Genomic DNA, 55,533 nt, shown 5'->3' with positions numbered 1-55,533 from the left:
CGCTGGCGGTCACCCCCACCCCCGACCCGGGGGTACGCCTGAGCGCGCGCCGCCCCTGGGACGAGTCGACCCGGCCGACCGCCCCGCCGCCACCGGCCGGACAGGTCTACCCGCCCCGGGGACAGGCCGCCGGGCAGCACCTGGTGGACGTGCACGACCATCTGCGCCAGGAGCTGGCCCAGGTGCGCGACCTGCTGGAACAGGTCAAGCGAGGCACCGTCTCGCCGGGCCGGGCGCGGGCCGCGCTGAACGAGATGACCATGCGGCAGAACAACTGGACGCTCGGGGCGTACTGCGCGGCGTACTGCACCATGGTCACCCAGCACCACGGGCTGGAGGACGCCTCGGTCTTCCCGCACCTACGCCGCTCCGAGGCAGGGCTGGCAGCGGTGCTGGACCGCCTCGAGGAGGAGCACGTGGTGATCCACGGCGTGGTGGAAAGCGTCGACCGGGCGCTCGTGGAGCTGGTCCGGCGGCCCGGCGACCTCACCGAACTCCAGGAGGCGGTGGACCTGCTCACCGACACGCTGCTGTCGCACCTGTCGTACGAGGAGCACCAGATCGTCGAGCCGCTGGCCCGGCACGGGTTCTTCCCCGGCCAGCTGTGAGGTAGCTGACTTTTGCTTTCCTAAGTCAGGGGCGTACCGTCGACGCCATGACGGACCTCCTTGCGCAGCGTGACTCCTGGTCCACCGCCAACTGCTCCATCGCCCGGGCGCTGGAAGTGGTCGGCAACCGCACCACGCTGCTCCTGCTGCGCGAGGCGTCGTTCGGCACCCGCCGCTTCGACGACTTCGCCCGGCGGGTCGGCGTCAGCGAGCCCGTCGCCGCCACCCGGCTCAAGCAGCTCGTCGCCGACGGGCTACTCGACCGGCGCCCCTACCGCGAGCCCGGGCAACGCACCCGCGACGAGTACGTGCTCACCGCCAAGGGAAGCGACCTGATCCCGGTGCTCGTCGCGCTGCGCCAGTGGGGCGACACGTACGCCGCCGACGAGGCCGGCCCGGCCGTCCGGGTGGCCCACGACGAGTGCGGCGCCGCCGTGCACGCCCGGCTGCGCTGCGACGCCGGGCACGACGTACCGCCGAGTGAGCTGGCCGTGCTGCCCGGTCCGGGCCTGCTGTCCGCCTGACCTCCCTTCCTCACCACCTCTCGGAGCGAGACATGAAGATCGCTGGAAGCACCGCCCTGGTCACCGGCGCCAACCGCGGCTTCGGCCGGCATCTGGCCGCCGAACTCGTCGCGCGCGGCGCCACCGTCTGGGCCGGCGCGCGCAACCCGGACACCGTGGACCTGCCCGGCGTCACCCCGGTACGCCTCGACGTCACCGATCCCGCCTCGGTGGCCGCCGCCGCCGAGCGGGCCGGTGACGTGACGCTGCTGGTCAACAACGCGGGCGTGAGCACCGGCGTCGACCTGCTCGACGGCGACCTCGCGCAGATCCGGCTGGAGCTGGAGACGCACTACCTCGGCACGCTGTCGGTGGTCCGCGCGTTCGCGCCCCGGATCGCCGCGAACGGCGGCGGGACGATCCTGAACGTGCTGTCCGCGCTGTCCTGGTTCACGTTCCCTGGCGTCGGCGCGTACGGCGCGGCCAAGGCCGCCGAGTGGTCGATGACGAACGCCCTGCGCCTGGAGCTGGCCGGCCGGGGTGTCCGCGTCGCGGGCCTGCACGTGGGCTACATGGACACCGAGATGGCCGCCGCCGTACCCGGCCCGAAGGCCGACCCGGCGGAGGTCGCTGGGCTCGCTGTCGACGGCATCGAGTCCGACAGCTACGAGATCCTGGCCGACGACGTGGCCCGCCGCGTCCAGGCCGGACTGTCCGGCGGAGTGGGCGCGCTCTACCCCGCGCTCCCCTGAGCGACCCGTTTCGCCGAGGTGGCGCCGTCACCTCGGCGAGCTGGGTGTCGATCAACCTGCTGCCACAACAACCGCCGGCCACTGTCGAGGTTGGTCAGCGAAACTCCGGCCCGGGTCTCGTCGGCTGCGGAGCCTGACAAGAGGCCATCACCACAGCCAACACGGTTGGGCGGTTGCGGGCAGCGGCGCGGATGGACGCCAGGCCGCCCGCCTCACCGACCTCCGCCAGGTCCACCCCGACCCACCCATCCACCCGGACCGCCCTGCCGACCTGGGCCTGCAAAGCCCATCCGCAACCCCGGCGCGCTCCCCATCGAGTTCTGGCCCTCTATGTGAGAACGATCTTCCTCAGTGTGGGACATGTCAGCGTGATCCACTCCAGCTCGCCGAGGTGGCGGGTCAGAGCCTTTCGGATCCGCCACCTCGGCGCAATGGTGTCGATCAAGCAGCCGCCACGGCAACCGCCCACGCATAGCCGATAAGCAACCTCCGGCGAGAGACCGACGTCAGCCGGCGCCCGCCCAGTGGCGCTCCGCCAGATCCACTCCGACCCACACCGATCCACCCGGCCCGCCCTCTCACCCCGCCCCTCCCGGCGCGGCCGGCGCTAAGGTCACTCCGCCAGGGCGCCCACTCATCTGGAGCCCCGACCATCCCTCTAGTTGGGATCGATCTTCCCCAGTCTGAGATACCCCAGCATGATCAACACCAGCTCGGTGAAGTGGCGGGGTCGAAGCCCGTCCGACACCACCACTTCGCCGAGCCGGAGTCGATCAAGCAAGCAGCCAGCCGCAGGAGCCCGGCAGAGGACTGATCCGAGAACCGCCTGGGCATCGACTCCCCAATCGTGATCAACACCAGCTCGCCGAAGTGGCGGGGTCAAAGCCTGTCCGGAGCCACCACTTCGGTGAGCTGGAGTCGATCAAGCATCAGCTGCCCGCACGAGCGACGCGAAGCGCTGACCCCCCACCCGCCCGACCATCGCCCTCCCGGGCCGTGATCGACACCAGCTCGCCGAAGTGGCGGGGTCAGAGCCCGCCCGATACCACCACTTCGCCGAGCTGGAGTGGATCAAGGGGCAGCCAGCCGCACGAGCGCGACGAAGAGCTGACCCGACACCCGCCCCACCGTCAACCTCTCGGACCATGATCGACACCGGGTCGGCGAGGTGGCGGCATCGGAGGCATGCCGATACCACCACCTCGGCGTAATGGAGTCGATCAAGCCAGCCAGCCAGGGCGGGTAGGCGAGCCAGGTCGGGGCGGGGCGGGCTAGAGGCTGCGGGCCAGGCGGTCGGCCAGGATGCGGGTGAACCGGGCCGGGTCGGCCAGCTCGCCGCCCTCGGCCAGCAACGCCATGCCGTACAGCAGCTCGGCGGTCTCGGTGAGCGCGGCGGTGTCGCCGCCCTCGCCGTGCGCCTTGCGCAGGCCGGTGACCAGCGGGTGGGCCGGGTTCAGCTCCAGGATCCGCTTGACCTGGGGCACCTCCTGGCCCATCGCCCGGTACATCTTCTCCAGCGTCGGCGTCATGTCGTGCGCGTCGCCCACCACGCAGGCCGGTGACGTGGTCAGCCGGGTGGACAGGCGTACCTCCTTGACGCTGTCGGCCAGCGCGCCGCCGAGGAACGTGAGCAGGTCGGCGTGCTCCTGCCGCTCGGCCTCGGCCTTCTCCTTCTCCTCCTCGGTCTCCAGGTCCACCTGGCCCTTGGCGACCGAGCGCAGCGTCTTGCCGTCGTACGCGCCGACGCGCTCGACCCACACCTCGTCCACCGGGTCGGTGAGGATCAGCACCTCGTAGCCCTTGGCGCGGAACGCCTCCAGGTGCGGCGAGTTCTCGATGGTGGCCCGGTTCTCGCCCGTGGCGTAGTAGATCTCGGTCTGGCCGTCCTTCATCCGCTCCACGTACGCGCGCAGCGTGGTCGGCTCGGCCGGGTCGTGGGTGCTCGCGGCGCGGACCAGTTCCAGCAGCGTCTCGGTGTTGTCCGGGTCCTCCAGCAGACCTTCCTTCACCACCGCGCCGAACTCGGTCCAGAACGTGCGGTACGACTCGGCGGACATGTCCTTGAGCGTGGCGAGGACCTTCTTGACCAGCCGGCGGCGCACCGCGCGGATCTGCCGGTCCTGCTGGAGGATCTCCCGGGAGATGTTCAGCGACAGGTCGTGCGCGTCCACCACGCCCTTGACGAAGCGCAGGTAGTTGGGCATCAGCGCGTCGCAGTCGTCCATGATGAACACGCGCTTGACGTAGAGCTGCACGCCGCGGCGGCCCTGCGGGGAGAACAGGTCGAGCGGGGCGTGCGAGGGCAGGAACAGCAGCGCCTCGTACTCGAAGGTGCCCTCGCCGCGCATGTGGATGGTTTCGAGCGGGTCGGCCCAGTCGTGTGCGACGTGCCGGTAGAACTCCTTGTACTCGGTCTCGTCGACCTCGTCCCGCGAACGCGCCCAGAGCGCCTTCATCGAGTTGAGCGTCTGCTCCTCGCGGGTGGTCTCGCCGTCCTCGCCGGGCTTGTCGACGGTCATCCGGATCGGCCACGAGATGAAGTCGGAGTAGCGCTTGACGATCTCGCGGATCGTCCACTCGGCCGTGTAGTCGTGCAGGTTGTCCTCGGTGTCGACGGGCTTGAGGTGCAGCGTGACCGAGGTGCCCTGCGGCGCGCCCTCGACCTCTTCGATCGAGTACGTGCCCTCGCCGGTGGACTCCCAGCGGGTGCCGCCGGGCTGTCCGGCGCGGCGGGTCAGCAGCGTCACCTTGTCGGCGACCATGAACGTGGCGTAGAAACCGACGCCGAACTGGCCGATCAGCTCCTGGGAGGCGGCGGCGTCGGAGGACTCGCGCAGCTTGCGCAGCAGCTCGGCGGTGCCGGACTTGGCGATGGTGCCGATCAGGCGGACCACCTCGTCTCGGCTCATGCCGATGCCGTTGTCCCGCACGGTGAGCGTACGGGCGTCCTTGTCGGCCTCGATCTCAATGTGCAGGTCGGAGGTGTCGGCCGACAGGTCCTTGTCGACCAGCGACTCCAGCCGCAGCTTGTCCAGCGCGTCGGACGCGTTCGAGATCAGTTCGCGCAGGAAGACGTCCTTGTTCGAGTAGATCGAGTGCACCATCAGCTGCAACAGCTGACGGGCCTCGGCCTGGAACTCCAACGTCTCGACCCCGTCGCTCACACCGACTCCCTTCCCTCTGGCTGGTCCTACGGCGGAAAGGATACGAGGGGTGACCGGGACGGCACGCACCGGCCGTCCCCGAATTCGACTGGTACAACCAGTTGACGGGTTGACGCGCTCGGGGCCACACTGCTGCGCATGACCTTCGATCCCGCGCCCCGCGTGTCGGTCTCCGACCACGTCTTCGGCCGACTCCGCGACGCGATCGTCTCCGGCCGGTACGCGCCGGACGAGACGCTGCCCGGGGAGCGGGAACTGGCCGGCGCGTTCGCCGTCAACCGGCACGCCGTCCGGGAGGCGCTGCGCCGCCTGCAACAGCTCGGCCTGGTCCGGGTCAGCCAGGGCGGCGCGACCCGGGTGCTCGACTGGCGGGTGCACGCCGGGCTGGACCTGGCGCTGTCCCTGGCGCGCTCCGCAGACGTACTCCCGGTGGAGACGCTGGTGCGCGACATGCTGGAGATGCGGGCCTGCGTCGGGATCGACGCGGCCCGGCTCTGCGCCGAACGCGGCGACGCGGCGGTCGTCGCCGCGCTGACCGCGGCCGCCGAGGAGTACGGCACGCTCGTCCCCGACCTGGACCTGATGAACGAGGCGAACATCGCCATCTGGCGGCTGATCGTGCGCGGCAGCGGCAACACCGCCTACCAGCTCGCGTTCAACAGCCTGGTGGCCGGCACGTTCGCGGTCGGCGACGTCCCCTCGGACGCCCGCGCGGCCGAACTGCTGGATGTCGCCGGGCACCGCCGCCTCGCCGCGTCGATCGCCTCCGGTCAGGGCGCGGCGGCCGCCCGGCACGCCCGGGCGCTGCTGACCGCGCCGGTCACCACCCCCACCACCCCCACCTCCGGAAGGGAAGCGCGCGCATGATCCCCGCCGTGCTGTACGCCGTCCCGGCGTTCCTGCTCCTGATCGTCATCGAGGCGGTCTCCTACCGCTTCCTGCCCGACGACGACGAACGCGGCTACGAGCTGCGCGACACCACCACCAGCCTGTCGATGGGGCTGGGGAGTCAGATCATCGGCTTCCCGTGGAAGCTGCTCACCGTCGGCCTGTTCGCGGCGCTGTGGACCGTCGCGCCGGTGCAGCTGTCCCCCGGCGACTGGTGGACCTGGGTGATCCTGTTCTTCGCCGACGATCTGGCCTACTACTGGTTCCACCGCTCGCACCACGAGGTACGCGTGCTCTGGGCGAGCCACGTGGTGCACCACTCCAGCGTCTACTACAACTTCTCGACGGCGCTGCGGCAGAGCTGGACGCCGATGACCTCGCTGCCGTTCTGGCTGGCGCTGGCGCTGCTCGGCATCCCGCCGTGGATGATCTTCCTCCAGCAGTCGGTCAGCCTGCTCTACCAGTTCTTCCTGCACACCGAGCGGATCAACGTGCTGCCCCGGCCGATCGAGTGGATCTTCAACACGCCGTCGCACCACCGGGTGCACCACGGCTCGAACACCGAGTACCTGGACCGCAACTACGGCGGCATCCTGATCATCTGGGACCGGCTGTTCGGCACGTTCGAGCCGGAGCGGGCCACCGCGCGCTACGGGCTGACCAAGAACATCGGCACCTACAACCCGCTGCGGGTGGCCACCCACGAGTTCGCCGCGATCTGGTCCGACGTACGCCGGGCCGACTGCTGGCGGCACCGCCTCGGGTACCTGTTCGGCCGCCCGGGTTGGCAGCCGGCCCGATGAGGCGCTCCTGGTTGCTGCCCCTGTTCGGGCTGGTCGCCGCCGTCGAACTGGTCGGGGTCGCGCTGGACTCCACGGTGCTCCAGTGGCTGGCCAAGCCGCTGCTGGCGCCGGTGCTGCTGGCGTACCTCTGGGCGTGCCGGCGCCGGTTCGACGCGGTGGCGGTCGGCCTGGTCGCCGCCACCGCCGGCGACGTCGCCCTGCTCCTGCCGGGCGACACCGCGTTCCTGGCCGGCATGGGGTTCTTCCTGGTCACCCAGATCGCGTTCATCACCGCGTTCGTCCGGCACCGGCGTGCGCCGGCCCTGGCGTGGGCCGGTTACCTGCTCGCCTGGGCCGGCGCGAACGCGCTGCTCTGGAGCATGCTCGGGCCGCTGCGGGTGCCGGTGCTCGGCTACAGCCTGGCGCTGTGCCTGATGGCCGCCGCCGCAACCGGGGTGTCGGCGCGGGTCGCCGCTGGCGGGGCGTCCTTCCTCGTCTCCGACCTGCTGATCGGCGTGGGCGCGGCCGGGATCGAGCTGCCCGGGCGGGGCCTGCTGGTGATGGTCACCTACTGCGCGGCGCTGCTGCTGATCACCACCGGCTGGGTGACCGCGACCCGCCCGGCAAGGGGCCCCGAGTCGCCGCCCGCGGGTACCCTGCTGGCGTGGCCAGGGAGAACGGGCGCAAGCTGATCGCCTCGAACAAGAAGGCACGGCACGACTACGACATCCTCAAGACGTACGAGGCGGGCATCGTGCTCGCCGGCACCGAGGTGAAGTCGCTGCGCGAAGGGCGGGTGTCGCTGGTCGACGCGTTCGCCCAGGAGCGCGACGGCGAGATCATGCTGTACGGCCTGCACATCGCCGAGTACGGCTTCGGCACCTGGACCAACCACGCGCCCCGGCGCACCCGCAAGCTGCTGCTGCACCGCGTGGAGATCGCCCGGATCCTGGAGAAGCTGCGCGACGGCGGCGTCACGCTGGTGCCGCTGTCGATGTACTTCTCCGACGGCTGGGCCAAGGTGGAGCTGGGCGTGGCCCGGGGCCGCCGGTCGTACGACAAGCGCCAGGCGCTGGCCGAGCGGGACGCCAAGCGGGAGATCGCCCGGGAGATGGGCCGCCGGCTCAAGGGCCGTACGGCGGCGCGGCGGGGCTGAGCGCGCCGTTTTCTGTCCCAGGCCGGTGGCAGGCTGGGCGCATGACCGACCTGACCTGGAACCCGCTGCTCCGCGAGCAGCTCACCTGGCACTGGAACTACCAGTTGCGGGACCGCCTCGCCGGTCTCACCGACGCCGAGTACCTCTGGGAGCCGGTCCCCGGCTGCTGGAGCGTGCGTCCGCGCGGCGACGGCGGCACCCCGGCGATCGACTTCGCGTTGCCGCAGCCGGACCCGCCGCCGTTCACCACGATCGCCTGGCGGCTGGCCCACGTCATCGTCGGCGTGCTGGCCATGCGCAACGCGTCGCACTTCGGCCGCGCGCCGACCGACTACGACTCGTTCCCCTACTCCCCGACCGCCGCCGGGGCGCTGGCGCAGCTCGACGAGGAGTACGCCGCCTGGACGGCAGGGGTCGAGGCGCTCGGCGAGGACGGCCTGGCGCGGCCGTGCGGCCCGGCCGAGGGGCCGTTCGCCGACGTCCCGATGGCCACGCTCGTGCTGCACATCAACCGGGAGGTGATCCACCACCTGTCCGAGGTGTGCCTGCTGCGCGACCTGTACCTGCACACGCCGGAGGGAGCGCGATAAATACAAGACTCCTTGTACATCATTCCTTGTCGGTCTAGCCTGGCGGCATGACGGACGAGACCGGCAACCGGCGTCTGAGCGACCCGCGGGCCATGCGGGCGCTGGCCCACCCCACCCGGCTGCGGCTGCTCGGCGAGCTGCGCCTGCGCGGCCCGCAGACGGTCGGCATGCTGAGCGAGCGGACCGGCGAGGCCGTCGGCTCGGTCAGCTACCACGTCGGCAAGCTCGCCGAGCACGGCTTCGTGACCGAGGCCCCCGACCTGGCCCGGGACCGGCGCGAGCGGTGGTGGCGGGCCGCGCACGCCACCACCGACTGGGATCCGCTCGAACTGCTCGACGACCCGGAGCGCCGGCTCGCCGGCAACCTGCTGCGCCGGGCCGCCATGCAGCGCTACGTGGACCGCTACCAGGCGTACCTGGAATCGGAGGCCGACCTCGACCCCGCCTGGGTCCGCGGCACCACGAGCAGCGACACCGTGCTGCGGCTGACCCCCGACGAACTGGTGGAGCTGCGGGAGGAGCTGTCCGAGCTGGGCCGGCGCTGGCGGGAACGCGGCGCCCCCGGCCGGCCCGGCGCGGAGATGGTCACGCTGATCTGGCAGGCGTACCGGGGGCCGCAGTGAACCACGACCGCCGGCCGCTGGCCGGACTGCTGATCGGGCACGCCGTCTCGCTGACCGGCAACGTGCTCACGCTCATCGCGCTGCCGCTGTACGTGCTTGCCGAGACCGGCTCACCGGCAGCGACCGGGCTGGCCGGGGCGTTCGCCACCGCGCCCGTGGTGCTCGGCGGCGCGTTCGGCGGCGTGCTCGTCGACCGGATCGGCTACCGGCGCTCCAGTGTGCTCGCCGACGTGGTCTCCGGCGTGACGATCGCCGCCGTACCCCTGTTGCACGCCACCGTCGGCCTGCCGTTCCCGGCGCTGCTGGCCCTGGTCTTCGTCAGCGGGCTGCTCGACACGCCCGGGCAGACCGCGCGCACCGCGTTGCTGCCGGAGGCCGCGGCGGCCGCCGGGGTGCCGATCGAGCGGGCGGCCGGGTGGGAGGACGCGACCTCGCGCGGCGCCCGCATGATCGGCGCGCCCGTGGCCGGCCTGCTGGTCGGTGTGTTCGGGGCGGTGCCGGTGCTGGCGCTGGACGCGGTGACGTTCGCCGTGTCGGCCCTCGTGGTGACGCTGCTGGTGCCGCGTGGCCTGCGGCCGGCCGACGACGGGAGCGAGCCGGAGACCGGCGGCTACTGGCGGCAGTTCGCCGCCGGGCTGCGCTTCCTGGTCCGCGAGCCGCTGCTGCGCGCCATGGTCCTGCTGGTGCTGGTGACCAACCTGTTCGACGCGGCGAAGAGCAACGTGCTGCTGCCGGTGGTCGCCGAACGGGAACTCGGCGGCCCGGCCGCGTTCGGCCTGCTGGTGGGCGTCATGGGCGGTGGGGCGCTGGTCGGCTCGCTGGTGTTCAGCGGGATCGGGCACCGGCTGCCCCGCCGGGCCACGTTCGTCACCGCGTACGTGCTGTGCGGCGCCCCACCACTGTGGGCGCTGGCCGCCGCGCCGCCGCTGCCGGTGGTGGCCGCCGTGGTGGCGGTGGCCGGGCTGGCCGCCGGCGCGCTCAACCCGCTGATGGGCGCTGTCCAGTTGGAGCGGGTGCCGCCGGCGATGCGGGCCCGGGTGTACGGCGTGATCGGCGCGGGCGCGTGGGCGGCCATGCCGGCCGGCGCGGTCGGCGCGGGATTCGCCGCGGACCGGTTCGGCCCCACGCCCACGCTCGTCGTGATGGGCGCCTGCTACCTGCTGGTCGTGCTGACGCCGCTGCTGGGCGGGCCGTGGCGGGACATGCGCCGGCCCCCGGTGGTGCGGCAGCGCGAGCCCGAACCGGCGCCGGAGCCGCAGCGGGAAGCGCTCTCTTGACATCGAGCAACTTCGTTCATACCTTCATCGAAGTCTATTTGTATGGTTTGTTTACCGTTGGGCGGGGCCGGCCGCCGTGACGGAAACGGCCACCACCCCCGCAGGAGGCGCCCCGTGCGCACTATCCGTACCCTCGCCGCGCTGGCGGTGACAGCGGTCGGCCTCACCGCCGCCCTCGCCGTCGTCCCCTACTCCCCCGCGATCGCCGCCCCCGGCACGGTCACCTGGTCCGACGACTTCAACGGCCCCGCCGGCGCCGCGCCCGACGCCAGCAAGTGGCGCTACGACATCGGTGGCGGCGGCTGGGGCAACAACGAGCTGCAGTACTACACCAACAGCACCCGCAACGCCGCGCTCGACGGCAACGGCAACCTGGTCATCACCGCCCGCCGGGAGAACCCGTCCGGCTACTCCTGCTGGTACGGAAGCTGCCAGTACACCTCGGCCCGGCTGCTCACAAACGGCACGTTCGCCCAGGCGTACGGGCGGTTCGAGGCGCGCATCAAGGTCCCGCGTGGCCAGGGGCTGTGGCCGGCGTTCTGGATGCTCGGCAACGACATCGGCACCAACCCGTGGCCCGGCAGCGGCGAGATCGACATCATGGAGAACGTCGGCTACGCGCCGTCGACCGTCTGGGGCACGCTGCACGGCCCCGGCTACTCCGGCGGCAACAGCGTCGGCGCGTCCACCTCGCTGCCCGGCGGGCAGGCGCTCGCCGACGCCTTCCACACCTTCACAGTGGACTGGGCGCCGGACTCGATCACCTGGTACCTCGACGGCGTGGCGTACTCCCGCAAGACACCCGCCGACCTGGGCGGCAACCGCTGGGTCTTCGACCACCCGTTCTTCATGATCATGAACGTGGCGGTCGGCGGCAACTGGCCCGGCTCGCCCGACGGCAACACCACGTTCCCGCAGACCATGACCATCGACTACGTCCGCGTCCAGGCCTGGGACAACGGCGGCGGAGGCACCGGCGGCCAGATCATCGGGTACGGCAACAAGTGCGTCGACGTGGCAAGCGCCAACACGGCAAATGGCACCCCCGTGCAGCTCTGGACCTGCAACGGCACCGCCGCCCAGCGCTGGAGCTGGAACGCCGACGGCTCGGTACGCGCGCTCGGCAAGTGCCTCGACGTGGCCGCCGGGTCCACGGCGAGCGGCGCCAAGGTGCAACTCTACGACTGCAACGGCACCGGCGCGCAGAAGTGGGTGTTCAGCGCGGCCGGCGACATCGTCAACCCTCAGGCGAACAAGTGCCTGGACGCCACCGGTGCCAGCTCGGCCGACGGCACCCGGCTACAGATCTGGGACTGCACCGGCGCCGCCAACCAGAAGTGGCGCCGCTGACCGGCGTCCCGCCCCGGGGCGGGCGGCGCAAACCGCCCGCCCCGGCGTAGCCCGCACCCGCGCCCCGCACCCGCACCCGCACCCGCACCCGCACCCGCACCCGCACCCGCACCCGCACCCGCGATCTTGCACTTTCGGCCCGAGTCGCGCCCCGAATGCCCCGTTCGCCCGGGCACAAAGTGCAAGATCGCGGGCCAGGCTGCGGCCGACCTCCGGACCGATCGGCCGCCATCGGCGGATCCGCGCCCCGCCTCACCGCCAACCCCAGCAGGCACGCGGCGCCCCCGGCCAGACCACCTGATGCGCCACGCCCCGGGCCACCTCCACATCCGGCCGCCCGCCCCAGCAGGGCGGCTTGTCCGGCAACCCACATCAGCCATGCGCGTTCCGGCTCCCGGGATGCGGCGTCCGCATCCCGGGAGCCGGGTAGATCTTGGTACGAAAGTGCCCCCATAGGGGCCGTTTCCTACCAAGATCTACGGGCTGCCTCAGGACGAGACGCCACAGTGGACCGGCACACCCCTCCGGAGGCGGGAACGGCGGCCCGCCCGGACTAGCCGCCTCCCGGTGACCCACGACGATGATCAAGGAGTTTGTGTCCGGATCGGACGCGGATCGGGACACAAACTCCTTGATCAACGGGGAGATTCGCCGGCGGGGTCAGAAGGGGGCGTCTACGGGTAGGCGGCGGACCTGAGTCAGGTACGGGTCCAGCTCGCCGACCTCGAAGCGGCATGTGCCGATGACGTGCCAGAACTGGCCGCCCGGGTCACCGTCCAGCTTGTACCGGCCGTCCGGACTCACCGCCGCCCACCCGTCCGGCAGCCCGATCAGCGTGGTCCGCAACTGGGCGTGCTCCGGGTCGGCCACGTCCCACAGCCGTACCGTGCCGTCGTCACCGGCGCTGGCGAGCAGGCTGCTGTCCGGGCTGAAGTGCACCGACCAGACCCGCCGGGTGTGCGCGGCCAGCGTGCCGTGCAGCCGGCCGGTGACCGGGTCCCACAGCCGGATCACCAGGTCGTCCCCGGCGGTGGCGAGCAGGTTGCCGTCGGGGCTGAACGCGCACGACCAGAGGCGGCCGTCGTGTTCGGTGAGCACGACACGCGGCTCGCCGGTGTGCACGTCCCAGATCACCGCGGTGCCGTCGTTGCCGGCGCTGGCGAGCAGCGTGCCCTCGCTGTTGAAGCCGACCGAGTAGACCCGGTCGGTGTGGTGTTCCAGCGTCATCCGGCAGGTGGCGGTGGCGGCGTCCCAGAGCCGTACCGTCTGGTCGTCGCAGCCGGTGGCGATGGTCTCGCCGTCCGGGCTGAACGCGACGGTGCGGACCCGCCCGCGGTGCGGGGTGAGCGTGGCGAAGTGCCGGCCGGTGCGGCGGTACCACAGGCGTACCGTGTCGTCGTCGTTCGCCGTGGCCAGCGCGTCGCCGTCGGGGCTGAACGCGACCGCCCAGACGTGGTCGGTGTCCACGTTGAGTTCCCGCTCGTCGGCGCCGGTGTCGGTGTTCCACAGGTGCACGCCGCCGTCGCCGCTGGGTGAGGCGACGAGCGACTCCTCGGGGCAGAACACCACCGACAGCAGCCGGTCGGCGGGGCTGGCGAGCTGCCGCAGCAGGCGGCCGGTACGCGGCTCCCAGAGCCGGATCACGCCGTCGTTGCCGCAGGCGGCGAGCACCTCACCGTCGTCGCGGAAGGACAGCGCGGTGACCCGGCGGCCGTGTCCGCGCAGCGTGTGCTGGAGCTGTCCGGAGCGTACGTCCCACAGCCGGGTGGTGCCGTCGTTGCTGCTGGTGGCCACCTGGTTCTGGTCGGGCCGCCAGACCACCGGCCACACCGAGCCGCGGTGCCGGGTCAGCTCGTGCCGGACCTGCCCGTCGTCGGTGTCCCAGAGCTGGATCGCGCCGTCGCTGGCGGCGGTGGCGAGCAGGCTGCCGTCGCCGTTGAACCGGACGCTGTAGATGGCGCCCCGCTGCCGCCCGAGCACCCGGACCGGCCGGCCCGTCTCGGTCTCCCACAGCCGCAGCGCGCCGTGCGTGTCGCCGGTGGCCATCAGCGTGCCGTCGGGGTGGATGTCGAGGGCGTACACGTCGGCTTCGTGGCCGCGCGGCGAGCGCAGCAGCTCGCCGTCGGCGGCCCGGCGGATCCAGACCCGGCCGTGCTGCCCGACCGCGGCGAGGAGCCGCCCGTCCGGTGTGTGCGCCACCCGGTAGACGACTTCCGGCTCGCGCACCTCGAAGGCGAGCCGGCCGGTGGGGATGTCCCAGCCGCGTACCGTGCCGGCGCTGTCGGCCACCACGACCCTCCGGCCGTCGGGGCTGAACGAGGTGCCCCAGATCGGCGCGGCGTGGCCGGGCCACTCGTGGCGCAGCCGGGCGGTGCGGGTGTCGTACAGCCGGACCACGCCGGCCGCGTCGCCGACCACCAGCCGGCCCCGGCGGCCGTCGGTGAGCAGCGGCCAGACCCAGCCGGCGAAGACGTCCTCGATGACGTGCCGCACGTCGCCGTGGTCGGCGTCCCACAGCCGTACGGTGAGGTCGGCCGCGCCGGTGACGAGCTGGTGGGAGGCGGCGTCGTAGCGGACCGCGTACACCCGGGACCGGTGTCCCTGGAGCGTGCGTACCGGCAGCCCGGTGGCGGTGTCGCAGAGCAGCACGCCGCCGTCGTCGCTGCCGACGGCAAGCACCGCGCCGTCCGGGCTGTACGCCACCGGCACCGGCAGCCGGCCCACCTCGAAGCCGTAGCCGACGCCGACGGCGGGCGGGGCCAGGCCGGGCGCGACCGGACGGCCCGGCGCGACGACGGCGCCACGCAGCTCCGGGGCGCGCAGCAACGCCGCGTCGGCGCTGACGTCGATGAGCGCGGTGCGGTGCCAGCTGCTGCCGGCCACGCGCGCGCCGCGCAGGTCGGTACGGAACAGCCGCGCCCCGGCCAGCTCCGCGTCGCGCAGGTCCGCCCCGGCGAGGCGGGCCTGATCCAGGCGGGCGCCGCGCAGCCGGGCGTGTTCCAGCCGCGCCTCGGTCAGGTTGGTGGCGACCAGCCGCGCGTCGGTGAGGTCGGCGCCGGTCAGGTCGGCCCCGGCGAGTTCGCGGTGCGACAGGTCCTCGCCGCGCAGCACCGCGCCGCGCAGGTCGGCCCGGTCGGGCAGGCGCAACCGGGCGGACAGCCGCAGCGCGTTGGCGCGCAGCGTCTCCCCCGCCGACTCGTCGCCGAGCACCCGCGCGGTCCAGGCGGTGCAGCGGGCCGGGTCGGCGAGGTCGCCGAGGAACTCCACGGCGAGCGCGGACAGCGACCGCACCGCCAGCGCGGCCGGCTCCTCGCCGCGGTTGAGCTGCTCGGCGACGCCCTCGGCGACGAGCCATTCCATGACGGAGGTGTGGATGAACCCGAACAGCCCGTCGTCGGTGCGGACGAGCAGGCTGCCGGCGCCGACGGCGTGCGCCGCCTGCGGGCCGGACAGCCGCGAGTCGGCCCGCCCGGCGAGCTGGCCGGTGGACTCGGCCAGCTCGGCCAGCCGCAGGTACGCCTCGCCGCCCTCCCACAGCTGGAACGCCAGCCGGCTCACCGCCTGCCACAGCTCGGGCCGGCGCAGGCTGACCGGCGCGCCGGGGATGCCCTGGGTGCGGCGTTCCTCGAAGTCCAGCCAGGACTCCAGGATCTCCCGGTAGAGCGCGGCGGCGCTGAACGTGCCGCCCGCGCCGGCGACGGCGGCGAGCCGTCCCTCGTCGAGGTTGGCGATGAAGCCGAGCATGCGCGGGTTGCGGGAGAGCCCGAGCAGGTCCTTCACGCCGGCGAGCAGGTCCATCCGTTCGCGGGCGGCCCGCTCGTCGCCGCCGTACCGGTTGCGCAGGAACGCCTCGATCTGACCGGGGGTGAAGTCCTCCACGGCGAGCACGCGCCGGTGCGGCAGCAGGCCGACCCGCTCGCCGAGCGCGGTCAGCACCTGGGAGTTGGTCTTGAAGTGCTGGGTCCGGCTGCTCACCACGATCTTCGCGTTGCCCTCGGCGGCCTGGAGCAGCGTCTCCAGGTGGTCGGCGGCCCGGTCGTAGGTGACCCGGGCGACCAGCTCGTCGAAGCCGTCGAAGAGCAGCACGATGCGGCCCTGGCGCAGCATGTAGCGGAACGCCTTGAGGTCGATGACCTGCTCGCCGTGGTTGGCCAGGTGCGCGGCGACCAGGCCGTCGACGGAGTGCGCCTTGTCCAGCGCGCGCAGCTCGACCAGGATCGGGATCAGGTCGGGCGCGGCGGTGGGCAGCCGCCGGGCCACCTCGCGCAGCGCGAACGTCTTGCCGCGGCCGAAGTCGCCGAGCACCAGCACGAACCGGCCGTCCGGCGCGGAGACGGTCTCCAGCAGCTCGTCCACCACGTCGTCGCGTACGCGCTGGTCGGCGCCGACGAGGTGGCGGTAGCGCTGCGGCACGTACTGCCCGGGCGGGTAGAGCCGGTCGGCCTGCAGGCGGGCGGTCTGCGCGGCGACGTACTCGCGCAGGTCGAGCAGGCCCTGGAACTCGGTCAGGTGCAGCACGCGGACGCCCCGGCGCTGCGCCTCCTCGGCCAGCCCGCGCGGCACCCGGTCACCGTCGTAGACCAGCTCGGAGGCGATGTCCGGGTCGGTGGCGTGCACCCGGCGGGCGAAGACGTCCACGTCGGCGGCGGTGGGGGTGCCCACGTGCGCGCCGACGCGCTGCTGACGGACCACACCGTCGGAGCGGTAGCTGATGTACAGGTGCGGCGGGTCGGTGTCGACGCGGCGCACCACCACCCGGTCGTAGCGGGCCTCGCAGACCTCGGCGAGCCGGTCCAGCAGACGCTGCACCGGGGCGACCGGCGCGGCGGCGCTCCCGGCGGCCCCGCCCTGGGTGGGCCCCTCGGCGGCGACCGGGCGGCGCGGGTCGGGCACCTGGGCCGGGCCGGCCGCGCCGAAGGTGGCCTCGGCGTGCGGCCAGTTCACCGCCGTCACCGCCCCGGAGTCGAGGCGGTCGTCGCGGCCGAGCACCCAGCGGGTCATGCCGTCACCGCCGAGCCGCAGCACCTGCGCCCGGCCGTCGCGGGGGGCGGCGGCCAGCGGCACCACCGGGTCCACCCGCGCCGACGGCGCGGCGTCGGAGAGCAGCAGGTTGAGCATCGGGCCGACCAGCCGGTTGACCGCGCCGCGGTCGCGCAGCGACACCGGGTCCGGCGGCACCTCGTCGGCGTACGGGCTGCGCGCCCCGGGCGCGTGCGCCATCGCGCCCAGCCGCAGCCAGCCGGACTGCTGGTAGTGGCGCAGCCGCTGGGCGAACCAGCTGGACTGCGCCTCGCCGAGGAAGCCGTACCGGTCCTCCTCGCGGTGGGTGATGGCGATTGTGGAGTTCAGTCCGGCCACCACCACCCGCAGGTCCGGCACCGGGAACAGCGTCCAGGGCTGCTCGCTGTCGAAGATCCGGTCGTCGAGGCCCTGGTAGAGGTCGTCGAACAGGCGCGCGTAGTGCCGCCACTTCGGCCAGTACGGCGGCTGCGGGTCGACGTCGTCGGCCTCGCAGGTCGCGAAGTACGCGCGGCAGGCCGCCATCGTCACGTCCCGCGGACCGGGCACCACGACGAGGCGGTGCGGCTCCAGCCCGAGCAGCACCCGCAGGCCGGTGAGGAAGCTCAGCGCGTCGGAGAACTCGCGCGGGCTGCCCGACTCGGTCAGGTTGCCGGCGACGACGAGCAGGTCCGGCCGGGGCACCCCGTCGTTCATCAGCAGCGTGAGGTCGCCCATCAGGTGTTCCTGCACCTCGCCGGGGGTGACCGGCGCGCCGGGGGTGATCACGCCCCGGCCGAAGCGCGGCCCGGCGACCTGGAGCACGGTGACGGTGTCCCGGGCGGTCGGTGGCGCCACGGCGGCCGGCGGGAACGGCGGCGGGTTGATCGGGGTACGCCGGGCGCGGCGGGGCGCGGGCGCTCCGGCGGCCGGCGCGGCGAGCACCCCGTGCGGGTCGGCCGGGTGGTGCGGGAACGCCGGCTGCCGCATCGGTTTGGCCCGGCCGTCGAGCGCCTCCCGGATCCGGTCGAGCACCCGGTTGCGGGCCTGCGCCGGGTCGTCCACACCGACCAGGTCCACATAGGTGATGGTGGCGAGCAGCCCGTCGATCGGGCAGTCCTCGACGCGTACCGTGACGAGCTTGTTGCCGGTGCCGTCGGGGTCGGCGCGCAGCGCGGCCTGCCACTCCAGCTTGCCGTAGGTGGAGTGCAGGTAGCGTTCGGACAGCACCGCCACCACCACCTCGGCCTCACGGACGCCACGGTCCATGAAGTCGATGAAGTTGGTGCCGGCCACGAAGTCCCACGCCTGCAGCAGCGTGCGGTAACCGGCCGCCTCGAACTCCCACGCCAGCCACGTCGCCCAGCGTTCGTCGGCCGGGGAGTAACTGATGAAGAAGTCGATGGGGCGGTCGGACCGGGTGGGGTGCGCGCCTACAGCCACATGGTCATTATGGCCACCGACGGTCAACAGATCGACACCCTCGGCAGCCCGGATCGCGACCGCGTCGGGCTCCTGCGCCCGCGCGGGCGTGTGCGAGGATCGTCACTCGTGGAGACCCCCGGCGATCCGCCGAACGCCGTGCCCGACCGATCCCGCTGGGGCCGTCTGCACGTGCTGGACTGGATCGCGATCGGGCTGGCCGCGGTCGGGCTGGTGTGCGTGCTCACCGGGCTGCTGCCCCGCGCCGACGCCGAAGGCACGATGCGCCGGATCATCCCCATCCTGATCTTCCTCGGCACGGTGGTGGTGCTGGCCGAGCTGACCGCTGTGGCCGGGGTGTTCGACGCGCTCGCGACCCGGGTCGCGGTGACCGCGCGGGGCAGCTTCTGGGCCCTGTTCTGGCTCTGCGTCGGCTTCGCCTCGGTGACCACTATCGCGCTCAACCTGGACACCACCGCGGTGCTGCTCACGCCGGTGATGATCGCGCTGGCCCGGGCGCTGAACGTGCCGCCGACGCCGCTGGCGATGACCACCGTGTGGCTGGCGAACACGGCCAGCCTGCTGCTGCCGGTGTCCAACCTGACGAACATCCTGGCCAGCGACCGGGTCGACCTGGACCCGGTGCCCTGGGCGGCCCGGATGTGGTGGCCGCAGCTCGTCGCCGTCGCGGTGACCGCGCTGCTGCTGTGGTGGTGGTACTGGCGTCCGGCGCGCGCCGGGGCCGACCCGTTCGACCCGCCGCCGCCGTACGTGCCGCCGGACCGGGTGCTCTACCGCACCGCGCTCGCCGCCTGCCTGCTGTTCGTCGCCGGGATCCTGGCCGGGGTGGAGATCGGCATCGCCTCCGGGGTGGCCGCCGCGATCCTGGTCGTCGGCTTCGCGGTGCGGGCCCGGCACCGGCTGCGGCTCGCGCTGGTGCCGTGGCGGCTGCTGGTGTTCGTGACCGGGCTGTTCCTGGTGGTGCAGACCATCGGCCGGTACGGCCTGGACACCGTGATGGGCACGCTCATCGGCACCGACCCGGGCGCGGAGGGCGCGCTGCGGGCGGGCGCGGTCGGCGCGCTGTTCAGCAACGTGGTGAACAACCTGCCCGCGTACCTGGCCGGCGAGGCGGTGATCGCGGCCGACCGGCACACCCAGTTGCTGGCGCTGCTGATCGGCACGAACGTGGGTCCGCTGGCCACGCCGTGGGCGTCGCTGGCGACACTGATCTGGTACGAGCGGTGCCGCGCTGCCGGGGTGGCCGTGCCGCTGGGCCGGTTCGTGGCCACCAGCGCCGCGCTGGCCGTGCTGGCCACCACCGCCACCGTCACGGCGCTTCTTGTCGGTCCCGGCGCCTAGCATCGCGCCCATGAGCAACCCGCCCGAGATCGTCCGCCGCTACTTCGCGCTCGCCGGCCAGGCCGACAAGGAGCCCTACCTCGCGCTGTTCGCCGACGACGCGGTGGTCGAGGACGAGGGCCGCACCCACCGCGGGATCGAGGAGATCCGCGCCTGGCGCAGCGGCACGCCGCTGGTGTCGTACGAGATCACCGACGTCGAGCAGACGCCGGCCGGGACTGTGGTGACGGCGACGATCAGCGGCGACTTCCCCGGCAGCCCGTTCGCGGGGCTGCGGTTCCGGTTCGAGGAGTACGACGACACCCACATCCGCCGGCTGCGCATCGCCCCCTGAGCCGGGGGCGGGAAAACCGCTACGGCCCGGCGTGGGCACTGACTACCGTGCCCGCATGACCGCCGAGCCCACCCTGCACTTCTGCACCGACCCGGACGAGTTCCTCGCCGCCGCCGAGGCGTACCTGGCCGCCGACCCGGTGATCAACACCGTCGTCGCCAGCGTCACGCGCCGGATGGCGGCCCGCCGCGCCGAGGGCGTGGCGCTGCCCGAGGACGACTGGTGGCTGGTGGTGCGCGACGGCTCCGGGGCGGTGGTGGGTGCCGCGATGCGTACCGCGCCGTTCCCGCCGCGACCGCCGTTCCTGCTGCCGATGCCGCCGGAGGCCGCCGTGGCGCTGGCGCGGGCGTGGCACCGGCGCGGCGAACGGGTCCGCGCGGTCAACGGCGCGCTGCCCGCCGCGCGCGCCTGCGCCGACGAGGTCGTACGCCTCGACGGCGGCCGGGTCGAGGTCGCCCAGCACACCCGGCTGCACGTGCTGGACCATCTGGCGCCACCGGCTCCGGTGCCCGGCGCGCTGCGGGCCGCCGGGCCGGACGAGGTCGACCTGGTGGCCGCGTGGTTCGGCGCGTTCATGTCCGACGCCGACGAGCAGGCGGGCCGCCCGCCCGGCACCAGCGCGCACGAGACGCCCGACCGCGCCGAGTTGCTGCGCCGCATCCGGGACGGGCGGGTCTGGTTCTGGACCGACGGGTCGGGCGTCCCGGTGCACCTGACCGCGGCCAACCCGCCGTCGTTCGGCGTGGCCCGCGTCGGTCCGGTCTACACGCCGCCCGAGCAGCGCGGACGCGGCTGGGCCGGCAACGCGGTCGCCGAGGTGTCCCGGCTGCTCACCGCCGAGGGCGCGCGGGTGTGCCTGTTCACCGACCAGGCCAACCCGGTGTCGAACCGGCTCTACGCCGGGCTGGGTTTCCGGCCGGTGGTCGACATGGCCAACCTGGTGCTGCCCGACTGAGCCGACCTGGTGCTGGCCGGCTGACGCGGCTCCGGGTCAGCCGGCGTGATCGAGCGCGGTCAGCCGGCGAGACCGAGCATCGGTCAGCCGGTGAGGCCGAGCGCGGCGAGCCGGCGCGGGTCGGCGATCACGTCCACGGCGGCGACGCGTCCGCCGCTGACGGTGAACGCCATCACCGACAGCGGGCGGCCCTCGGCGCTCACCAGCACCCCGGCGGCGCCGTTGACGAGCACCGGCCGGGCGTGCGGGAACAGCCGGCCGAACGTGGTGGCCTGCGCCGCCACCGTCGTCGCGCCGGTGAGCACGACCGTGTGCCGGGCGCGGGCGCCGCCGGCGTCGGAACGCAGCACCACGTCCGGGTGCAGCACCGCGATCAGCGCGTCGAGGTCGCCGTCGCGGGCGGCGGCGAGGAAGGCGTCCACAACCGCCCGCTGCCGGGTCAGGTCGGGGTCGGGGGTGGGCGCCTGTCCGCGTACCCGGCGTCGGGCCCGGCTGGCGAGCTGCCGGGCCGCCGCCGGTGAGCGGTCGACGAGCGGGCCGATCTCGTCGAACGGCACGCCGAACATGTCGTGCAGCACGAACGCGAGCCGCTCGGCCGGGGTCAGCGTGTCCAGCACCACCAACAGCGCCAGCCCGACCGAGTCGGCGAGCACCGCGGCTTGGGCCGGGTCGTCGGCGCCGGTGTCCACCACCGGGTCGGGCAGGCGTACGTCGAGGGGGTCCTCCCGGCGGGCGGCGCGGGACCGCAGCGTGTTGAGGCTGACCCGGGCGACCACAGTGGTGAGCCAGGCGTCCAGGTTGTCCACGCCGGCCGGGTCGGTGCGGGCCAGCCGCAGCCAGGTTTCCTGCACGGCGTCCTCGGCGTCGGTGAGCGAGCCGAGCAGCCGGTACGCCACCGCGCGCAGCCGGGGCCGCTCCCGCTCGAACCGTTCCGGCAGCCCGCTGTCCATCACCTGAGCCTCCTCTCCCGCACGTCGTCCCGACCCGCCACGGCCCGCGGATGTGACCGGAGGTGACCGCTGTCACATCTGTCACGTCGGCGGGCCGCAGCGGGTCGACGTGGCAGCACAGGCGACGGAAGGCGAGACGATGAACCCACAGATCCTGGTCACCGGCGGCACCGGCACGATCGGCCGGCACGTCGTACCGCTGCTGCGCGCCGCCGGGCACCCGGTGCGGGTGCTCAGCCGGCGTGGCGGGCGGTCCGCCGATGGCGTCACCCATGTGACCGCCGACCTGCTCAGCGGCGCGGACCTCGACGCCGCCCTGCGCGGGGTGTCCACGGTGCTGCACCTGGCCGGCGGTGCGAAGGGCGACGACCGTGCCGCCGCCCACCTGGTCCGGGCCGCGCGCCGGGCCGGCGTGACGCACCTGGCGCACATCTCGGTGACCGGCGCCGACCGGGTGCCGCTGGCCTGGATGCGGTCCAAGCTCGACGCCGAACGCGCGGTGACCGGCTCCGGCATTCCGTGGACGGTGCTGCGCGCCGCGCAGGTCCACGATCTGGTGCTGTCCATGCTGGCGGCGCTGACGCGGCTGCCGGTGGCGCCGGTGCCGGGCGGGCTGCGGTTGGAGCCGGTCGACGCCGCCGAGGTGGCGGCGCGGCTGGCCGAGTTGACGCTGGGCGCGCCCGCCGGGCTGGTGCCGGACCTGGCCGGGCCGCACACGTACGGCATCGGTGAGCTGCTGACCGGCTATCTGGCGGCCACCGGGAAGCGCCGGGCGCGGCTGCCGGTCCGCATCCCCGGGCGGGCCGGGCGGGCGTACCGTCAGGGCGCGAACCTGGCCCGGCCGGGCGCCGCGAGGAGCGTGCGGACCTGGGCGGACTTCCTGGCCGACCGGACGTCGGCGCGGCCGGTCGCCTGACCGGGTCAGGCGTCGGCGGCGCGCGTCGGCGGGTGGAACTGCTCGAACATGACCTCGTAGCCGTCCGGGTCGAGCCCGTAGAAGATCCGCGCCCAGCCCACGTCCTCGGGCTCCAGCGTGATCGGCAGCCCCTCGTCGCGCCACAGCGCGTACGTGGCGTCCAGGTCCGTCGTGGGCACGGTGAGTACGACACCGAGCCCGGGCGGCCCGGCCTTGACGTCGCGTTCCCGCTGCGCGTTGTGGTGGCCGTGGCGGTGCAGGTCGGACAGGATCAGCCAGGTGTGGCCGAAGGTCAGGTAGCGCAGGTTCGTCTGCTCGGCGTTCGGGATCTCCTTGAAGCCGAGTAGCCGGTAGAGCCGGTGGGAGCGGTCCAGGTCGCGGACCCGGAGCCCGAGCTTGAGCTGTCTGGCGGCCATCCGGCCGAGGCTAGCGGATCGCGCCTCACCAGCCGACCGAGCCGAGGCTGACCGGGGTGAGGCGGCGCACCTGCGGCTCGATCCACTGTGCCGCGGTGACGAGCTTGACCAGCCGGTCGATGGTCTCCGGCGGCCCGGCCACGAAACTGCGCCGGTCCGCCGGGCAGCCGTACCTGTCGTCGAACGTGCCGCCGTCGAGCGCGCGTATCGCCATGCCGGCCTCGACGGCGAGCAGCATCCCGGCGGGCAGGTCGACCGCCTCGGGCCGGTAGCCGACGATGCCGTCGATGTCGCCGCGGGCCAGCATCACCCAGGACAGCAGCGGTGCCCACAGTTGCAGCACCCGGCGGGCGGTCGTGTCGAGCACCACCTTCAGCGCCCGGGCGGTGCTGTCGTCCCGGCGTACCTCGTGCCCCTGGGTCCAGGCCAGCACCGGCGCGGCCGGCACCGGGCGGTGGGCGGGGCGCAGCGGCCGCCCGGCCGCGCCGGAGGTGTGCACGAACGCGCCCCGGCCCCGCACCGCCGACCAGGTACGGCCGGTGACCGGGTCGTGGACCACGCCGAGCACCGGCGAGCCGTTGTCACACAGGGCGATCCCGACCACGTACGCGGGCAGCCCGATCGCCACGTTGTTGGTGCCGTCGAGCGGGTCGACCAGCCACGCGAAGGCGGTGTCCGGTGCGTACTCGCCGCCTTCCTCGGCGATCACGCCGTGCTCCGGCCAGCGGGCTCGGATCCGGTCGACGATCAGCCGCTCGGCGGCCAGGTCGAGGTCGGTGACCAGGTCGCCGCTGTCGTTCTTGGCGCGGGCGTGCACGTCCCCCCGGGTGCCCCGGCGCAGCAGCCGGCCCGCCGCCTGGGCGGCCTCCACCGCGAACCGGTGCGCCTCGCGCAGGTCGGGCCCGCCTCTGCTCGGCTCCACGTCCATGGCTCCTCCAGCCAGTCAGCCCCGTGCCACCAGTCGCGCGATCGCCCGCGCCATCCGCGCGGTCTCCGCCGCGTCGCATCGGTCCCGGCGTACCCGGTGGCTGCGCCCGTCCACCGCGCCGAGGCTCAGGTCGCACGCGCCGGGAGTGGTCCGGCCGAGCGCCACTGTCACCGCCGGCTCGCCGGCGTCGACCTCCGAGGTGTGGAAGCCGCCGGCGCGCAACGCGTACGAGTCGCCGGCCGAGTGCGTCTCCACAGTGGCGGTCATCGCGGTGACCAGCCGGTCGGTGGCGGCCATCTCGTCCACCTCGCCGAGGCTGCGCACCTCGTAGACCCGCCAGGACGGGTCGGCGGCCGCGTCGTCGACCTCGATCAGCTCGTTGCGGACGGTGCCGTGCAGCACGTGGCTGAGCAGGTCCCAGCTGTGCGAGTGCATGGTGGAGGTGGTCGGGCGCACCGGCGGCGGGTCGGCGGGCCAGGCGTGCACGCAGACGCCGTCGGGGCCGTCGCGTTCGACCGGCAGGCAGGTGAAGCCGAGCGGGTGCCGGACCGCGCGCAGCGACCGCCGCCCCTCGGCGACGTCGTCGAGCACGTCCAGCACCCAGCCGCGGAGGAGCTCCGGCCGGGTGCCCCGGTCGATCTCCCGTTCGAGGTCGGCGTAACTGGTCATGAGTACGGATTCCTCGCCTGGACGGCTTTGCCGATGATGTCGGCCACCTCGCGGTCGCCGAAGGACCGGGGCAGCGTCAGGCCGAGCGCGGCGAACAACCGCCGTACCTGCTCGACCGACGGCTCGTCGTCGAGCTTGACCTGGGCCGCGGCCTCGATCGGCACGCGCCGGCTCTGCCGCCGGCTGTAGTCCAGCTCGATGTTGAAGCGGTTGTAGTAGACCTCGCCGCGGTCGATGCGCAGCGCGGGCGTCTGCGGATTCTCCTGGGTGATGACGACGCAGGAGGAGGAGAGGTCGTAGCGGAACGTGGTCATCTGCGCGGAGAGCCGGACGTCGACGGTGAGCAGGCCGGAGCGTTGCAGGTGCCAGCAGGCGGCCAGCACCGTCGCGTACGACTCCTTGCGGGTGCGGTCGACGGTCCACGGCTCGCCCGGCGCGTCCGGGTCGAGGCTGCGCCGGAACCGCGCGTACCGCTCGCAGACCTCCTCGTCGGTCGGGTCGATGATCTCGATCGCGACGGTGAGCGTGGCGTTGCGCCGCCGGGCGTGTTCCAGGCAGTCCGGCAGCGTGACCGCGCGCAGGAAGGTGCCGGTGCCGCCCTTGAAGCTCCACTGGTCGGTGTGCCGCCGCGCGTCGGCGAGCGCCTGCCCGACCTCGCTGCCGTGCAGGACCCGCACCATGGACACGCTGTCGATGGCCTCGCGGGCCCGGTTCAGCGCGCCTTCCGGGCCGGTGATCTCCTGCATCTGCGGCACCAGGTCGGTCAGCCGGTCGCGGGTGTCCGAGATGACCTGGCGGACCTCCCGCTCGGTGGTGCGCCGGCGCAGCCGGTCGCGCAGCATCGCCTGTGCGAGCAGACCCAGGACCAGCAGGATCGCGCTGTTGACGACCTCCTGGTCGACCGCGTTTGTCAGGCCGAGCACGGACACCGTGAGCGCCAGCACCAGGCCGATGAACGCGTCGAGATTGGTCACGACCCAGGCGAGCAGGCGCGTCATGACATCCCCCGGTCGACGACGGAACCTCCATGATAGCCCGCTGTCAATGTCGCCATCACACCCTGTTTCCGGCCGGCGACGGCCCGCCCTGCCGGCGGGCGGCGCAGATCAGCGAGCCGCCGAGCCCGGGCGCGGCGCGGGCCAGCCGGCGCGAGGCCACCCACCGCCCGCCGGGCAGCCGCCAGCCGACCTCGTTGGAGCGCAGGGCCACCGGCGTGAACCCGGCCCGCCGCAGCGTCCGGCGCAGCAGCGAGGCGGTGAACGGGCGGATGTGCAGCCACAGATAGGGGTGCAGCGGGTCCACCTGGCGCGGCGCCCGGCCGGCGAGGAACGCCAGCCGGTCCTGCACCGGCGCCAGGTTCGGGGTGGTGAGCACCAGCAGCCCGTCCGCCGCCAGCACCCGGTGACACTCCCGCAGCAGCGCCAGGGGGTCGTACACGTGCTCGATCAGCTCCCCGGCGAGCAGCCCGGCGAAGCTGCCGGCGCGGAACGGCAGCCCGCGGGTGGCGTCCAGGCAGACCGGCAGCGCCCGGCCGCCGGTGACCGCGCGGGCCGTGCCCAGCGCTGCCTCGGCCATGTCGGCGAGCACGAGCGGGCCGGGCAGCGCCGCCGGGTCGAGCATGCCGCGCGGCCCGCAGCCCAGTTCCAGCACCGGCCCGCCGCCGGTCACCCCCTCGGCCATCAGCCGGGCCGCGACGGCGCGGCGCACCCGGTGGTACGGGTCGTCGACGTACCCGTCGACCTCCGCGCCGTCGTGGTACCGGCGGTGGTTGGCCTGCCGGCCGTGCGCCAGCGCGCGGTGCGACGACGTTCCGGTCGGCGGCTCGGCCATCATCCCTCCACAGCGGACACTGGCCCCGTCGGCGGCGTCCGCACCAAGCCTCGCACCGGTCACGCCCGGCGGCGCGCACATCCGCACCGCCGGGCGTGGGCCGGGCGTCAGAGCGCGCGCGCCCAGTCCAGCCGGGTGCTGTCGTCGTACTCGTCGCCGGGGATCCACCACTGCTCGCCGAAGCCGCTGGTGGACACGATGATGTTGCCGCCGTCGGGGTACTCGTTCTCCGGCGGGATCGACAGCGCGGCGCAGTAGCGGCCGTCCGGGGAGAACACCGGCGACAGGTAGAACCGGGGTTCGTCGGTGAGCTTCTTCAGCCCGGTCCCGTTGATCCGCACCGACGCGAGCGACTGGTTGAGCGTTTCCAGGTCCGGATACCAGCGGTCGGTGCAGAACACCACGCGCCCGGAGTCCGGCATGAAGACCGGCGAGCCGAACATCTCGCCCGGCGCCGGCGTGTAGATCGGCCGCACCGCGCCGGTCGCGAGTTCGAGCACGCGCAGCTGCGGGCCCTGCGAGCGGCTGCGCCACCGCACCACGATCATCGAGCCGTCCCGGGACCAGTCGGGGTCGGCCATGGGGTGCCCCTCGACCAGCACCCGGGTGCCTCCGGTGGCCACGTTCACCGCGATCAGCCGGTCGTTGTTCTCGCCGGTGACCAGCGCGATCTCGGTGCCGTCCGGCGACCAGGTCGGCGCGCCGTAATGGACGCCGAACGGGTCGGCGAGCAGCGTGCGCTTCTGGCCGGTGTTCCGGTCGTACACCGCGACGAACGGCTCCAGCGTGCCGTCGCCCGAGCGGCCCGTGTTGACCCAGGCCACGTACCGGCCGTCCGGCGAGGTCTTGGCGTGGTCCCCGTTCGGCAGCAGTTCCCGCGGCGTGGTGCGGCCCGGGTCGACCTGGAGCACGCCCCAGCCGACGCTGACCAGCCACGGCCCGTTGACCGCGTCGGCGGCGGGCGCGGCGGCCCCGGCGGTGGACGTGGCGGCCAGCCCGGTCGCGGCCGCGACCCCGGTCAGCGCGGCGGTACGCAGCAGGGCACGACGATTCATTGCGGTCATTCGGCAACCCCCGTGAGAGACGTGGCCCTCACCCTCGCGAGTGGATCGATCGACGGGAATCGGACGACCGGCCGCTTCACGTTCGGCTGCTCGTCCATCACCGCCGGTGAGAGCGGCGCGGACCGGTACGCTCGCTGCGATGACCTCCGACGCCCTGCGCCGCGCCCTCACCGAGCCGGGTGACCCGCCGCTGCTCCCGTTGCCCGGCGTCGCGGTCGAGCTGCTGGCCGCCGTCGCCGCCCCGCCGCGCCTGGGCGCGCACCTGCGGCTGGTGCACGACGTCGCCTGGCGCCTGACCGCCGCGTTCGCCGACCGGTTCGCCGCGGTGCCGTTCGACAGGCAGGCGGTGCTGTTCGGCGCCGCGGTGCACGACCTCGGCAAGGTCGAGCATCCGGCCGAGCTGACCGGCCCGGGATCCGCGCACGAGGAGGCGGGCTACCAGTTGCTGCTGCGCTTCGGCGTACCCGAGGAGCGGGCCCGCTTCGCCGTCACCCACGCCGCCTGGCACTCCCCCGGCGTGCAGCTGGAGGACCTGCTGGTCAGCCTCGCCGACAAGGTGTGGAAGGGCCGCCGGGTCACCGACCTGGAGCAGCTCGTGGTCGACCGGCTCGCCGACATCACCGGCCAGGAGCGCTGGCAGACGTTCCTGGACCTGGACGACGTGCTCGCCGAGCTGGCCGCGGGCGCGGACCGCCGGCTGGCGTTCCAGGCCGAGCATCCGGTGTACGACTGACGCGCCGCTCGCCACGCAATCGGAACCGATTGACTTTCGATAGGTTCCGCGCGATAGTCGATGCATGCTTACTGCCACACGCGCGGTGACGCCGCTCCGCGCATTCCTGGTCCTGCTGTTCGCGATCCTGGTGCTCTTCCAGACCATGTCGCTGCCCGGCCAGTTCGCCCACATGGCCCGGGAAGACCCGGACATGGCGTACCTGCGATGGCCCGCCACCGCCGTGACGATCTTCTGGGTGCTGTGCGTGCAGGTGGTGATCGTCTGCACCTGGCAGCTGCTCACCCTGGTCAAGCGCGACCGCATCTTCACCGAGGCGTCCCTGGGCTGGGTCGACGGGATCGTCTGGGCGGTCGCCGCCGCCTGGGTGGTGCTCGTCGGCGTCTTCCTCTACGTCGGCTTCAACGCCGACGACCCCGGGCTGCCGCTGCTGCTGTTCCTGCTGGTCACCGGCGTCAGCGTGCTCGGGCTGCTGATGGTGGTGCTGCGCGCGCTGCTGCGCCAGGCCACCACGCTGCGCACCGACATGGAAGCGGTGATCTGATGCCGATCGTCGTGCGCATCGACGTCGAACTGGCCAAGCGCAAGATGAGCGTCGGCGAGTTCGCCGAGCGCGTCGGGCTCACCCCGGCCAACGTCGCCGTGCTCAAGAACGGCCGCGCCAAGGCCGTACGTTTCAGCACCCTGGAGGCGATGTGCCGGGTGCTCGACTGCCAGCCCGGCGACCTGCTCGAATGGGTCGCCGACGAGGAGGAGCGATGAGATACCTGGCCGCCGCCGTGGCCCTGCTCGCCGTCGCGCTGGGCGTCGCCGGCTTCGTGTACGGGGAGGCGGACGACTCCCCCGGCCTGCAGCTCCTGTCCGCGCTGCTCGTCATCGGCGCGATCGCCATCGGCGTACGCGTCGCCCGGCGTACCCGGTAGGGCCGACGCCCCCTCGACGCCGGCCCTGCCGCTCAACCCTTCACGCAGACGACCTGCTTGAGGTGGGCGACCACCTCGACCAGGTCGTCCTGCTGCGCCATCACCTCGGTGATGTCCTTGTACGCGCCGGGAATCTCGTCGACCACCCCGGCGTCCTTGCGGCACTCCACACCGGCGGTCTGCGCGGCCAGGTCCGCCGTGCTGTACGTCCGCTTCGCCTGCCCCCGCGACATCCGCCGCCCGGCGCCGTGCGACGCCGAGCAGTACGCGTCGACGTTGCCCTTGCCGCGCACGATGTACGACCCGGTCCCCATCGAGCCGGGGATGATGCCCAGGTCCCCCTTGCCGGCCCGGATCGCGCCCTTGCGGGTCACCAGCACGTCCACGCCGTCGTAGCTCTCCTGCGCCACATAGTTGTGGTGGCAGGAGATCGGCTCGTCGTAGCCGACGTGCGGGAACGCCTCCCGGACCACCTGGCTCAGCAGGGCGAGCATGACCGCCCGGTTGCGGCGGGCGTACTCCTGCGCCCACCACAGGTCCCGCCGGTACGCCTCCATCTCCGGCGTGCCGGCGAGGAACACCGCGAGGTCCCGGTCCGGCAGGTCGGTGTTGTGCGGCAGCCCGCGCGCCACCGCCATGTGCCGCTCGGCCAGCTCCTTGCCGATGTTGCGGGAACCGGAGTGCAGCATCAGCCAGACCCGGCCGGCGTCCGGGCCGCCCTGCTCCAGGCACACCTCGATGAAGTGGTTGCCGCCGCCGAGCGTGCCGAGCTGCCGCTGCGCCCGCGTCTGGAGCTGCGCGACCTTCCGGTCCAGCGTGCCGAACCGCCGCCAGAACTCGTCCCACCCGGACTGCTCCAGGCCCCGGACCCGGCGCGGGTCCACCGCGTCGTCGCGCATCGCGAAGCCGACCGGGATCGCCGCCTCGATCGCCGAGCGCAGCGGCGCGAGGTCGTCGGGCAGGTCGGCGGCGGTCAGCGACGTCCGCACCGCGGACATGCCGCAGCCGATGTCCACGCCGACCGCGGCCGGCGACACGGCCTGCCGCATCGCGATCACCGAGCCGACGGTGGCGCCCTTGCCGAAGTGCACGTCCGGCATCACCGCGACGCCCTGCACCCACGGCAGCGCGCCGATGTTGCGCAGCTGCCGGGCCGCCTGCGCCTCGATCGTGTACGGGTCGGTCCAGACCCGGACCGGCGCCCGGGTACCGGCCAGCGGGGTAAAACCCATCGTCGTCTCCTTGCTCGTGTCCGTCTGACGTAGGCCGTACGGGACTCGAACCCGTAGCCTCCCGGTTGAGAGCCGGGTGAGCTGCCCATTTGCTCCAACGGCCCGTGGACGGCGTACGCCGTCGGGGGATCTGCCCCGGACACGGAGAACCGCCCGGCTCCGGTCTGGGGACGGGCGGTTCGCGCGGATCGTCGCGCCGGCGCTAGACGCGCCACCACCCTGGTTGCCACTGCCGTTCCCGGCCCGTGCCCGATTCGGGCAGCAGGGCACCGGCGCGCGGCGCTTGCCGCTCGGCGCGGGTGCGGTTCTGCTGCGACACGGTGGACTCCCCTGGTGGATCAGATCGACGTTGCCCGCTCACGGTACGGCCGCCGCACACGGGCGGCAACACGAAATTCTCTGGTGGTCAGCCGGCGTGGGCGACCGGGTGGCGGCGCATCTCCTCCATGAACGGGTAGCGCGCGGTCAGCTCGGCGAGCGTGATGCCGGCCCGCCAGGCGGCCGCCACCTGGGCGACCTGAAGCAGGTCGGTGGCGTCGCCGCGGGCCTGGACGTCGCCGTCCACCCGCAGGTCGATCATGAAGTAGCGGGCCTGGGAACCGAGGCTGACGCAGACGACGCCCCGGGGCGAGGTCATCTCGGCGCAGGTGAAGCGGCTGCGCCCCTGCTCGGGCGCGGTGACCGCGCCGACGTCGAGCTGGTGCGCGGCGGCGGTCGCCACGAGCGCGGGCGCGAGACCGCCCGGCTCGACCAGGTCCGGGTAGAGGCGCACACCCAGTGCGGCGGACACGTCGCTCATGCCTGACTCCCACTTCCTTGTGACAGAGACCAGCAGCGCGCAGGTTACGGGTGTGTTACCGGCACGCACGGCCATCCTGTCCCGTGCGACCGCCCCGGGGCAATAGGAACGCCCTCATCGAACCCCTGCGGGGTACGCTGCCGCCTCATGGCGCACATCCGGTGTGACTTCTTCTCCGAGGCGCTCGGCATGGGCACCTCGATGACGGTGCTGCTGCCCGACCGGGGCGCCGCCGGGATCGGCATGGCGGCTTCCGGCGCGGACGGTGACCCGCCGGTGCTCTACCTGCTGCACGGGCTGACCGACGACGACACGGCGTGGACCCGGCAGACGTCGATCGAGCGGTACGTCGCCGCGCTGGGGCTGGCCGTGGTGATGCCGCAGGCGCACCGCAGCTTCTACTGCGACGAGGCGCACGGCAACCGCTACTGGACGTTCCTCAGCGAGGAGCTGCCCGAGGTGTGCCGGTCGTACTTCCGGCTGTCCGACCGCCGGGAGGACACGTTCGTCGCGGGCCTGTCGATGGGCGGCTACGGTGCGGTGAAGTGGGCGCTGCGCCGGCCGGAGCGGTTGGCGGCGGCGGCCAGCCTGTCCGGGGGGCTGAACGTGACGCGCCGCCGCCACCACCCCACCCGCCCGGTCGATCCGGCGGTGTGGCACACGGTGTGGGGCGACGACCCGGTGCCCGCGGACGACGACACGGTGGGGCTGCTGGAACGCTCCGGCGACGACCTGCCGGCGCTCTACGTCGCCTGCGGCACCGAGGACTTCCTGTACGAGGACAACCTGCGGTTCCTCGACGTGGCCCGCGAACGCGACGTGCCGGTCACCGTCGACTTCGGTCCGGGTGACCACGACTGGGCGTACTGGGACGCCCGCATCCAGGACGTGCTCGCCTGGCTGCCGCTGCGCGGGCGCTGACCGGGCGGGCTCAGACGCCGACGGTGCCGTCGATCGCCTCCCGGATGAGGTCGGCGTGCCCGTTGTGGCGGGCGTACTCGTGCAGCATGTGCAGCATGACCAGGCGCAGCGACACGTCCTCGCCCCAGCGGGCCTGGTGACCGGTCACGTCGAGCGAGGCGGCCTCCCGCTCGATGCGCCGGGCGTGCTCGATCTCCCGCCGCCACGCCGCGAACGCCTCCGCCGCGTCGGCGTCGCGGGCGTCGTACGCCTGCTGGAAGTCGCCGCTGTCCGACCACACCAGCGGCACGTCCTCGGCGGCGATGACCCGGCGGAACCAGGTGCGCTCCACCTCCGCCATGTGCCGGACCAGGCCGAGCAGGGACAGCGTGGACGGCGGCGACGCCTGCCTGCGCAACTGCTCGTCGGTCAGTCCCTCGCACTTGAGGGCCAGCGTGGCCCGGTGGAAGTCGAGGAACGCGCGCAGTGACTCCCGCTCGTCGGCGAGCAGCGGCGGGCCGATCCGTTCGGTCTCCATGAACGCCCAGCCTAGCTGCGATCGATCTTGGTGGAACAACCGCGTCACCGCAGTGACGAGCCGGCCACCGGGAAGTCGAACCAGGTGTCCGGGTACGGCTCGTCGACGTACCGGTAGTGCCACCATTCCAGCGGATAGTTCTCGAAGCCCTGCGCGGACATCAGCTCGCGCAGCAGGTCCCGGTTGGTCCGGACGGTGTCGCTGATCCGCGCGTCGGCGGTGTGGGCGCGCGGGTCGAAGCAGTCGAACCCGGTGCCCATGTCGATCGAGTCGTCGGCGAAGCGGCGGCCGGCCGGCTCGGTGCAGGGCACCAGCGGCTGGCCCGGCGCGTACGCGGCCTGCGGGGGCCCGGACACCGGTACCAGGGTCAGGTCGACGGTGCTGCCCCGGCTGTGCGCGGTGGGCGCGCCGATGTAGCCGTCGGCGAACAGCCGGTCCTTGGGCACTGCGGGGTAGAACTCGCCCTTCATCCGCTGGTCGCCGGCGAGTTTCGCCCAGGCGACGAAGTCGTCCGCCGCGCGCTGCGGGCGGTAGCAGTCGTACACCTTGAGGCTGTGCCCACCGGCGAGCGCGGCGGTCTGCACCCGGTGCAGCGCCTGCGCCGCCGGGCGGGTGAGCAGGCAGCGCGGTTCGGCGTACCCGTCGATCGGACGGCCGACGAAGTTGTGCGGGCCCGCGTACCGGATGTCGGTGCGGACGGTGGGGTCGACGGCGGTGAGGTCCACGATGTCGGCCGGGGCCCTCGGCCCGGTCGGGGTGGGCGACGGCGGCGCGGACGGCGACGGGGACGGGGACGGCCGCTGGCAGGCGGCTGCGAGCAGCGTGGCCGCCACGGCGAGGACCGCCGTCGCGCGTCTGCCGGTGCCCACCCGCCGTGTCTACCAGCCCCGGCGGGCCGGCATCGGCGGAATCGGTGGTCAGCCGCCCAGCGTGGTACGGAGGAAGTCGACGGCTGCGGCGTCGTCGTCGATGCCGCCCGCCTCGTGGCCGTTGAACCGCCACACCGTCAGGTCCTTGTCGCCGCGGTAGTCGTGGTAGGCGGCGTAGACGGTGGACGGCGGGACGATGTCGTCCATCAGCGCCACGGAGAACCGGGCGGGCGCCGTGGCGCGGCGGGCGAACGCGACGCCGTCGACGTAGCCGAGCGTGCGCAGCGTCTGCTCCTCGCGGTCGCGGTGCACGGCGAGGTAGTCCCGGATCTCCCGGAACGGCGCCGTGTCGGTGATCGTGATCGCGCGCGGGATGTCGCAGAGGAACGGCACGTGCGCCACCGCCGCGCGTACCGCCGGCGCCAGCGCGGCGGCGGCGAGCGCGGCGGCGCCGCCCTGGCTGTGACCGAGTACGGCGATCCGGTCCGGGTCGACGGCGGGCAGCTCGCGCGCGGCGTCCACGGCGCGGACCGCGTCGGTGAGGAAACGCCGGTAGTAGTACCTGTTCGGGTCCTCGATGCCGCGGGTGGCCATGCCCGGCGCCTGCGGCCCGGCGGCGGCCACGTCCGGGGTGTCGCCCCGGCTCCACTCCGAGCCCTGGCCGCGCGTATCCATCTGGAGGTGGGCGAAGCCGGCGGCGGACCAGAGCAGGTTCTCCAGCGCGTGGCCGCGCCCGCCGCCGTAGCCGACGTACTGCACGATCGTGGGCAGCGGCGCCGTCGCGCCGCGCGGCACCCGCAGCCACGCGCGGATCGGCTGGCCGGCGAAGCCGGGGAAGGTCACGTCGAAGACGTCGACACCGGTCAGCGGTGTCGGCAGCGGGGTCGCCGTCACGGGGTCGCCGCACGAGCGCGCCTGTGCCAGAGTGTCAGCCCAGAAGGCGTCGAAGTCCGGCGGTTCGTGCAGGTCGCTGCGGTAGGTACGGAGTTCGGCCTCGGTCAGGTCAGTGAACACGCCTCGGTTTTCCTCGTCGTTCGTCGGGGGTGGACGGCGAGCCGTCGGGAGATGACGGGGGCATTTCCGGAACGTTTCCGCAACTCGTGCGAACGCTAGGGCCGGTCCGGCCTGTCGTCAAGGGCTCGGCGTACGGCAAGATGTGCGTGGGGCGGGACGGTCTACCGGTCGGTTCCGGCAGCCGGCGAAGGGAACACGGGTGAGCGCGGACGACGAGCGCAGGGTGACCATCACCGCGATCGCACGGGAGGCCGGCGTCTCGGTCCCGACCGTGTCGCGCGTGCTCAACGGGCGTTCCGACGTCGCTCCCGACACTCGGGAGCGGGTCGAGGAGCTGCTGCGCCACCACGGCTACCGGCGCCGGGGCAGCCGTACGGTGCGCCGGGCGGATCTGGTCGACCTGGTCTTCAACGACCTGGACAGCCCCTGGGCCGTGGAGATCATCCGCGGTGTCGAGGACGTCAGCCACGCCGCCGGCGTGGGCACCGTCGTCTCGGCGATCCACCGCGAGTCCAGCTCCACCCGGCAGTGGCTGCACAACCTGCGCGCCCGCGCGTCCGACGGCGTGATCGTGGTGACCTCGCACCTGAGCCCGGCGGTCCAGGCGCAGTTGCGCCGCCTCAACGTGCCGGTGGTGGTGGTCGACCCGGCCGCCGGCGTGGCCGCCACCGACGTGCCGGCGATCGGCGCCACCAACTGGACCGGCGGCCTGGCCGCCACCGAGCACCTGCTCAAGCTCGGCCACCGCCGCATCGGTTTCGTGGCCGGCCCGCCGCACCTGCTGTGCAGCCGGGCCCGGCTGGACGGCTACCGCGCCGCGCTGGCCGCCGCCGGTGTGGCCGCCGACGACCGGCTGGTGCAGCCCGGCGACTTCTACCACGCCTCCGGCTTCACCGCCGGTGGCGCGCTGCTCGACCTGGACGACCCGCCGACGGCCATCTTCGCGGCCAGCGACCAGATGGCGTTCGGGGTGTATGAGGCGGTGCGCCGGCGCGGCCTGCGGGTCTGCGACGACGTGAGCGTGGTGGGCTTCGACGACCTGCCCGAGGCGCGCTGGGCCTCACCGCCGCTGACCACAGTGCGTCAGCCGCTCGTGGAGATGGGCCGGCTCGCCGCGCGTACCGTGCTGCGGCTGGCCCAGGGCGAGGAGATCGACTCGCCCCGGGTCGAGCTGGCCACCGAACTCGTGGTGCGCGACAGCACCGCGGGGCCCGCCTGCCGCTGACCCGGACCGCTCCTTTCAGTCCTGTTCCGGAATTTCCGGCTCGCGCAGAACCGGCCCGGTCGACATGGCGGCGGCCGCCGCCGCGGCGTGCCGGCGCCGTCGGGCCAGCAGCAGCGCTCCCCCGGCCGTCAGCACCGCGCCCACCGCCACCGTGACACCGGCGCCGGGCGTCGTGCCGGGACCCGAGGCGCCGCCGCGCAGGTCGGCGTGCCCGGCCAGGGCCGACGCCCCGCCCGCCGGGGGTGCGGTACGGTCCAGCTCGCCCGGCTCGACCAGCCGCCCGACCGAGGCGTCCCGGGGCTGCGCGAATCCCCAGTCCAGCAGCGCGGCGCCCTGCTGCCAGCCCCGCTGGGCGGTCACCTCGGCGCCGAGCAGCGTCACCACGAGCCGCCGCCCGCCGCGTTCGGCGGCGCCGACGTACGTGTGCCGGGCAAGGTCGGTGAAGCCGGTCTTACCGCCGATCGCGCCCGGGTACTGGTCCAGCAGCATGTTGTCGTTCGAGATCGCGAACGCCTTCTTCCGCAGCGGCGGCTGGGCCGGGATCTGCGCCGTACGGGTGGCGGCGTACCGGCGGAAGGCCGGGTTCGCGAAGCACGCCCGCGCGATCAGCCCCAGGTCGTACGCGCTGGTGAACTGGCCCGGACCGTCCAGCCCGGACGGGGTGACCGCATGGGTCTGCCGGGCGCCGAGCCGGTGCGCCTCCTCGTTCATCGCCCGTACCCCGCCGGTCAGCCCGTCCGGTCCGCCGCCGAGGCGGGCCAGCGCGTTCGCCGCCTCGTTGCCGGAGCGCAGCAGCAGTCCCAGCCAGATCGTCTCGATCCGGTAGCGCCCGCCCTCGACCAGCCCGACCGCGGAGCTGCCCGGTTCCACCGCGAGGTCCCCGGCGGTCACTGTGACCTCCCGGTCCGGGTCCAGCCGGGGCAGCATCGTGGCGGCCAGCAGCAGCTTCTGCACGCTCGCGGGCACCGCGTACTCGTGCGGGCCGCAGCCGCCGAGCACCGCGCCGCTGTCCAGGTCGGCGACCACCCAGGAGGTGGCGGTCACCGCCGGCGGCGCGGACGACGCGGGCGGGACGATCAGCCCGGCGGTGTCCAGCGCCGGGCCGCCGACAGCCCGCGCGGCCGGGTCGGGCGTGGGCGGCGGCTGCGGCGGCCGGGTCGCCGGAGGCGGCACGTTCGGGCAGGGCGGCGCGGACGGCAGCCGGCGTGCTGGTGTGCGGACGCCCGCCACGGCTGGTGTCGCCGACACCGGCACCAGCAGGGCAGCGGCCAGCGCCACGAAGGGTCCCCAGGTCCTCATGACCCGGACGCTAGCCACGCCGACCCGAACGGGTCACCGGCTCCGGGATTCGTGCCCCGGCCCCCGGGTCGCGCGGTACGCTCCTGCGCCCGCCGTGCGGCGTGACACGCCGGGCGCCGCGGCGTCCGGGCCGATCAGGCGTCAGGCGCGACGGCGGCCGCGGCGGCGAGGTCGGCCCCGGCGGGCGGCGACCACGCCCACCCGGCGGCTCCGGCGGGCGGCGAGCACCGCCACCACCCCGCCGACGGTGAGGGCCAGCAGGCCGGCGACCGGCACGATCATCCGCCAGTCTCCGTCGCCGATGCGGCGCAGCGCGGTCCCGGCCGGTCCCCGCCACGGCGGGGAGACGGTACGGGCCGGCTCGGCGGCGGGAGCGTTGCGGAGTTCCGCCGCCTCGGCGTCCCGCTCGCCCGGCTCCACCAGCCGGCCGACCGAGGCGTCCCGGGGCAGTCCGAAGCCCCAGTCGAGCAGCTGGGCGCCCTGCTGCCAGCCGCGTACCGGACGGGCCTCGGCGCCGAGCAGCGTCACCACGAGACGGCGTCCGTCGCGTTGCGCGGCGCCCACGTAGCTGTGCCGGGCCAGCTCGGTGAAGCCGGTCTTGCCGCCGAGCGCGCCGGGATAGCGGTAGATCAGCTGGTTCTCGTTCTGGATCTGGAACCCGCCCTTCTTCAGTGCGGGCTGGGCCGGGATCTGCGTGCGTTCGGTGAGCGCGTACCGGCGGAACGCGTCGTCGGCGAAGCACGCCCGCGCGATCAGCGCCAGGTCGTACGCGCTGGTGAACTGCCCGGGACCGTCCAGCCCGGACGGCGTGACGGCGTGGGTCTGCCCGGCGCCGAGCCGCCGGGCCTGCGCGTTCATCTCGGCGACGCCGGCCCGGGCGCTGCCGGCGCCGAGGCGGGCCAGCATGTTCGCCGCGTCGTTGCCGGACTGCAGGATCAGGCCCAGCCAGAGCGTCTCGACGCTGTAGCGGCCGCCGACGAGCAGCCCGACGGCCGAGCTGCCCGGTTCGATGTCGAGGTCGGCGCGGGTCGCGACGGCCACCTGCTTCGGGTCGAGACGGTTCAGCATGGTGGCGGCCAGCAGCAGCTTCTGGGTGCTGGCCGGCGTGCCGGGGACGTGCGGCCCGCACGCGCCCAGCACGGCGCCGGTGTCCAGGTCCGCCACCAGCCACGTGGTGGCGGTGACCGCCGGTGGCGCGGGACTGCCCGGCGGCGTGACCAGGCCGGCGCCGGCCAGCGCCTCCCCGCCCACCGTCAGCTGTTCCGGCGAGGACGGCGGCGGGGTGGGGCGGGGCGGCCGGCTCACCTTCGGCGCGGGCAGCCGGGGGCAGGGCGCGGTGGCGGCGGGCGCGAGGGCCCTTACGGGGGTGGCCGACGCCGGTGCGGGCGTCCCGGCGGCGAGCAGGGTGACGGCGGTGGCGACGGCCAGGACCCGGGCTCTCATGAGAAGGCACCATACCGAGCCCGTTGATCAGCTCCGGCCGGCTCACCGGGACCGTGACGCGGCGTTGATCATGCGGTCCCGGTCGGTGACCGGCCGGGGGTCAGCGCACGCCACGCAACCACCACCGTTGCCACGGCGTCTCCACCGCCCGCCGGTGGTAGCGGGACCGGATCCAGGCCACCGCCTGCCCGGGCGGCAGCCCGTCCAGCACGGCGAGGGCGGCGAGCGCGGTGCCGGTGCGCCCGACGCCGCCGTGGCAGGCCACCTCGACGCGCTGTCCGGCGTACGCGCGCCGCCACGCCTCCCGCAGCGCGTCGAGCGCGTCGGCACGGTCGGCCGGGATCCAGAAGTCGGGCCAGCGGACGCGCCGGGCCGGCCACTGCGGCTCGGGGCCGGGCGCCAGCAGCAGCGCGAAGTCGGCGGGCGAGGCGGGCGAGGCGATCCGGCGCCCGCGTACGGTGGCGCCGCCGGGCAGCGTGAGCAGGCCGGTCCGGTCGGTCCACGGTGTCGCGTCCATGGCTCATTCTGTCCGAACGCCGGGACACGTGAGTGCCCGCCGGACGTGGTCCGGCGGGCACTCACGATCGGGCCGGGTCGTCCCCGGCGTACCTCGGATCAGCCGAGGCGACGGCGACGCCAGGCCATGGAGGCCAGCAGCAGCACCGCACCGGCGGCGGCGAGGCCCCCACCGAGCTTCAGCGGCGTGCCGATGCTGTCACCGGTCACCGGCAGACCGCCGTGGTGCGGGGACTTGGTCGGCCGCGGCGGCAGGACGGTGCCGGTGGCGCTGGCGATCAGACCCGACGTCAGACCGGTGGCGGTGAACGTGTAGCGGCCCGGCCGGGTCGGGCGGTAGGTGACGGTGAAGTTGCCGTTGGCGTCGGCCGTCACGGTGAACGTGGTCGGCGCGGGCTGCGGCTGGGCCCGGTTGGGCGTGTAGGCGACCGGCGCCATCGCCACCGTGCTGCCGTCGCTGCGCCGCGCGGACCCCTCGGCCGGGGCGGCCGCGGGCAGGCCCGTGATCGCCACGTCGATGCGGACCGTCTCGTTCGGCGCGAAGCCCGAACCCCGCAGGGTGAACGTCTCGCCGAGCCGGATGGTGGTCGGTGAGACGGTCAGCGATGCGCTGTTGGGCGGGTAGACCGGGGGCTGCGGCTGCGCCGCCCCGGCCGCGGTCGGCACGGCCGCTACGGCCAGGCCCACCGTGAGCGCCATGATGATGCGGGATAGCCGCATGATGGTTTCCCTCCTACTGTTCACAGCTTGGTGCGTTGACTACTTGGGTGGTCCATGGGGTGACGGTTGGCGTGTGCACCAGCTCGGCCGTCCCGGCGCCGGTCTGGCCGGTGAGCACCGTGACGTCGAGCGTCCGGGTCTGCCCGGGGCCGGTCTCGACCTTCGCCACCGCCACCTGGCGGCGGCCGTCGGTGCCGCTGCCCATCGCGGTGTCCCGGCCGTCGAGCCGCCCGGTGAGGACGGCGCCCCCGGTGGGCGTGTGCACGGAGACGAAGGTGCGTGCGGTGTACTTGTCGCCGGACAGGGCCAGCCCGGTGACCGACTTGCTCAGGCCCGACTTCGGGGCGGTGGAGTGCACCGTGACCTTCAGCCGCAGCTCGCGGCGCCCGTCCGGGTGGCATTCGCCGACCGTCACGGTGGCCGAGAACCTGAGGTAGTAACCGAGCTTCGCGCCGCTGCCGTCGTTGAGGAACACGCCGACAGTCGGCACGGTGTCCTTCTCCGGGAGCTGACCCGCCAGCCGGGTGTCGGCCAGTGCGCGCTGCTCGTCAGATCGGACACTCCAGAACAATATCCGACGTTCATTGATGGAACGGCTAAAAACGGTCAAAAGTGACCGTGGGTCGACCGTCTTGGTGAACAAGGTGTCGAAAACGCCGGATGCGGCCCGGGCGAAGTACACGTCCTGGTCCTTCGTCTCCAGGTCCCGATAGGAGTCACTCAGCAGCGTCCGCACGGCGGTGGCGGCGGCCAGCGACGGACCGTCCGGCACGGTCACCGGACCGACCACGCCGAGCAGGTACGACAGGACCACCGGGTCCACCGCCAGTACGCCGTCCACAGTGGTGCCGGTCCGGCGGCGCACCATCTCCCGGTAGAGCGCGGCGGCGGCCGGGAAGTCCGGGTTGAGGTTCACATCCGCCGGGTAGATGCCCGGCAGCTCGCCCCAGAGCCGTTTCGCCTCCGCGCCGATCTTCAGCGGTGGGTCGAAGAACCGCAGGTCCGACGAGCTGCCCTGCTTCACCAGACGGATCCGTCCACCCTCGGCACGCAGCACGGCGTACGCGCCGAACATTCCGCCGGTGGCGCGCAGCTCGGCCGGGTTCTGCGAGACCAGCAGGTAGCTGCGCGGCCCGTCCGCGCCGAGCAGCGGCGGCAGCAGCCGCGCGCCCCGATCGGCCGCCGAGGTCAGCTCCCCGAGCTGGTCCAGCTCGGCGCGCAGCGCGGTGACCGCGTCGCGCACCTGCGTCACGAGGTCGTCCACCGGCACCTGCCGCAACCGCTGGGCGGTGGTGCGGACCGCCTGGTCGGCGGCCGAGACCTCGGCCGAGACGGCGCGCAGGCGGGCCAGGTCCAGCCGGCCCTGCTTCGGCACCAGCGAGGCCAGGTCGACCCGCAGCAGCGTGGGGAACGCGAGCCGGGCCAGGTCGTCCACCGCCACCGAGATCTGCCGCACCGCCGCCAGGTTGTCCCCCGCGTACGGGGCCTGCTGGCCGGCCCACCAGACCGGATCCCCGGTCGCGCCGCGCGCGGCGGCCGCCTGCTCCTGCAACGCGGCGAGCGTGCGCTGCGCCCGGGCGACGTCGCCGTCGAGCACCTGGGCGCTGAGCTCCTTGGCCAGCCCGGCGGCGTTGACCAGGTGGGCGCGGGCCTGCCAGCCCCGGAACGCGACCCAGCCGCCGGCGCTGAGCAGGACCGAGACGACGACCAGCCCGGTCAGCAGGATCCGGCGGACCCGGGCGCGCCGACGCCGCCGCGAGCGCCGCCGTCGGCCGGGCGCAGGACCGGGTCCGGACACAGAATCCTCCTACGGGACGAATAAGACAGTTTTCGCAATCGATTGCTTTCTAGCACGGATAAGCGGCCTTTAGCGGCGATTCCGCCCTTGTAGGGGGTTACATCGCTTCTGCGAGGTTTCCTCGGCTCGGCGCCATGCCCGCCGCCTCGTGCAGAAGGGCCTCGATCCGGTCCACGCCGGCCCGCATCGACATCTCCCGCAGGTAGACGCCCCGGCCCCGCCTGCCCATGTCGATCCGGGCGGCCGCCGGGATGGCGGCGGCCAGCCAGAAGCGGTCGGCGAGCGCCGCCCAGTCCTCCGGCGGGCAGGACAGCCCGGCACGGGCCCGCTCGACCAGTTCCGCGGTCTCCCCACCGGCGGAGGCCACCACCGGCGCGGCACAGGAGAGCGCGGCCTGGAGCTTGGCGGGCACTGTCCCCCGCAGCTCGGGCAGGTCGCGCTGCGCGACGAGCTGATAGTCCGCGGCCGCGTAGAGCTGCGGCATGTCCACGGCGGACCGCCGCTCCACGAACCGCACGTTGTCCGCGCCGAGGTCGGCGGCGAGCCCCCGCACCCGCCGCTCCTGCGGGCCGGAGCCGACCAGCACCAGGTCCATCCGGTCGCCGAGCGCCGCCGCCGCGCGGACCGCGGTCTCCAGGCCCTGGCGCGCGCCGATCGTCCCGGCGTGCATCACCACGCAGCGGTCGTCCCGGCGGACCATCTGACGGACGGCCGGACCGGCCTGGGTCGGGCGGAAGATGCGCTCGTCGGTCCAGTTGAGCACCGTACGCACCCGTGCCGGGTCGACCCCGCGGGCGCGAACCAGGTCTCCCATGGACGGCGAGCTGACCGCCACCACTGCCGCCTCCCGGTAGAGGCGGCGCGTGGCGGCCTCCAGCCGGGCCGGTTCCCGGTGGCTGCGCGCCGGGTCCGGCTCGTGCTCGGTCCAGACGTCCTGTACGTGCAGGACGGTGGGCGTACGGCCGAGCAGCCGCAGCAGCCCGGACGCCGCGAACGTGACCGCCGGGTGACCGAAGACGTAGAGCGCGTCGACGCCGCGCAGCAGGCCCGGCCCGGCGAGCGCGGCGCTGCCGGCGAAGGAGAGCCAGCTCGCGGTACGGCCCCGGGGCGAGCCGTCGCCCCCGGCGTACCGGGGCACCCGGCGTACGGTCAGCCGCTCGCTGTGCGTCTGGTGCCGCCAGCGCTGCCGCCAGCCGGGATAGACGTGGCCACCCGGGTAGTCCGGGAACCCGGTGAGCACCCGCACGTCGTGGCCCCGGGCGACCAACTCCTCGGCCAGGCTGCCCGGGACGAACGCCGGCTCCGGCGGGAAGTGGTACGACAGGATGCCGATCCTCATGTCCACGCTCCCGGCGCGGCTTGCCGGACGGGCGCACGGCGCGGCGCGTACGATTCCGGCAACCCCTCTGCGTCCGGCCGCGACCGCCGGAAGAACGCCGTCGCGGCACTCTGCGCCGCGACCGTGCCGACGAGAGGGGTGCAGATGGTCGACGAGGTCCTCTTCGTCTGCCACGCGAACATGTGCCGGTCACCGATGGCGGAGTTCATCGCCCGCCGGATGCTGGCCGACCTGCCGCTGGCGGTCGCCAGCGCGGGCACCGACGCGATCGACGGGGCCGCCATGCACCCGTACGCGGTCGAGGTGGCCGCCCGGACCGGCGCGGACCCGGCGGCCTTCCGCACCCGGCGGCTGCGCCCCGAGCACCTGACCGGCGCGGCGCTGGTGCTGACCGCGACCCGCCGCCAGCGCTCGGCCTGCACCGCGATGGCCCCGGCCACGCTGGCCCGGACGTTCACGCTCCGGCAGTTCGCCCGGCTGGCCTTCGAGGCCAGGGCGGACGAGGCGGAGGCGGGCACGCCGTTGCGGGCTGCGGTGTCGGCCGCCGTCCGCGCCCGGGGGCGGCTGCAACCAGCCGCCCCCGACGTGGACGACCTGCGCGACCCGATCGGCGGGTCGCCGGCCGACTTCCGGCGGTGCGCGGAGGAGATCGAGCGGTCGATCCGCCCCGTGCTCGCGCTCATCGCGAAAGCCGGGTGAGTTCCTGCGTCCGGTCGCCCCCGACGGCCTTGGCGCCCCGGCGGCTGCCGGCCCGGTCGGCCGGCACCGAAGGCGCGGCCGGCGGCACGACCACCTTGTACGCCTCGTACTGGTAGGCGTCCGACTTGGCCACCTTGGCCATGTTGAGCACGCAGCCGAGCAGGCGCACCGAGACCGAGCTGAGCGCGTTCGCGGCCGCCGCCACCTGGCTGCGTGAGGTCCGGCCCTGCTGGGTGACCAGGAGCGCGCCGTCGGCCTGCACGGCCACCACCACGCCGTCGGTGACGGCCAGCAGCGGAGCGGTGTCGATGACCACGATGTCGGCCGAGTCCCGCAGTGCCACCAGCAGGTCCGCCATGGACTTCGAGCCGAGCAGCTCGCTCGGGTTGGGCGGGGTGGCGCCGCTGGGCAGCACCAGCAGGGACTTCTCACCCCAGCGCTGCACCACGTCACCGACCTGGACGTCGCCGACCAGCACGTCGGTGAGGCCCACGCCGCCGTCGAGGCCGAGGTAGTCGGCCACCTTCGGACGGCGCAGGTCGGCGTCGATGAGCAGGACCCGCCAGCCCGCCTCGGCCAGCGCGATGGCGGTGTTGCAGGCCATCGTGGTCTTCCCCTCGCCCTGCAGCGCGCTCGTGACCGCGATGACCCGGGCCGGCTCGTGCACGTCGACGAAGCGCAGGTTGGTGCGCAGCTTGCGGACCGCCTCGGCCCGGGCGGACGTGGCCGCCGCGCCGACGATCAGCGGCGCCGCCTTCGCGCCGGTCTCGTACGGGATCTCGCCGAGCAGCGGGCTGCCGGTCACCCGTTGCAGCGCGGCACCGTCGCGCATCCGGACGTCGGCGAGCCCGCGCAGCACGGCCAGCGCGGCGCCGAGCAGCAGGCCCAGCAGGCCGCCCATGACGAGGTTGCGCGTGGGCTGCGGGGAGACCGGGTTGGACGTCACCCGGGGACCGCTGACGACCTCGATCTTGATCGGCGGGGCCTTGCCGTCCGGCGGCGTCTCCACCTTGCGTACCAGCTCGGTGAACTTCGTCGCGAGCGTCTCGGTGGTCTTCAGCGCCCGGGTCTGGTCGGTGTCGGTGATCGTGGCTTTGAGCAGGACCGTGCCGGTGGTGCTGGCAGTGCGGATCCGGCTGCGCACCTGGTCGGCGGTGAGGCCCAGCGGCGCGTCGGCCACCACGCTCTGCGCCAGCCGGTCGCTGGTGAGCAGGTCACCGTAGGACTTCACCCGCTGCTGGAGGAAGAGGCTGCCCTGGTAGGCGTCGGTGACCCCCTGGCTGGGCGTGGTGACGAAGAACGTCACCGAGGCCTCGTACCGAGGCGCTGTCCGGACCGTCACGAGCGCGGCGGTGCCCAGGGCGAGCATCACCGTCACCAACACGATCCACCAGTGGCGTCGGACCAGGCGCAGGTAGCCGAGAACGTCCATCACGCCCTCCCCCGCGACACGCCGGTCTGCCGATGAAACTGCACGAAAGCCCCCTAAAAGCCCCAGTACCCGTGCCAGGATCGAATCGCCTATTCACGACGTTACGTGACTGGACGAATGTAAACGACCGAACAGGCACAGAAGGTCTAATCCTTTTAATCCGGATAGGACACAGAGGGCAGCCCATGGATCGTGAAGCCAGCACAGCAGTGCGACCGCACCGCCGGATCACCCACCGCGCCGCCACCCTTTCCCTGTTAACGCTGGACACGGCCGCGTGGTGCGGAGGATTTCTCGGCGCCGCCTGGACGAGGTACGAGTTCGACCTGACCACCGCCGCCAGCGCCCGTACGCTCGGCCTCGCGCTGGCCTGCGCCGCGCTGTACGCCGCGCTCACGCTGCTGCGCTCCCGGATCTACGGCCGGTACCCGATCGGCAGCTCCGGTGACGCGCAGGGGTTGGCCGTCACCGTCGCGCTCGTCGCGGCCGTCGGCGCCGTCGCCGTGATGCCCTGGACGCGGCACCCGGTCCCGGCCAGCACGCCGCTCGTCGGCGGCGCGGTGGCGCTGGTGGTGATGGCGGCCGCCCGCGGACTCTGGCGCGCCCACGCCGACCGCCGGCCGCCCGCCGCACGGCACGCCGAGCGCTGCCTGGTCTACGGGGTGGACGCCGCCAGCGAGCGGCTCGTCCGGGTGCTGCTGCAGGACCCGGACAGCAGCTACCGGCCGGTCGGTCTGCTCGACGACGCGCCCGACAGCCGCGGCCTGCGACTGGAGGGGCTGCGCGTGCTGGGCGGCCGCGAGCAGGTCGGCCAGGCCGTCCGGACGACCGGGGCGCACACGGTGATCTTCTCGATGAGCGGGTCGGACCCGCAGCTGTTGCGCGACGTGCGCGCCCGCAGCCTGGAGGCGGGCGCCGCGTTCAAGGTGCTGCCGCCGGTGCGCGAGCTGCTCGACCGGCCGGTCGCCGCCACCGACGTACGCGACGTCCAGCTCACCGATCTGCTGGGCCGGGCGCACCGGGTGGCGGAGCTGAGCGTGGAGCGGGGCGGGCTCGCCGGCCGGCGGGTGCTCGTGACCGGCGCCGGCGGCTCGATCGGCTCGGAGCTGTGCCGGCAGATCGCCCGCTGCGAGCCGGACGAGCTGATGATGCTCGACCGGGACGAGTCGGCGCTGCACGCGCTGCAGATGTCGCTGCACGGGCGGGCCCTGCTGGACGGGCCGGAGCTGATCCTGGCCGACATCCGCGACGCCGAGGGCATTGCCCGGGTGATCGCCGACCGGCAGCCCGACGTGGTGTTCCACGCCGCCGCGCTGAAGCACCTCACGCTGCTCCAGCGCCACCCCGGCGAAGCGATCAAGACCAACATCCTGGGTACGATCAACGTGCTGCAGGCGTGCCGGGACGTCGCCGAGTTCGTCAACATCTCCACCGACAAGGCGGCCAACCCGGCCAGCGTGCTCGGCTACTCCAAGCGGATCACCGAGCGGCTCACCGCGTACCACGCGCAGCGGCTCAACGGCACCTACCTCAGCGTCCGGTTCGGCAACGTGCTCAGCAGCCGCGGGTCGGTGCTCACCGCGTTCCAGGCGCAGATCCGCGCCGGCGTGCCGGTCACCGTCACCCACCCCGACGTCACCCGCTACTTCATGACCGTGCAGGAGGCGGTGCACCTGGTGCTCCAGGCCGCGACCATCGGCCGGGGCGGCGAGGCGCTGGTGCTCGACATGGGCGAGCCGGTCCGGATCGCGGACGTGGCACGCCGGCTCGCCGCCGAGGCGGACCGGCCCGTGGAGATCGTCTTCACCGGGCTGCGGCCCGGCGAGAAGCTGCACGAGCACCTGTTCGGCGCGGACGAGGTGGACACCCGCCCGCTGCACCCGCTGATCTCCCACGTCCCGGTGCCGGAACTGGACCCGGACGAGGTGCGGACGCTGGACCCGTACGCCGACCCGGACGAGCTGATCAAGCGGCTGGCGACGTTCTGCGAACCGGCCGGCGCCGCCCTGCCGGCGCTGCCCGGCCAGCGCTGACCGCGGGCCGGTGAAACGCCCGCCCACGAGATGGGATGAGCGTCCCACCGGCCCGGCTCGCCGCCGGTCCCGGCGGCCGTTAGGGTTGACGCTGGTGTGCCGGGAAGCCTGGTCGGCGATGGATTCACCGACCCCAGCTCCCGAACGGACACCGCATGACCCACACCCCGCCTCCGTCGCGCCTGCTCTCGCGCCGCTCCTGGCCGGAAGCCCGCTTCCTGGCCGACGTGCTGCGCACCGAGACGGTCGGCGGCGCCCTGCTGCTGCTCGGCGCCGTGGTCGCGCTGATCTGGGCCAACTCACCGTGGCGCGCCGGGTACGCGGAACTGAGCCACTGGGTGCCCTGGCCCGGCGGCGCGGCGCTGCACCTCGACCTCAGCCTGCGCACCTGGGCCGCCGACGGGCTGCTGGCGATCTTCTTCTTCGTGGTGGGCCTGGAGCTCAAACGCGAGTTCGTCGCCGGTGACCTGCGGGATCCCCGCCGCGCCGCCCTGCCGGTGGTCGCGGCGATCGGCGGCATGGTCGCGCCCGCGCTGATCTACCTGGCGGTGACGATCGGCGCCGGCGGCGACGGACTGCGCGGCTGGGCCATCCCCACCGCCACCGACATCGCGTTCGCCCTCGCCGTGCTCGCCGTGGTCAGCTCCCACCTGCCGCAAGGGCTGCGCGCGTTCCTGCTCACCCTCGCGGTGGTGGACGACCTCTTCGCGATCACCATCATCGCGGTGTTCTACACCGCCGACTTCCACCCGCTGCCGCTGCTCGGCGCGCTGCTGCCGATCGCCGTGTTCGGGCTGCTCGTGCAGCGGCGGCGCACCTGGTGGTGGGCGCTGATCCCGCTGGCCGTGACCGCCTGGGCGCTCGTGCACGCCTCCGGTGTGCACGCCACGGTGGCGGGCGTGCTGCTCGGCTTCACGGTGCCCGTGCTGCGCGGGCGCGACGGCGCGCCCGGCCTGGCCGAGCGGCTGGAGCACCGGTGGCGGCCGGTCTCGGCCGGCCTGGCCGTACCGGTCTTCGCCTTCTTCGCCGCCGGGGTGACCCTGGTCGGCGTGGACGTGGGCGGCGTGCTGAGCAACCCGGTGGTGCTCGCGGTGGCCGCCGGCCTCGTGCTGGGCAAGGTCGTCGGCGTGTTCGGCTCGACGTACCTGCTCGCCCGGTTCACCCGGGCCGAACTGGACGAGGAGATCACCTGGGCCGACCTGCTCGGGCTGGCGCTGCTGGCCGGCATCGGCTTCACCGTGTCGCTGCTCATCGGCGAGCTCGCGTTCGGCGCGGGCAGCCCGGAGGAGGACGGCGTCAAGGTGGCGGTGCTGCTCGGCTCGCTGATCTCCGCCCTGCTCGCCTCGGTGGTGCTGGTCCGCCGCAACCGTGCCTACCGCCGGATCAGCGAGCGGGAGAACCGGGACGCCGACGGCGACGGCATCCCGGACGTCTACCAGGGCGGAACCGCCTGACCTGCGTCGCGCCGGCCGTCCCCAGGCAGCGGACGGCCGGCGCGACGCGGGCCGCTCAGTTCAGCTCCGCCACCGCCTCGAAGATCAGCCACAGGCCGCAGATGGCGAACAGCACGGCCGCGCCGTAGCGGATCGCCCGTTCCGGCAAGTGCCGGCCGAGCATCCGGCCCACCAGGATCGCCAGCGCGTCCGCGGCGACCATGCCGAGCGTCGACCCGAGCCAGGTGCCGAACCAGCCGTACTTGGTGGCCAGCGTGATGGTGGCGAGCATGGTCTTGTCGCCCAGCTCGGCCAGGAAGAACGCCACACCCACCGCGATGATGGCCGACTTGCCGCCGCGCTCGGCCTTACGCTTCTCCTCCTCGGTCAGCTTGTCGCCGCGCAGCGTCCAGGCGCCGAAGCCGAGGAACGCCAGACCGGCGATGAGCGAGATCCACCCGGTGGGCAGGGCGGCGCCCAGGCCGTACCCGATGGCCACCGAGGCGAGGTGCACGACCGCGGTGGCGATCGTGATGCCGATGAGCACCGGCACGGTCTTGAACCGGGTGGCGAACGTGAGTGCCATGAGCTGGGACTTGTCGCCCAGCTCCGCAACGAAGATCACGCCGAAGCTGACCACCAGCGCGACGAGGAAACCCTCCATGTGAACCTTCCCGATCAAGCCGGGAGGAGGAACGGGGGCGCCCTCGACCCGGCTGCGACAGCCTGAGTCGAAGGTCTCGCCCGCCCCGGAGACCGGGGCCGCGTGGCCGGATGCGGAACGCACCAGTGTGTCGACCACGACATTGGGGGCTACTCCCCTTCGCGCCGACCAGCCTAGCCGATCACCGGCGGCGCCCGTCAGCGGGTGTGGCCCGGACCACCCGGACCTCAGTCGGCCCGGGCCAGGCTCACCCCGAACAGCCCGTCCGGGTCGGTCCAGAACGCCTGCCTGTCGAACCCGGCGGCGGTCAGCTCGGCGGCGATCCCCTCCGGCCGGAACTTGGCCGACACCTCGGTCCGCAACTCCTCGCCGGCGGCGAACACGACGTCGGTGTCCAGCACCCGCACCCGGGTCGGGCGCTCGGCGCGCAGCCGCATCTCGATCCACTCCCGCGCCGGGTCCCAGACCGCCACGTGCCGGAACGCGTCGACGTCGAAGTCCGCGCCCAGCTCCCGGTTGATCACCCGGAGCACGTTGCGGTTGAACTCGGCGGTCACGCCGGCCGCGTCGTCGTAGGCGGGCACGATCACGGCCGAATCCTTGACCAGGTCGGTGCCGATCAGCAGCCAGTCGCCGGTCTCCAGCGCCGCGCGCATCGCGGTGAGGAACCCGGCCCGCTCCACCGGCAGCAGGTTGCCGATCGTGCCGCCGAGGAACGCCACCAGGCGCCGGCCGCCGGTGGGCAGCCGGTACAGGTGGCGGGTGAAGTCACCGACGATCCCCCGCACCCGCAGCCCCGGGTACGCGGCGGCGATCTGCTCGGTGGAGGAGCGCAACGCGCTCACCGACACGTCCAGCGGCACGAACGTGCCCAGGTCGCCGTGCCGGGTGAAGGCGTCCAGCAGCAGCCGCGTCTTCTCCGACGAGCCCGACCCCAGCTCGATCAGCGTCTTCGCGCCGGTCAGGGCGACGACGTCGTCGGCGTGCGCGGCCAGCACCGCCCTCTCGGCCCGGGTCGGGTAGTACTCCGGCAGGCGGGTGATCTCCTCGAACAGCTCGCTGCCCCGGGCGTCGTAGAACCACTTCGGCGGCAGCCACTTCGGCGTCGCGGACAGCCCCACCCGTACGTCCTCGCGCAACCCCCGGTCGAGGTCCCGCTCCTCCAGGTGGATCTCCAGCGGCTCCGCGCTCATCAGGTGTCCTCTCTGTCCTGCCGGTGGATGGGGAAGAAGGTCAGGCTGCGGTCAGCTCCCGGACGTCGAACGAGTCCGGGGACGCGACGACGAGCCGGCCGTCCGGCACCGCCCGCCAGGCCGGATCGTCGTCGAACGGCTCGGACGCCAGCAGCACGGAGTCCGGGCCGCGACGCGCCGACAGCGCGTGGCCGGCCGTGCTCGCCACCACCGTCGTACCGTCGGTGAGCAGCAGGTTCAGCCGTGATCCGGGAGCGGCGGCGGCGACCGCCGCGACGGTGTCCGCGACCGCCTCGTCCGGCGGCGCCCCGGCGCGCAGCCGGTGCCGGACCAGCGCCCACAGCAGCGCCGAGTCGGTCGGCACGTCGAGCGTGATCAGGTCGCGCACCGGCAGGCCGGCGGCGAGCGGGACCAGGCTGTCCGGCCAGCCCCGCACCACGCCGTTGTGGCTGAACAGCCAGCGGCCCTCGGCGAACGGCGCCGCCGCCGTCTCGTGCAGCGGCATGCCGACGGTGGCGGAGCGGACCGCCGCCAGCACCGCCCGTGCCCGCGTCACGGCGGCCAGCTCCGGCAGCGTGGTGTCGCTCCACATCGGCTGGGCCCGCCGGTACCGGACCGGGTCGCCGTCGTCGTCGGGGTACCAGGCGACGCCGAAGCCGTCGGCGTTGATGGTGCCGCCGCCGCGCATGTCACGCGGCGCCCACGACTGGCGCAGCAGGCCGTACGGCGGGTCGGACAGCAGGCTGCGCAGCAGCACGGGTGGACCGAGGTACGCGAGGTGACGGCACATCAGGCCGGCTCACTCCTCCGGGCCGGCGTCACGGGCACAGCGGAAACCGCTGAAGATCTGCCGCCGGATCGGGTAGTCCCAGTTGCGGAACGTGCCCCGGCAGGCGGACCGGTCGGTGCCGAACGAGCCGCCCCGCAGCACCCGGTGGTCGTCGCCGAAGAAGACCTCCGAGTACTCCCGGTACGGGAACGCGGTGAAGCCCGGATGCCCCCGGAACGACGACGAGGTCCACTCCCACACGTCGCCGACGAGCTGGTGCACGCCCAGCGGCGACGCGCCCGCCGGGTACGCGCCCACCGGCGCCGGCCACAGATGCCGCTGACCCAGGTTGGCGTGCTCGGCGCCCGGGTCCTCGTCGCCCCACGGGTAGCGGCGGGACCGGCCGGTCGCCGGGTCCCAGCGGGCCGCCTTCTCCCACTCCGCCTCGGTGGGCAGCCGCTTGCCGGCCCACGCCGCGTACGCCTGCGCCTCGTACCAGCAGACGTGCACCACCGGCTCGTCGTCGCGGACCGGCGACCAGCGGCCGAACCGGCGGTACGCCCAGCCGTCGCCGTCGCGCCGCCAGTGCATCGGCGCGCTCAGGTCGGCCTCGATCCGGTGCCGCCAGCCGGCCTCGCTCCACCAGCGCGGCTCGTCGTACCCGCCGTCGGCCATGAACGCCCGGTACTGCCCGTTGGTCACCGGCGCGGCGTCGATGAGGTACGCGGGCAGGTCGACGGTGTGCGCCGGGCGCTCGTTGTCCAGCGCCCACGGGTCGGTGGAGGTGCCCATGATGAACGGCCCGGCCGGCACCCGCACCTCGCCGCCGACGCGGGCCCGGGGCTCCGGCGGGGGCGGCGCGTGCAGCACCGGCGGGCCGGACCGCAGCTGGTGGGTGGCGAGCATGGTCTCGTCGTGCTGCTGCTCGTGCTGCACGATCATCCCGAACGCGAACCCGTCGGCGACGAGGGGGCGCTCGGTGAAGCGGATGCCGTCGAGCAGGTCGAACACCTTGTCCCGCACCGTGCGCACGTAGGCGCGCGCCTCGCCCGGCGGCAGCAGCGGCAGCGCCGGGCGGTCCTTGCGGGGCTGCTTGAACGCGTCGTAGAGGTCGTCGATGTCGTGGCGCACCGGCTCGCGTCCGCCGACGTCGCGGACCAGCCACAGCTCCTCCTGGTTGCCGACGTGCGCCAGGTCCCAGACCAGCGGCGACATCAGTGTGGAGTGCTGCCGGACCAGGTCGTCGTCGTCCACCGCGTCGGTGAGCGACGCGGTGCGGGCGCGGGTCCGCTCCAGCTCCGCGGCGATCCGGTCGCGCAGTCGTTCGGCGTCGGTGCCCGGTCGGTCGGTGGTGGTCACCGGTGTCCCCTCTCCGCGGCGGCGCGGCGCCGCCGGATCGCTCGGTGGGTCTCCTCGTGGATGGCGGGCGGCAGGTCGAGCCGGGGCAGGGCCGTCAGGGCCAGGTCGAACAGCGCCGTCGCGGCGGTGGCCAGCGGGCGCTCGGCCAGTCCGCACCGGGCCGCGGCGCGCCACCGGTCGGCCACCGGCGCGGCCGCCGCCAGCGCGTCGCGGGTGGTCGCCGGGTCGGCGAACAGCGCGGCCAGGACCACCAGCGGCACGGTCCACTCCGCGCCGGGCTGCGCGTCCAGGTAGCGCAGCTCCAGGTAGCCGCGCGGGCGTACCGGCGGGAACAGCGTGCTGACGTGGTATTCCAGGTCGTCGGTGGTGGGCGGGCGGGGCAGCGCGCCGGCCAGCCAGTCGGCGAACGTGACGTCCGGCGGCGCGGTCCAGTCCGGGCCGTCTCCGCGTACGCAGAGCAGCGGCGCGGCGAGCGCGTACCCGGTCCAGGCGGTCACCGGATCCTCGTCGGCGCGGGCCGCCGACCACACCGGGCTGGTCCGGGCCGGGTCGATGGCGAGCCAGGTGGCCATCCGGGCGGAGGCCCAGCCGGTGGCGCGGCCCGCGTGCCGTCCGGCGGTGGCGAAGGCGGCCAGCAGCGGCGGGCCGACGGCGTGCGCGCCGGCCCACCGCAGCGCGAGGTGCTCCGGCTCGCCCGCGTCCAGGCAGACCTGGAGCCCGGCCGTGCTGTACATCATCGCCCGTCCCGCCGGTCCGCGCCGGTCGAAGGCGCACCGCATCGCGCGGTAGCGGGGGGTTTCCACGACGGGTCGCGGCAGGCGCCAGGGGTCGATCCCGCTGCGGCCGAGCACCAGGCCGGCGGCGTCCAGGCGGGCCCGCAGCTCGGCGACGTCGGCCTCGGTGGCCAGGACGAGCGCGCCGACAGTCGGTCGCGGCGCCGCGGAGATCTCCACCTGCCCGCCGGGCTCCACGGTCACGGCGCTCGCGCGCCGGAGCTCGTCGGCCGGGCTGGTGGGGTCGAGCGTCACGGGGCTGTGCCGCCCCAGTGCCTTGCGTAGTCGCTCGCGGTCGACCGGCCGGGTCGGGTCCGCGGCGTCGTGCACGGTCCATTCCAGTTCGACGCCGACGAGCGTGGGTGGTCCGGTCTTGAAGCAGATCCGGGCGAGGTGGCCCCGGGCCGCCTCCTCGTCGCCCAGGACGACGGCGCGGTCCAGGTCCGGCGACATCACCATGGGGTGGCTCCTCCTCGGCGACGGGCGACCACGGTGTTGCGACGCGCCCGGCCCGTTCGGCGCGGGACGCCGTCACACCATCCTCTGTCTAGCAGACGTGATCCGCTTGCCCGGAGAGATGAATTTTTGTCCGGAATCTGATTGCGCCCCGGCGCTCAGTCGTCCTCGTCCTGGTCGCCGTTTTCGGCTGCCGGGGGCCCCGAAGGCTCGCCCACCAGATTCCGGCAGTAGCTCTCCACGTGCTCGGGTCCGCCGGCGGCGGTGACCAGGTCGTCGAAGCCGGGCCGGGTCAGGGCCTTCTCCCGCTGCCGGTCCGACTTGACCAGGTAGGCACGGCAGTGGGCGGCGAGCCGGTTGTTGCCCGCCGAGGGGGCGGGCGGCGCGGCCGGGACGCTCGGCGTCGGCGTCGGCGTGACGTCGCGGGTCGGCGGGGACGCCGCGCCGGACGCCTCGCCGGCCGGTGTGCTCGGCGCCGGTCGCGACGGCCCGGTGGCGGTGGGGCCGGTGGCGCCCGGGCCGCTCGTGGCCGGCGCCGGCGGGATCACCGGGTCGGGGTGGCGGTCCAGGCGTACGGCGGCGAAGGCCACGCCGGCGACCGCGGTGGCGGCCAGCCCGGACAGCGCGGCGGCGATCCGCAGGCGCCGGCGCGGCCGGACCGCGGGCACGGGCACCGGCGCGGGCGCCGCGCGGGCGGCCCGGAAGGCGGCGACCGCCCGGTCCTCGCCGGCGACCTCACCGGCGGTGGCCGGACCGGCCGCGGCCGACAGCAGCCGGGTCAGCGGGTCGGTCTCCGCCGCCGGTGGCGTCCCGGCGCGCGCGGCGTCGAGCAGGCGATCGGTTTCCGCCCGGTCGGCGGGCCCGCCGGACCGGCGAGCGTGCATGCCGTCTCCCCTCACGTCAGCCCTCCGCCGGCTCGGCCTCGGGCGCGTGCGGCACCTGGCGGTCGGTACGGGGACGCGGCGCGACGGCGCCCCGGGTGTCGTCCGGGACGCCGTCCGCCGCGGAGCGCTCCAGCATCGCGGCCAGCCGGCGCAGGCCCCGGTGTGCGGCGGTGCGCACGGCGCCGGCCCGCCGCCCCAGCACCCGCCCGGCGGTCTCGGCGTCGAGGCCGATGACGGCCCGCAGCATCACCGCCTCCGCCTCGGCCGGTGGCAGCGTACGGATCAGGGCCAGCGCGCTCTCGGTGGCGATTGCCTCACCGGCCCGGTCGGCGGTGTCCGCGTCGGCGGCCAGGTCGTTGAGCGCCTGCACCGGCACCGGGACCGACGGACGCCGCCGCTGCCGGCGCAGATGGTCCATGGCCCGGTTGCGGGCGATCGTGACCGCCCAGGCGCGGAACTCGCCACCGGTGAAGGAGGGCAGGTCCCGGGAGATCTGGAGCCACGCCTCGGAGGCCACGTCCTCGGCGTCGGCGCCGACGAGAGCGGTCAGGTAGCGCAGCAGGGCGGGCTGCAGGCTGCGGTAGAGGAACCGGAAAGCCTCCTCGTCGCCGGCCTGCGCCGCGGTGACCGCCTCGTTCAGCTCGGCCGTCACGGTCGCCGTCCGGCCCGGATCGCGTCCGGGCGCCGGACGCGCCGGGGAGCCAGTGGCCACACCGCCATCCGCACTCGCCCCCCCGGTGAGTTGATCTCGCACGCGCACAAGGATGCGATGCGCCATTGACACTGCCGCGCGGTCGGGCGTCGGCGGACATACGGTACCGACGGCCCGGGGCGGCCGGGAGCCGGGCCGACGGCTAGGAAACGCCGGGCGCTCCGGCAAGACTTGAGGGCCGAAGAAACAGAGACAAATGTCTACGCCCGGCTGCGGCGTGTCGTCGTAACGCGCCACGCGG

Annotated in this window: 52 protein-coding genes and 1 tRNA gene (1 of these 53 cut by a window edge); 24 read left to right on the top strand and 29 right to left on the bottom strand. The window is 73.9% G+C overall.

Annotated features, from left to right (window positions below):
• The 3 genes in view from ACSDG8_RS00505 to ACSDG8_RS00495 are tightly spaced (at most 47 nt apart) and all read left to right on the top strand, a layout consistent with a single transcriptional unit that may run on beyond the window.
• Positions 1-608, top strand: the 3' end of a protein-coding gene (locus ACSDG8_RS00505; protein ID WP_210894602.1) for an LLM class flavin-dependent oxidoreductase. The gene continues 955 nt to the left of window position 1, outside the view; the window shows 608 of its 1,563 coding nt (coding positions 956-1,563); its start codon lies off the left edge, out of view; it ends in the stop codon at positions 606-608.
• 47 nt (positions 609-655) lie between these two features.
• Positions 656-1,132 carry a winged helix-turn-helix transcriptional regulator gene (locus ACSDG8_RS00500; protein ID WP_210894605.1) on the top strand — a complete coding sequence of 159 codons (477 nt, stop codon included), beginning with the start codon at positions 656-658 and terminating at the stop codon, positions 1,130-1,132.
• Positions 1,133-1,164: 32 nt separating this feature from the next.
• Complete coding sequence (locus ACSDG8_RS00495) at positions 1,165-1,863, top strand: SDR family oxidoreductase (RefSeq protein ID WP_210894607.1); 699 nt, start codon at positions 1,165-1,167, stop codon at positions 1,861-1,863.
• 1,271 nt (positions 1,864-3,134) lie between these two features.
• On the opposite strand, the gene htpG is transcribed toward ACSDG8_RS00495, so the two are convergent.
• On the bottom strand, positions 3,135-4,967 hold the full coding sequence (gene htpG, locus ACSDG8_RS00490) for a molecular chaperone HtpG (protein WP_247678536.1): 1,833 nt from the start codon (positions 4,965-4,967) through the stop codon (positions 3,135-3,137).
• A gap of 198 nt (positions 4,968-5,165) precedes the next feature.
• Here htpG and ACSDG8_RS00485 point away from each other — a divergent pair, with 198 nt between their 5' ends.
• From ACSDG8_RS00485 to ACSDG8_RS00450, 8 genes are all read left to right on the top strand, one after another.
• Positions 5,166-5,894, top strand: a complete 729-nt coding sequence (locus ACSDG8_RS00485; RefSeq protein WP_210894610.1) for a FadR/GntR family transcriptional regulator — start codon at positions 5,166-5,168, stop codon at positions 5,892-5,894.
• Positions 5,891-6,718: a sterol desaturase family protein gene (locus tag ACSDG8_RS00480; RefSeq protein ID WP_210894612.1), complete on the top strand. Its 828-nt coding sequence runs from the start codon at positions 5,891-5,893 to the stop codon at positions 6,716-6,718. Before ACSDG8_RS00485 ends, ACSDG8_RS00480 begins: the two co-directional genes overlap by 4 nt.
• On the top strand, positions 6,715-7,389 hold the full coding sequence (locus tag ACSDG8_RS00475) for a lysoplasmalogenase (protein ID WP_210894614.1): 675 nt from the start codon (positions 6,715-6,717) through the stop codon (positions 7,387-7,389). The genes ACSDG8_RS00480 and ACSDG8_RS00475 overlap by 4 nt, the downstream gene beginning before the upstream one ends.
• Positions 7,362-7,853 carry an SsrA-binding protein SmpB gene (gene smpB, locus ACSDG8_RS00470; RefSeq protein WP_210894616.1) on the top strand — a complete coding sequence of 164 codons (492 nt, stop codon included), beginning with the start codon at positions 7,362-7,364 and terminating at the stop codon, positions 7,851-7,853. Before ACSDG8_RS00475 ends, smpB begins: the two co-directional genes overlap by 28 nt.
• Before the next feature lie 41 nt (positions 7,854-7,894).
• A complete protein-coding gene (locus tag ACSDG8_RS00465; protein WP_210894618.1) occupies positions 7,895-8,443 on the top strand; it encodes a DinB family protein in 549 nt (182 codons plus the stop codon).
• Positions 8,444-8,490: 47 nt separating this feature from the next.
• Positions 8,491-9,066, top strand: coding sequence for a helix-turn-helix domain-containing protein (locus ACSDG8_RS00460; protein ID WP_210894620.1), 576 nt, complete (start codon positions 8,491-8,493; stop codon positions 9,064-9,066).
• Positions 9,063-10,343, top strand: a complete 1,281-nt coding sequence (locus ACSDG8_RS00455; protein ID WP_210894623.1) for an MFS transporter — start codon at positions 9,063-9,065, stop codon at positions 10,341-10,343. Before ACSDG8_RS00460 ends, ACSDG8_RS00455 begins: the two co-directional genes overlap by 4 nt.
• A 114-nt stretch (positions 10,344-10,457) precedes the next feature.
• The gene (locus tag ACSDG8_RS00450) at positions 10,458-11,693 is read left to right on the top strand and encodes a glycoside hydrolase family 16 protein (RefSeq protein WP_210894625.1); all 1,236 of its coding nucleotides are present in this window, start codon (positions 10,458-10,460) and stop codon (positions 11,691-11,693) included.
• Between the two features lie 660 nt (positions 11,694-12,353).
• Here ACSDG8_RS00450 and ACSDG8_RS00445 read toward each other — a convergent pair.
• Positions 12,354-18,134 (bottom strand): TIR domain-containing protein, encoded by a 5,781-nt coding sequence (locus tag ACSDG8_RS00445; protein WP_210894627.1) that lies wholly within the window; start codon positions 18,132-18,134, stop codon positions 12,354-12,356.
• Positions 18,135-18,242: 108 nt separating this feature from the next.
• On the opposite strand from ACSDG8_RS00445, the gene ACSDG8_RS00440 reads away from it, so the two are divergent.
• The 3 genes from ACSDG8_RS00440 to ACSDG8_RS00430 are packed head-to-tail and all read left to right on the top strand — an operon-like array spanning position 18,243 to position 20,764.
• Positions 18,243-19,475, top strand: a complete 1,233-nt coding sequence (locus ACSDG8_RS00440) for an SLC13 family permease (protein WP_210894629.1) — start codon at positions 18,243-18,245, stop codon at positions 19,473-19,475.
• A 10-nt stretch (positions 19,476-19,485) separates the two neighbouring features.
• Positions 19,486-19,809 (top strand): nuclear transport factor 2 family protein, encoded by a 324-nt coding sequence (locus ACSDG8_RS00435; RefSeq protein ID WP_210894632.1) that lies wholly within the window; start codon positions 19,486-19,488, stop codon positions 19,807-19,809.
• A gap of 55 nt (positions 19,810-19,864) precedes the next feature.
• Positions 19,865-20,764 (top strand): GNAT family N-acetyltransferase, encoded by a 900-nt coding sequence (locus ACSDG8_RS00430; RefSeq protein WP_210894634.1) that lies wholly within the window; start codon positions 19,865-19,867, stop codon positions 20,762-20,764.
• Positions 20,765-20,847: 83 nt separating this feature from the next.
• Here the strand turns inward: ACSDG8_RS00430 and sigJ are convergent, their stop codons facing one another.
• Complete coding sequence (gene sigJ, locus ACSDG8_RS00425; RefSeq protein WP_210894822.1) at positions 20,848-21,714, bottom strand: RNA polymerase sigma factor SigJ; 867 nt, start codon at positions 21,712-21,714, stop codon at positions 20,848-20,850.
• A 139-nt stretch (positions 21,715-21,853) separates the two neighbouring features.
• Between sigJ and ACSDG8_RS00420 the strand changes: the two genes are divergently transcribed.
• Positions 21,854-22,630 carry an SDR family oxidoreductase gene (locus ACSDG8_RS00420; protein ID WP_210894636.1) on the top strand — a complete coding sequence of 259 codons (777 nt, stop codon included), beginning with the start codon at positions 21,854-21,856 and terminating at the stop codon, positions 22,628-22,630.
• Between the two features lie 5 nt (positions 22,631-22,635).
• Here ACSDG8_RS00420 and ACSDG8_RS00415 read toward each other — a convergent pair whose 3' ends face one another.
• The 6 genes from ACSDG8_RS00415 to ACSDG8_RS00390 form a co-directional block, all read right to left on the bottom strand.
• The gene (locus tag ACSDG8_RS00415; protein WP_210894639.1) at positions 22,636-23,046 is read right to left on the bottom strand and encodes a VOC family protein; all 411 of its coding nucleotides are present in this window, start codon (positions 23,044-23,046) and stop codon (positions 22,636-22,638) included.
• A gap of 25 nt (positions 23,047-23,071) precedes the next feature.
• Positions 23,072-23,974 (bottom strand): inositol monophosphatase family protein, encoded by a 903-nt coding sequence (locus ACSDG8_RS00410; protein ID WP_439427503.1) that lies wholly within the window; start codon positions 23,972-23,974, stop codon positions 23,072-23,074.
• A 15-nt stretch (positions 23,975-23,989) separates the two neighbouring features.
• Positions 23,990-24,643, bottom strand: coding sequence for a hypothetical protein (locus ACSDG8_RS00405; RefSeq protein ID WP_210894643.1), 654 nt, complete (start codon positions 24,641-24,643; stop codon positions 23,990-23,992).
• Positions 24,640-25,641, bottom strand: a complete 1,002-nt coding sequence (locus ACSDG8_RS00400) for a hypothetical protein (protein ID WP_073828530.1) — start codon at positions 25,639-25,641, stop codon at positions 24,640-24,642. Before ACSDG8_RS00400 ends, ACSDG8_RS00405 begins: the two co-directional genes overlap by 4 nt.
• 55 nt (positions 25,642-25,696) lie before the next feature.
• The gene (locus ACSDG8_RS00395; protein WP_439427502.1) at positions 25,697-26,473 is read right to left on the bottom strand and encodes a methyltransferase domain-containing protein; all 777 of its coding nucleotides are present in this window, start codon (positions 26,471-26,473) and stop codon (positions 25,697-25,699) included.
• Positions 26,474-26,580: 107 nt separating this feature from the next.
• Positions 26,581-27,537, bottom strand: coding sequence for a TolB family protein (locus ACSDG8_RS00390; protein ID WP_210894646.1), 957 nt, complete (start codon positions 27,535-27,537; stop codon positions 26,581-26,583).
• Positions 27,538-27,676: 139 nt separating this feature from the next.
• Here ACSDG8_RS00390 and ACSDG8_RS00385 point away from each other — a divergent pair, with 139 nt between their 5' ends.
• From ACSDG8_RS00385 to ACSDG8_RS00370, 4 genes are all read left to right on the top strand, one after another.
• The gene (locus ACSDG8_RS00385) at positions 27,677-28,270 is read left to right on the top strand and encodes an HD domain-containing protein (protein WP_210894648.1); all 594 of its coding nucleotides are present in this window, start codon (positions 27,677-27,679) and stop codon (positions 28,268-28,270) included.
• Positions 28,271-28,334: 64 nt separating this feature from the next.
• Positions 28,335-28,814 carry a DUF2975 domain-containing protein gene (locus ACSDG8_RS00380; RefSeq protein WP_116506070.1) on the top strand — a complete coding sequence of 160 codons (480 nt, stop codon included), beginning with the start codon at positions 28,335-28,337 and terminating at the stop codon, positions 28,812-28,814.
• Positions 28,814-29,032 carry a helix-turn-helix domain-containing protein gene (locus tag ACSDG8_RS00375; RefSeq protein WP_013476639.1) on the top strand — a complete coding sequence of 73 codons (219 nt, stop codon included), beginning with the start codon at positions 28,814-28,816 and terminating at the stop codon, positions 29,030-29,032. Before ACSDG8_RS00380 ends, ACSDG8_RS00375 begins: the two co-directional genes overlap by 1 nt.
• Positions 29,029-29,193: a hypothetical protein gene (locus ACSDG8_RS00370; protein WP_210894650.1), complete on the top strand. Its 165-nt coding sequence runs from the start codon at positions 29,029-29,031 to the stop codon at positions 29,191-29,193. Before ACSDG8_RS00375 ends, ACSDG8_RS00370 begins: the two co-directional genes overlap by 4 nt.
• 32 nt (positions 29,194-29,225) lie before the next feature.
• Here ACSDG8_RS00370 and ACSDG8_RS00365 read toward each other — a convergent pair whose 3' ends face one another.
• The 3 genes from ACSDG8_RS00365 to ACSDG8_RS00355 form a co-directional block, all read right to left on the bottom strand.
• Positions 29,226-30,425, bottom strand: a complete 1,200-nt coding sequence (locus ACSDG8_RS00365) for an RtcB family protein (RefSeq protein WP_210894652.1) — start codon at positions 30,423-30,425, stop codon at positions 29,226-29,228.
• Positions 30,426-30,455: 30 nt separating this feature from the next.
• A tRNA-Glu gene (locus ACSDG8_RS00360) sits at positions 30,456-30,529 on the bottom strand.
• Between the two features lie 302 nt (positions 30,530-30,831).
• A complete protein-coding gene (locus ACSDG8_RS00355) occupies positions 30,832-31,224 on the bottom strand; it encodes a hypothetical protein (protein ID WP_210894654.1) in 393 nt (130 codons plus the stop codon).
• A 147-nt stretch (positions 31,225-31,371) separates the two neighbouring features.
• Here ACSDG8_RS00355 and ACSDG8_RS00350 point away from each other — a divergent pair, with 147 nt between their 5' ends.
• Positions 31,372-32,145, top strand: a complete 774-nt coding sequence (locus ACSDG8_RS00350; RefSeq protein WP_439427501.1) for an alpha/beta hydrolase — start codon at positions 31,372-31,374, stop codon at positions 32,143-32,145.
• Between the two features lie 10 nt (positions 32,146-32,155).
• Here ACSDG8_RS00350 and ACSDG8_RS00345 read toward each other — a convergent pair whose 3' ends face one another.
• From ACSDG8_RS00345 to ACSDG8_RS00335, 3 genes are read right to left on the bottom strand one after another with little or no spacing between them, the layout of a single operon-like run.
• The gene (locus ACSDG8_RS00345; RefSeq protein WP_210894658.1) at positions 32,156-32,662 is read right to left on the bottom strand and encodes a DinB family protein; all 507 of its coding nucleotides are present in this window, start codon (positions 32,660-32,662) and stop codon (positions 32,156-32,158) included.
• Between the two features lie 44 nt (positions 32,663-32,706).
• The gene (locus tag ACSDG8_RS00340; protein WP_210894661.1) at positions 32,707-33,531 is read right to left on the bottom strand and encodes a M15 family metallopeptidase; all 825 of its coding nucleotides are present in this window, start codon (positions 33,529-33,531) and stop codon (positions 32,707-32,709) included.
• A 48-nt stretch (positions 33,532-33,579) separates the two neighbouring features.
• A complete protein-coding gene (locus ACSDG8_RS00335; protein ID WP_210894663.1) occupies positions 33,580-34,545 on the bottom strand; it encodes an acetylxylan esterase in 966 nt (321 codons plus the stop codon).
• 199 nt (positions 34,546-34,744) lie between these two features.
• On the opposite strand from ACSDG8_RS00335, the gene ACSDG8_RS00330 reads away from it, so the two are divergent.
• Positions 34,745-35,770 (top strand): LacI family DNA-binding transcriptional regulator, encoded by a 1,026-nt coding sequence (locus ACSDG8_RS00330; RefSeq protein ID WP_210894665.1) that lies wholly within the window; start codon positions 34,745-34,747, stop codon positions 35,768-35,770.
• Between the two features lie 15 nt (positions 35,771-35,785).
• On the opposite strand, the gene ACSDG8_RS00325 is transcribed toward ACSDG8_RS00330, so the two are convergent.
• The 6 genes from ACSDG8_RS00325 to ACSDG8_RS00300 all read right to left on the bottom strand — a co-directional run bounded on the left by ACSDG8_RS00325 (position 35,786) and on the right by ACSDG8_RS00300 (position 42,885).
• Positions 35,786-37,069, bottom strand: coding sequence for a D-alanyl-D-alanine carboxypeptidase family protein (locus tag ACSDG8_RS00325; protein WP_439427500.1), 1,284 nt, complete (start codon positions 37,067-37,069; stop codon positions 35,786-35,788).
• A gap of 141 nt (positions 37,070-37,210) precedes the next feature.
• Positions 37,211-38,512, bottom strand: coding sequence for a D-alanyl-D-alanine carboxypeptidase family protein (locus tag ACSDG8_RS00320; protein ID WP_210894669.1), 1,302 nt, complete (start codon positions 38,510-38,512; stop codon positions 37,211-37,213).
• Positions 38,513-38,612: 100 nt separating this feature from the next.
• On the bottom strand, positions 38,613-39,029 hold the full coding sequence (locus ACSDG8_RS00315; protein WP_210894671.1) for a protein-tyrosine phosphatase family protein: 417 nt from the start codon (positions 39,027-39,029) through the stop codon (positions 38,613-38,615).
• 98 nt (positions 39,030-39,127) lie between these two features.
• Complete coding sequence (locus ACSDG8_RS00310; protein ID WP_210894674.1) at positions 39,128-39,748, bottom strand: hypothetical protein; 621 nt, start codon at positions 39,746-39,748, stop codon at positions 39,128-39,130.
• A 13-nt stretch (positions 39,749-39,761) separates the two neighbouring features.
• Positions 39,762-41,546 carry a DUF4012 domain-containing protein gene (locus tag ACSDG8_RS00305; RefSeq protein WP_210894675.1) on the bottom strand — a complete coding sequence of 595 codons (1,785 nt, stop codon included), beginning with the start codon at positions 41,544-41,546 and terminating at the stop codon, positions 39,762-39,764.
• Positions 41,547-41,643: 97 nt separating this feature from the next.
• Complete coding sequence (locus tag ACSDG8_RS00300; RefSeq protein ID WP_210894677.1) at positions 41,644-42,885, bottom strand: glycosyltransferase family 4 protein; 1,242 nt, start codon at positions 42,883-42,885, stop codon at positions 41,644-41,646.
• Between the two features lie 144 nt (positions 42,886-43,029).
• Between ACSDG8_RS00300 and ACSDG8_RS00295 the strand changes: the two genes are divergently transcribed.
• A complete protein-coding gene (locus ACSDG8_RS00295; RefSeq protein ID WP_210894679.1) occupies positions 43,030-43,584 on the top strand; it encodes an arsenate reductase/protein-tyrosine-phosphatase family protein in 555 nt (184 codons plus the stop codon).
• Here the strand turns inward: ACSDG8_RS00295 and ACSDG8_RS00290 are convergent.
• Positions 43,565-45,016 carry a polysaccharide biosynthesis tyrosine autokinase gene (locus ACSDG8_RS00290; protein WP_210894681.1) on the bottom strand — a complete coding sequence of 484 codons (1,452 nt, stop codon included), beginning with the start codon at positions 45,014-45,016 and terminating at the stop codon, positions 43,565-43,567. The two genes, ACSDG8_RS00295 and ACSDG8_RS00290, sit on opposite strands and share 20 nt — an antisense overlap.
• A 185-nt stretch (positions 45,017-45,201) precedes the next feature.
• Between ACSDG8_RS00290 and ACSDG8_RS00285 the strand changes: the two genes are divergently transcribed.
• Together ACSDG8_RS00285 and nhaA are read left to right on the top strand one after the other, a co-directional pair.
• The gene (locus tag ACSDG8_RS00285; RefSeq protein WP_210894683.1) at positions 45,202-47,049 is read left to right on the top strand and encodes a polysaccharide biosynthesis protein; all 1,848 of its coding nucleotides are present in this window, start codon (positions 45,202-45,204) and stop codon (positions 47,047-47,049) included.
• Between the two features lie 155 nt (positions 47,050-47,204).
• Positions 47,205-48,503, top strand: a complete 1,299-nt coding sequence (gene nhaA / locus ACSDG8_RS00280) for a Na+/H+ antiporter NhaA (protein WP_439427499.1) — start codon at positions 47,205-47,207, stop codon at positions 48,501-48,503.
• Between the two features lie 55 nt (positions 48,504-48,558).
• On the opposite strand, the gene ACSDG8_RS00275 is transcribed toward nhaA, so the two are convergent.
• From ACSDG8_RS00275 to ACSDG8_RS00245, 7 genes are all read right to left on the bottom strand, one after another.
• Positions 48,559-49,146: a TMEM165/GDT1 family protein gene (locus ACSDG8_RS00275; protein ID WP_210894687.1), complete on the bottom strand. Its 588-nt coding sequence runs from the start codon at positions 49,144-49,146 to the stop codon at positions 48,559-48,561.
• Positions 49,147-49,373: 227 nt separating this feature from the next.
• Entirely contained in the window at positions 49,374-50,339 is a 966-nt protein-coding gene (gene egtD / locus ACSDG8_RS00270; RefSeq protein ID WP_439427498.1) for an L-histidine N(alpha)-methyltransferase, read from the bottom strand.
• Positions 50,340-50,379: 40 nt separating this feature from the next.
• On the bottom strand, positions 50,380-51,129 hold the full coding sequence (egtC, locus tag ACSDG8_RS00265) for an ergothioneine biosynthesis protein EgtC (protein WP_210894691.1): 750 nt from the start codon (positions 51,127-51,129) through the stop codon (positions 50,380-50,382).
• Positions 51,130-51,138: 9 nt separating this feature from the next.
• Complete coding sequence (gene egtB, locus ACSDG8_RS00260; protein WP_210894693.1) at positions 51,139-52,467, bottom strand: ergothioneine biosynthesis protein EgtB; 1,329 nt, start codon at positions 52,465-52,467, stop codon at positions 51,139-51,141.
• Positions 52,464-53,699 (bottom strand): ergothioneine biosynthesis glutamate--cysteine ligase EgtA, encoded by a 1,236-nt coding sequence (egtA, locus tag ACSDG8_RS00255; protein ID WP_210894695.1) that lies wholly within the window; start codon positions 53,697-53,699, stop codon positions 52,464-52,466. Before egtA ends, egtB begins: the two co-directional genes overlap by 4 nt.
• A gap of 155 nt (positions 53,700-53,854) precedes the next feature.
• Positions 53,855-54,580: a hypothetical protein gene (locus tag ACSDG8_RS00250; protein ID WP_247678509.1), complete on the bottom strand. Its 726-nt coding sequence runs from the start codon at positions 54,578-54,580 to the stop codon at positions 53,855-53,857.
• Positions 54,581-54,596: 16 nt separating this feature from the next.
• A complete protein-coding gene (locus ACSDG8_RS00245) occupies positions 54,597-55,232 on the bottom strand; it encodes an RNA polymerase sigma factor (protein WP_210894700.1) in 636 nt (211 codons plus the stop codon).
• Positions 55,233-55,533: the final 301 nt, after the last annotated feature.

This window comes from Micromonospora sp. LA-10 (assembly GCF_051853095.1).
Taxonomy (GTDB): Bacteria; Actinomycetota; Actinomycetes; order Mycobacteriales; family Micromonosporaceae; genus Micromonospora; species Micromonospora echinospora_A.
This window is presented reverse-complemented; position numbering and strand designations above follow the sequence as displayed.

Coding starts and splice junctions, on each gene's coding strand:
- ACSDG8_RS00500 (WP_210894605.1), top strand. CDS start 656: ATGACGGACCTCCTTGCGCAGCGTGACTCCTGGTCCACCGCCAACTGC.
- ACSDG8_RS00495 (WP_210894607.1), top strand. CDS start 1,165: ATGAAGATCGCTGGAAGCACCGCCCTGGTCACCGGCGCCAACCGCGGC.
- htpG (WP_247678536.1), bottom strand. CDS start 4,967: ATGGTGCACTCGATCTACTCGAACAAGGACGTCTTCCTGCGCGAACTG.
- ACSDG8_RS00485 (WP_210894610.1), top strand. CDS start 5,166: ATGACCTTCGATCCCGCGCCCCGCGTGTCGGTCTCCGACCACGTCTTC.
- ACSDG8_RS00480 (WP_210894612.1), top strand. CDS start 5,891: ATGATCCCCGCCGTGCTGTACGCCGTCCCGGCGTTCCTGCTCCTGATC.
- ACSDG8_RS00475 (WP_210894614.1), top strand. CDS start 6,715: ATGAGGCGCTCCTGGTTGCTGCCCCTGTTCGGGCTGGTCGCCGCCGTC.
- ACSDG8_RS00465 (WP_210894618.1), top strand. CDS start 7,895: ATGACCGACCTGACCTGGAACCCGCTGCTCCGCGAGCAGCTCACCTGG.
- ACSDG8_RS00460 (WP_210894620.1), top strand. CDS start 8,491: ATGACGGACGAGACCGGCAACCGGCGTCTGAGCGACCCGCGGGCCATG.
- ACSDG8_RS00435 (WP_210894632.1), top strand. CDS start 19,486: ATGAGCAACCCGCCCGAGATCGTCCGCCGCTACTTCGCGCTCGCCGGC.
- ACSDG8_RS00430 (WP_210894634.1), top strand. CDS start 19,865: ATGACCGCCGAGCCCACCCTGCACTTCTGCACCGACCCGGACGAGTTC.
- sigJ (WP_210894822.1), bottom strand. CDS start 21,714: ATGGACAGCGGGCTGCCGGAACGGTTCGAGCGGGAGCGGCCCCGGCTG.
- ACSDG8_RS00420 (WP_210894636.1), top strand. CDS start 21,854: ATGAACCCACAGATCCTGGTCACCGGCGGCACCGGCACGATCGGCCGG.
- ACSDG8_RS00415 (WP_210894639.1), bottom strand. CDS start 23,046: ATGGCCGCCAGACAGCTCAAGCTCGGGCTCCGGGTCCGCGACCTGGAC.
- ACSDG8_RS00410 (WP_439427503.1), bottom strand. CDS start 23,974: ATGGACGTGGAGCCGAGCAGAGGCGGGCCCGACCTGCGCGAGGCGCAC.
- ACSDG8_RS00405 (WP_210894643.1), bottom strand. CDS start 24,643: ATGACCAGTTACGCCGACCTCGAACGGGAGATCGACCGGGGCACCCGG.
- ACSDG8_RS00400 (WP_073828530.1), bottom strand. CDS start 25,641: ATGACGCGCCTGCTCGCCTGGGTCGTGACCAATCTCGACGCGTTCATC.
- ACSDG8_RS00395 (WP_439427502.1), bottom strand. CDS start 26,473: ATGGCCGAGCCGCCGACCGGAACGTCGTCGCACCGCGCGCTGGCGCAC.
- ACSDG8_RS00390 (WP_210894646.1), bottom strand. CDS start 27,537: ATGACCGCAATGAATCGTCGTGCCCTGCTGCGTACCGCCGCGCTGACC.
- ACSDG8_RS00385 (WP_210894648.1), top strand. CDS start 27,677: ATGACCTCCGACGCCCTGCGCCGCGCCCTCACCGAGCCGGGTGACCCG.
- ACSDG8_RS00380 (WP_116506070.1), top strand. CDS start 28,335: ATGCTTACTGCCACACGCGCGGTGACGCCGCTCCGCGCATTCCTGGTC.
- ACSDG8_RS00375 (WP_013476639.1), top strand. CDS start 28,814: ATGCCGATCGTCGTGCGCATCGACGTCGAACTGGCCAAGCGCAAGATG.
- ACSDG8_RS00370 (WP_210894650.1), top strand. CDS start 29,029: ATGAGATACCTGGCCGCCGCCGTGGCCCTGCTCGCCGTCGCGCTGGGC.
- ACSDG8_RS00365 (WP_210894652.1), bottom strand. CDS start 30,425: ATGGGTTTTACCCCGCTGGCCGGTACCCGGGCGCCGGTCCGGGTCTGG.
- ACSDG8_RS00355 (WP_210894654.1), bottom strand. CDS start 31,224: ATGAGCGACGTGTCCGCCGCACTGGGTGTGCGCCTCTACCCGGACCTG.
- ACSDG8_RS00350 (WP_439427501.1), top strand. CDS start 31,372: ATGGCGCACATCCGGTGTGACTTCTTCTCCGAGGCGCTCGGCATGGGC.
- ACSDG8_RS00345 (WP_210894658.1), bottom strand. CDS start 32,662: ATGGAGACCGAACGGATCGGCCCGCCGCTGCTCGCCGACGAGCGGGAG.
- ACSDG8_RS00325 (WP_439427500.1), bottom strand. CDS start 37,069: ATGAGGACCTGGGGACCCTTCGTGGCGCTGGCCGCTGCCCTGCTGGTG.
- ACSDG8_RS00320 (WP_210894669.1), bottom strand. CDS start 38,512: ATGAGAGCCCGGGTCCTGGCCGTCGCCACCGCCGTCACCCTGCTCGCC.
- ACSDG8_RS00315 (WP_210894671.1), bottom strand. CDS start 39,029: ATGGACGCGACACCGTGGACCGACCGGACCGGCCTGCTCACGCTGCCC.
- ACSDG8_RS00310 (WP_210894674.1), bottom strand. CDS start 39,748: ATGCGGCTATCCCGCATCATCATGGCGCTCACGGTGGGCCTGGCCGTA.
- ACSDG8_RS00300 (WP_210894677.1), bottom strand. CDS start 42,885: ATGAGGATCGGCATCCTGTCGTACCACTTCCCGCCGGAGCCGGCGTTC.
- ACSDG8_RS00295 (WP_210894679.1), top strand. CDS start 43,030: ATGGTCGACGAGGTCCTCTTCGTCTGCCACGCGAACATGTGCCGGTCA.
- ACSDG8_RS00290 (WP_210894681.1), bottom strand. CDS start 45,016: ATGGACGTTCTCGGCTACCTGCGCCTGGTCCGACGCCACTGGTGGATC.
- ACSDG8_RS00285 (WP_210894683.1), top strand. CDS start 45,202: ATGGATCGTGAAGCCAGCACAGCAGTGCGACCGCACCGCCGGATCACC.
- nhaA (WP_439427499.1), top strand. CDS start 47,205: ATGACCCACACCCCGCCTCCGTCGCGCCTGCTCTCGCGCCGCTCCTGG.
- ACSDG8_RS00275 (WP_210894687.1), bottom strand. CDS start 49,146: ATGGAGGGTTTCCTCGTCGCGCTGGTGGTCAGCTTCGGCGTGATCTTC.
- egtD (WP_439427498.1), bottom strand. CDS start 50,339: ATGAGCGCGGAGCCGCTGGAGATCCACCTGGAGGAGCGGGACCTCGAC.
- egtC (WP_210894691.1), bottom strand. CDS start 51,129: ATGTGCCGTCACCTCGCGTACCTCGGTCCACCCGTGCTGCTGCGCAGC.
- egtA (WP_210894695.1), bottom strand. CDS start 53,699: ATGGTGATGTCGCCGGACCTGGACCGCGCCGTCGTCCTGGGCGACGAG.
- ACSDG8_RS00250 (WP_247678509.1), bottom strand. CDS start 54,580: ATGCACGCTCGCCGGTCCGGCGGGCCCGCCGACCGGGCGGAAACCGAT.